The 57,671-nt window shown below is 29.4% G+C and carries 53 protein-coding genes (1 of these 53 running past the window's edge); 11 read left to right on the forward strand and 42 right to left on the reverse strand.

Going from position 1 to position 57,671, the window contains the following annotated elements; translation table 11 throughout:
* Positions 1–269 precede the first annotated feature (269 nt).
* The 3 genes from ACJDTP_RS13865 to ACJDTP_RS13875 all read right to left on the reverse strand — a co-directional run bounded on the left by ACJDTP_RS13865 (position 270) and on the right by ACJDTP_RS13875 (position 4,004).
* The gene (locus ACJDTP_RS13865) at positions 270–437 is read right to left on the reverse strand and encodes a hypothetical protein (RefSeq protein ID WP_161223477.1); all 168 of its coding nucleotides are present in this window, start codon (positions 435–437) and stop codon (positions 270–272) included.
* A 180-nt stretch (positions 438–617) separates the two neighbouring features.
* The gene (locus tag ACJDTP_RS13870) at positions 618–1,043 is read right to left on the reverse strand and encodes a GNAT family N-acetyltransferase (protein WP_023975768.1); all 426 of its coding nucleotides are present in this window, start codon (positions 1,041–1,043) and stop codon (positions 618–620) included.
* Positions 1,044–2,003: 960 nt separating this feature from the next.
* The gene (locus ACJDTP_RS13875) at positions 2,004–4,004 is read right to left on the reverse strand and encodes a methyl-accepting chemotaxis protein (protein ID WP_406761536.1); all 2,001 of its coding nucleotides are present in this window, start codon (positions 4,002–4,004) and stop codon (positions 2,004–2,006) included.
* A gap of 596 nt (positions 4,005–4,600) precedes the next feature.
* On the opposite strand from ACJDTP_RS13875, the gene ACJDTP_RS13880 reads away from it, so the two are divergent.
* Entirely contained in the window at positions 4,601–6,619 is a 2,019-nt protein-coding gene (locus tag ACJDTP_RS13880; RefSeq protein WP_039771356.1) for a Na+/H+ antiporter, read from the forward strand.
* Between the two features lie 252 nt (positions 6,620–6,871).
* Positions 6,872–7,924: a galactose ABC transporter substrate-binding protein gene (locus ACJDTP_RS13885; RefSeq protein ID WP_406761537.1), complete on the forward strand. Its 1,053-nt coding sequence runs from the start codon at positions 6,872–6,874 to the stop codon at positions 7,922–7,924.
* A gap of 274 nt (positions 7,925–8,198) precedes the next feature.
* Here the strand turns inward: ACJDTP_RS13885 and ACJDTP_RS13890 are convergent, their stop codons facing one another.
* Entirely contained in the window at positions 8,199–8,927 is a 729-nt protein-coding gene (locus ACJDTP_RS13890) for an MORN repeat-containing protein (protein ID WP_406761538.1), read from the reverse strand.
* A gap of 526 nt (positions 8,928–9,453) precedes the next feature.
* Here ACJDTP_RS13890 and ACJDTP_RS13895 point away from each other — a divergent pair.
* On the forward strand, positions 9,454–11,049 hold the full coding sequence (locus ACJDTP_RS13895; protein WP_406761539.1) for an NHL repeat-containing protein: 1,596 nt from the start codon (positions 9,454–9,456) through the stop codon (positions 11,047–11,049).
* Between the two features lie 257 nt (positions 11,050–11,306).
* Here ACJDTP_RS13895 and ACJDTP_RS13900 read toward each other — a convergent pair whose 3' ends face one another.
* The 13 genes from ACJDTP_RS13900 to ACJDTP_RS13960 form a co-directional block, all read right to left on the reverse strand.
* Positions 11,307–14,399 carry an efflux RND transporter permease subunit gene (locus ACJDTP_RS13900; protein WP_078116371.1) on the reverse strand — a complete coding sequence of 1,031 codons (3,093 nt, stop codon included), beginning with the start codon at positions 14,397–14,399 and terminating at the stop codon, positions 11,307–11,309.
* A 12-nt stretch (positions 14,400–14,411) separates the two neighbouring features.
* Positions 14,412–15,674 (reverse strand): efflux RND transporter periplasmic adaptor subunit, encoded by a 1,263-nt coding sequence (locus tag ACJDTP_RS13905; RefSeq protein WP_406761540.1) that lies wholly within the window; start codon positions 15,672–15,674, stop codon positions 14,412–14,414.
* 670 nt (positions 15,675–16,344) lie between these two features.
* Positions 16,345–17,043 (reverse strand): response regulator transcription factor, encoded by a 699-nt coding sequence (locus tag ACJDTP_RS13910; protein ID WP_078116369.1) that lies wholly within the window; start codon positions 17,041–17,043, stop codon positions 16,345–16,347.
* A 174-nt stretch (positions 17,044–17,217) separates the two neighbouring features.
* Complete coding sequence (locus ACJDTP_RS13915; protein WP_406761541.1) at positions 17,218–18,672, reverse strand: sensor histidine kinase; 1,455 nt, start codon at positions 18,670–18,672, stop codon at positions 17,218–17,220.
* Positions 18,673–19,140: 468 nt separating this feature from the next.
* Positions 19,141–20,688 (reverse strand): DHA2 family efflux MFS transporter permease subunit, encoded by a 1,548-nt coding sequence (locus ACJDTP_RS13920; protein WP_406761542.1) that lies wholly within the window; start codon positions 20,686–20,688, stop codon positions 19,141–19,143.
* 8 nt (positions 20,689–20,696) lie between these two features.
* Positions 20,697–21,350, reverse strand: coding sequence for an HlyD family secretion protein (locus tag ACJDTP_RS13925; protein ID WP_077844219.1), 654 nt, complete (start codon positions 21,348–21,350; stop codon positions 20,697–20,699).
* Between the two features lie 15 nt (positions 21,351–21,365).
* A complete protein-coding gene (locus ACJDTP_RS13930) occupies positions 21,366–22,352 on the reverse strand; it encodes an HlyD family secretion protein (RefSeq protein ID WP_406761543.1) in 987 nt (328 codons plus the stop codon).
* A gap of 28 nt (positions 22,353–22,380) precedes the next feature.
* The gene (locus ACJDTP_RS13935) at positions 22,381–22,587 is read right to left on the reverse strand and encodes a hypothetical protein (RefSeq protein ID WP_406761544.1); all 207 of its coding nucleotides are present in this window, start codon (positions 22,585–22,587) and stop codon (positions 22,381–22,383) included.
* 348 nt (positions 22,588–22,935) lie between these two features.
* On the reverse strand, positions 22,936–24,510 hold the full coding sequence (locus ACJDTP_RS13940; protein WP_078116364.1) for a DEAD/DEAH box helicase: 1,575 nt from the start codon (positions 24,508–24,510) through the stop codon (positions 22,936–22,938).
* Positions 24,511–24,758: 248 nt separating this feature from the next.
* The gene (locus tag ACJDTP_RS13945) at positions 24,759–24,950 is read right to left on the reverse strand and encodes a cold-shock protein (protein ID WP_406761545.1); all 192 of its coding nucleotides are present in this window, start codon (positions 24,948–24,950) and stop codon (positions 24,759–24,761) included.
* A gap of 1,163 nt (positions 24,951–26,113) precedes the next feature.
* The gene (locus tag ACJDTP_RS13950; RefSeq protein ID WP_406761607.1) at positions 26,114–26,512 is read right to left on the reverse strand and encodes a GNAT family N-acetyltransferase; all 399 of its coding nucleotides are present in this window, start codon (positions 26,510–26,512) and stop codon (positions 26,114–26,116) included.
* Positions 26,513–26,800: a YciI family protein gene (locus ACJDTP_RS13955; protein WP_406761546.1), complete on the reverse strand. Its 288-nt coding sequence runs from the start codon at positions 26,798–26,800 to the stop codon at positions 26,513–26,515.
* A gap of 589 nt (positions 26,801–27,389) precedes the next feature.
* The gene (locus tag ACJDTP_RS13960; RefSeq protein WP_103698220.1) at positions 27,390–28,088 is read right to left on the reverse strand and encodes a FadR/GntR family transcriptional regulator; all 699 of its coding nucleotides are present in this window, start codon (positions 28,086–28,088) and stop codon (positions 27,390–27,392) included.
* A gap of 445 nt (positions 28,089–28,533) precedes the next feature.
* On the opposite strand from ACJDTP_RS13960, the gene ACJDTP_RS13965 reads away from it, so the two are divergent.
* From ACJDTP_RS13965 to ACJDTP_RS13975, 3 genes are all read left to right on the forward strand, one after another.
* Positions 28,534–29,325: an SDR family NAD(P)-dependent oxidoreductase gene (locus tag ACJDTP_RS13965; protein ID WP_406761547.1), complete on the forward strand. Its 792-nt coding sequence runs from the start codon at positions 28,534–28,536 to the stop codon at positions 29,323–29,325.
* A 343-nt stretch (positions 29,326–29,668) separates the two neighbouring features.
* A complete protein-coding gene (locus ACJDTP_RS13970) occupies positions 29,669–30,397 on the forward strand; it encodes a DUF421 domain-containing protein (protein ID WP_173708073.1) in 729 nt (242 codons plus the stop codon).
* Positions 30,398–30,411: 14 nt separating this feature from the next.
* Positions 30,412–30,777, forward strand: a complete 366-nt coding sequence (locus ACJDTP_RS13975; RefSeq protein ID WP_406761548.1) for a DUF4363 family protein — start codon at positions 30,412–30,414, stop codon at positions 30,775–30,777.
* Between the two features lie 237 nt (positions 30,778–31,014).
* Here ACJDTP_RS13975 and helD read toward each other — a convergent pair whose 3' ends face one another.
* The 5 genes from helD to ACJDTP_RS14000 all read right to left on the reverse strand — a co-directional run bounded on the left by helD (position 31,015) and on the right by ACJDTP_RS14000 (position 37,917).
* Complete coding sequence (gene helD / locus ACJDTP_RS13980; protein WP_406761549.1) at positions 31,015–33,282, reverse strand: RNA polymerase recycling motor HelD; 2,268 nt, start codon at positions 33,280–33,282, stop codon at positions 31,015–31,017.
* 289 nt (positions 33,283–33,571) lie between these two features.
* Entirely contained in the window at positions 33,572–33,694 is a 123-nt protein-coding gene (locus ACJDTP_RS13985) for a hypothetical protein (RefSeq protein WP_406761550.1), read from the reverse strand.
* Between the two features lie 425 nt (positions 33,695–34,119).
* On the reverse strand, positions 34,120–34,593 hold the full coding sequence (locus tag ACJDTP_RS13990; RefSeq protein WP_173708076.1) for a spore coat protein: 474 nt from the start codon (positions 34,591–34,593) through the stop codon (positions 34,120–34,122).
* 195 nt (positions 34,594–34,788) lie between these two features.
* A complete protein-coding gene (locus ACJDTP_RS13995; protein WP_406761551.1) occupies positions 34,789–36,897 on the reverse strand; it encodes a methyl-accepting chemotaxis protein in 2,109 nt (702 codons plus the stop codon).
* A gap of 432 nt (positions 36,898–37,329) precedes the next feature.
* A complete protein-coding gene (locus ACJDTP_RS14000; protein WP_406761552.1) occupies positions 37,330–37,917 on the reverse strand; it encodes a cupin domain-containing protein in 588 nt (195 codons plus the stop codon).
* 244 nt (positions 37,918–38,161) lie between these two features.
* Here ACJDTP_RS14000 and ACJDTP_RS14005 point away from each other — a divergent pair, with 244 nt between their 5' ends.
* On the forward strand, positions 38,162–38,497 hold the full coding sequence (locus tag ACJDTP_RS14005) for a hypothetical protein (RefSeq protein ID WP_406761553.1): 336 nt from the start codon (positions 38,162–38,164) through the stop codon (positions 38,495–38,497).
* Positions 38,498–38,517: 20 nt separating this feature from the next.
* Here ACJDTP_RS14005 and ACJDTP_RS14010 read toward each other — a convergent pair whose 3' ends face one another.
* The gene (locus ACJDTP_RS14010) at positions 38,518–38,709 is read right to left on the reverse strand and encodes a peptidoglycan-binding domain-containing protein (RefSeq protein ID WP_406761554.1); all 192 of its coding nucleotides are present in this window, start codon (positions 38,707–38,709) and stop codon (positions 38,518–38,520) included.
* Positions 38,710–39,007: 298 nt separating this feature from the next.
* Here ACJDTP_RS14010 and ACJDTP_RS14015 point away from each other — a divergent pair, with 298 nt between their 5' ends.
* Positions 39,008–39,904, forward strand: a complete 897-nt coding sequence (locus ACJDTP_RS14015) for a cation diffusion facilitator family transporter (protein WP_406761555.1) — start codon at positions 39,008–39,010, stop codon at positions 39,902–39,904.
* Between the two features lie 234 nt (positions 39,905–40,138).
* Here ACJDTP_RS14015 and trxA read toward each other — a convergent pair whose 3' ends face one another.
* From trxA to ACJDTP_RS14030, 3 genes are all read right to left on the reverse strand, one after another.
* Positions 40,139–40,456 (reverse strand): thioredoxin, encoded by a 318-nt coding sequence (gene trxA / locus ACJDTP_RS14020; RefSeq protein ID WP_406761556.1) that lies wholly within the window; start codon positions 40,454–40,456, stop codon positions 40,139–40,141.
* A 145-nt stretch (positions 40,457–40,601) separates the two neighbouring features.
* Complete coding sequence (locus ACJDTP_RS14025; protein WP_406761557.1) at positions 40,602–41,204, reverse strand: TlpA disulfide reductase family protein; 603 nt, start codon at positions 41,202–41,204, stop codon at positions 40,602–40,604.
* Between the two features lie 9 nt (positions 41,205–41,213).
* Positions 41,214–41,891, reverse strand: a complete 678-nt coding sequence (locus tag ACJDTP_RS14030) for a cytochrome c biogenesis CcdA family protein (RefSeq protein ID WP_406761558.1) — start codon at positions 41,889–41,891, stop codon at positions 41,214–41,216.
* A 208-nt stretch (positions 41,892–42,099) separates the two neighbouring features.
* Between ACJDTP_RS14030 and ACJDTP_RS14035 the strand changes: the two genes are divergently transcribed.
* Positions 42,100–43,368 (forward strand): hypothetical protein, encoded by a 1,269-nt coding sequence (locus ACJDTP_RS14035; protein WP_406761559.1) that lies wholly within the window; start codon positions 42,100–42,102, stop codon positions 43,366–43,368.
* 118 nt (positions 43,369–43,486) lie between these two features.
* On the opposite strand, the gene ubiE is transcribed toward ACJDTP_RS14035, so the two are convergent.
* The 11 genes from ubiE to ACJDTP_RS14090 all read right to left on the reverse strand — a co-directional run bounded on the left by ubiE (position 43,487) and on the right by ACJDTP_RS14090 (position 52,931).
* A complete protein-coding gene (ubiE, locus tag ACJDTP_RS14040; protein WP_406761560.1) occupies positions 43,487–44,191 on the reverse strand; it encodes a bifunctional demethylmenaquinone methyltransferase/2-methoxy-6-polyprenyl-1,4-benzoquinol methylase UbiE in 705 nt (234 codons plus the stop codon).
* A 113-nt stretch (positions 44,192–44,304) separates the two neighbouring features.
* Positions 44,305–44,934, reverse strand: a complete 630-nt coding sequence (locus ACJDTP_RS14045) for a CPBP family intramembrane glutamic endopeptidase (protein ID WP_406761561.1) — start codon at positions 44,932–44,934, stop codon at positions 44,305–44,307.
* Between the two features lie 156 nt (positions 44,935–45,090).
* Complete coding sequence (menA, locus tag ACJDTP_RS14050; RefSeq protein ID WP_406761562.1) at positions 45,091–45,990, reverse strand: 1,4-dihydroxy-2-naphthoate octaprenyltransferase; 900 nt, start codon at positions 45,988–45,990, stop codon at positions 45,091–45,093.
* 126 nt (positions 45,991–46,116) lie between these two features.
* The gene (locus ACJDTP_RS14055) at positions 46,117–47,508 is read right to left on the reverse strand and encodes a 4Fe-4S binding protein (RefSeq protein ID WP_406761563.1); all 1,392 of its coding nucleotides are present in this window, start codon (positions 47,506–47,508) and stop codon (positions 46,117–46,119) included.
* A gap of 26 nt (positions 47,509–47,534) precedes the next feature.
* The gene (locus tag ACJDTP_RS14060; RefSeq protein WP_406761564.1) at positions 47,535–48,074 is read right to left on the reverse strand and encodes a FixH family protein; all 540 of its coding nucleotides are present in this window, start codon (positions 48,072–48,074) and stop codon (positions 47,535–47,537) included.
* 77 nt (positions 48,075–48,151) lie between these two features.
* Positions 48,152–48,646 (reverse strand): DoxX family membrane protein, encoded by a 495-nt coding sequence (locus ACJDTP_RS14065; protein WP_406761565.1) that lies wholly within the window; start codon positions 48,644–48,646, stop codon positions 48,152–48,154.
* A gap of 41 nt (positions 48,647–48,687) precedes the next feature.
* Entirely contained in the window at positions 48,688–49,515 is an 828-nt protein-coding gene (locus ACJDTP_RS14070) for a polyprenyl synthetase family protein (RefSeq protein ID WP_406761566.1), read from the reverse strand.
* 319 nt (positions 49,516–49,834) lie between these two features.
* Complete coding sequence (lgt, locus tag ACJDTP_RS14075; RefSeq protein WP_406761567.1) at positions 49,835–50,668, reverse strand: prolipoprotein diacylglyceryl transferase; 834 nt, start codon at positions 50,666–50,668, stop codon at positions 49,835–49,837.
* A gap of 41 nt (positions 50,669–50,709) precedes the next feature.
* Positions 50,710–50,850 (reverse strand): hypothetical protein, encoded by a 141-nt coding sequence (locus ACJDTP_RS14080; RefSeq protein ID WP_157983157.1) that lies wholly within the window; start codon positions 50,848–50,850, stop codon positions 50,710–50,712.
* Between the two features lie 85 nt (positions 50,851–50,935).
* Positions 50,936–51,067, reverse strand: coding sequence for a hypothetical protein (locus ACJDTP_RS14085; RefSeq protein ID WP_406761568.1), 132 nt, complete (start codon positions 51,065–51,067; stop codon positions 50,936–50,938).
* A gap of 151 nt (positions 51,068–51,218) precedes the next feature.
* On the reverse strand, positions 51,219–52,931 hold the full coding sequence (locus tag ACJDTP_RS14090) for a methyl-accepting chemotaxis protein (protein ID WP_406761569.1): 1,713 nt from the start codon (positions 52,929–52,931) through the stop codon (positions 51,219–51,221).
* Positions 52,932–53,332: 401 nt separating this feature from the next.
* Here ACJDTP_RS14090 and ACJDTP_RS14095 point away from each other — a divergent pair, with 401 nt between their 5' ends.
* Both ACJDTP_RS14095 and ACJDTP_RS14100 read left to right on the forward strand, forming a co-directional pair.
* Positions 53,333–54,037, forward strand: a complete 705-nt coding sequence (locus ACJDTP_RS14095; protein WP_406761570.1) for a cytochrome c biogenesis CcdA family protein — start codon at positions 53,333–53,335, stop codon at positions 54,035–54,037.
* An 18-nt stretch (positions 54,038–54,055) separates the two neighbouring features.
* Positions 54,056–54,637 (forward strand): TlpA family protein disulfide reductase, encoded by a 582-nt coding sequence (locus ACJDTP_RS14100; protein WP_406761571.1) that lies wholly within the window; start codon positions 54,056–54,058, stop codon positions 54,635–54,637.
* A 65-nt stretch (positions 54,638–54,702) separates the two neighbouring features.
* Here ACJDTP_RS14100 and ACJDTP_RS14105 read toward each other — a convergent pair whose 3' ends face one another.
* The 5 genes from ACJDTP_RS14105 to ACJDTP_RS14125 all read right to left on the reverse strand — a co-directional run.
* Positions 54,703–55,023, reverse strand: coding sequence for a TVP38/TMEM64 family protein (locus tag ACJDTP_RS14105; RefSeq protein WP_406761572.1), 321 nt, complete (start codon positions 55,021–55,023; stop codon positions 54,703–54,705).
* A 225-nt stretch (positions 55,024–55,248) separates the two neighbouring features.
* A complete protein-coding gene (locus ACJDTP_RS14110; protein WP_012059172.1) occupies positions 55,249–55,458 on the reverse strand; it encodes a DUF378 domain-containing protein in 210 nt (69 codons plus the stop codon).
* Between the two features lie 217 nt (positions 55,459–55,675).
* Positions 55,676–55,960 (reverse strand): hypothetical protein, encoded by a 285-nt coding sequence (locus ACJDTP_RS14115; RefSeq protein ID WP_406761573.1) that lies wholly within the window; start codon positions 55,958–55,960, stop codon positions 55,676–55,678.
* A 30-nt stretch (positions 55,961–55,990) separates the two neighbouring features.
* Complete coding sequence (locus tag ACJDTP_RS14120; RefSeq protein WP_012059175.1) at positions 55,991–56,221, reverse strand: heavy-metal-associated domain-containing protein; 231 nt, start codon at positions 56,219–56,221, stop codon at positions 55,991–55,993.
* A gap of 246 nt (positions 56,222–56,467) precedes the next feature.
* Positions 56,468–57,671, reverse strand: the 3' portion of a protein-coding gene (locus ACJDTP_RS14125) for a sensor histidine kinase (RefSeq protein ID WP_406761574.1). It continues 170 nt past the right edge of the window; only the last 1,204 of its 1,374 coding nucleotides appear in the window; the start codon falls outside the window, past its right edge; it ends in the stop codon at positions 56,468–56,470.

Below are 57,671 nucleotides of genomic sequence, written 5' to 3' on the forward strand. Positions count from 1 at the left end.
TAGCTTACTCAAATAAAAATTGCTGGTTTACTTAAATGTATTTATCTTATTCTGTTCAATTTTCAAAGACCAATTTTTCTTTCTAAACCTTCTTGTTACAAGGCTTTACAAGTTTCTGTCGTTTCTGACAGCTTACTCAGTATATCATCGCTTTCAGACTTTGTCAACAACCTTTTTTTAAAACTTTTCAAACATTTTTCTCAAATATTTTATCAGCTTTAAGTTATTGAATTTTGTACTTTTCAGCGACGAATTACATCTTACCATCGTTATTTAATCTTGTCAACAACTTTCTCAAAAGATTTTTTCCCTTTCTTATAGGTATCTAATAAGATTAAGTTATTTCTAAAATCATGTCTCTTAACGACGTGTTTTATCATATCATCTGTATTATACTTATATTCTTCATTATTCATCCATTTAATGATATTATTCATAGTATTCGTCATATTTCTTCAAATTCATGGCTTTTATTGATATTGACACACTAGAAGTAGTTGTCCACATAGCATCTATTATAGTCAAATAAGTATATTATCGGTGTCATTATAATATTTATAGGGTTCCCTGTATGTGCATCTGGTATTTATATAATATCTACACATCTACTTTGTAGGCTAAATTCCCAAATTAAGTTCATTCGGAATAACAACCCATCCTATAGAATTAAAAGCTACTTCCATGTCATGATTACTGCTTTGCGTAAATATAAAACCAGTTTTTATTCCAATTTCCTTCAATTTTGCTAAAGAACGATCTAACATTCTTTTTTCGATTTCATTAACTCTATATTCACTATATATAGCAATATGATATATAAATCCTCTTATACCATCGCTGCCACATAATAAAGCTCCAATTACCTTTCCATCTTCGTTACATGCTACAGAGCTGGCTTTTGGATTCTTTTTTAAATATGTAATTAATTGTTCTTTAGTCACAGATTCTTCTAAAAATGATGAGCCAAAAATATCTCTCCACAGTTTAATTACTTGGTCTATATCAGATTCCTTCATAGCCTTCACCACTATAGTATTATTCATTTATCCCACTCCATTCCTATTCTTAAGTATTATATATTATTATATTGCAAAAATACTTCTTCATCATAATTCTAAAAATATTGCTAGAATTTCAGCCATAATTGTGAATTGTGAAATATGCATTGTAAACTGCAACATATATTTAATAGTAACACTCTATTATTTTATTGGATACATAAATATATTAAATATTGTTATATATTTAATATAGATAAATTATAAGTTAGATGATATCTCTCAACTAGAAATAAGCAAGGGTTTAAATCCAAATAATATTTTGAGCAGATTTATCTAATACAATATCACTAGAACTTATATAATTTAAAACTAAAAAATACTTTTTACATAGTCTAATCACCACGTAAAAAGTATTTTTATTATGTTGAATTATAGATATCCAAAATAGAACTTAGACTTATGCAATAACTTACCGAAAGGACAGGTACTCTGTTGTTTCGGTTACTGAGAATAAGTTGAGGCTTTCTAACATCATAAGTTGCACCATTTCAGCATGCTCCCGAGACAAGCTCGTGACAAGCAAAAATGGAACAACTTATGATGAAGAAATGCCTGCAACATATTCTCTAATGTAACACTGCAAAAAAGAGTACCTATCCTTTCTGATATAGCAGATTTTTCAAGCTATAAGTATAATTCTTAAATTGGATATCTATATAGATAAGCCAATTATAAGTTAGATTTATACTATGAAATATATCCTAACTAGAAATGGGTAATATACTTTTGTGGAATGTTTCATTGGTAATTTTGATGGATGTGATTCTTTGGCTATAAGTTGTTCCAAATGTGCTAGTTCAAAGCTTGTTCTTTGAGGCTAGCACTTTGGATGCAACTTTATAGCCTTAGAATCACCCATCATAATTACCTAGAAACTGGAACAAAAGTACATTATTCATTCCGGCGAGATATACGCATAAGTATAGATTATAGTTGGTTTATCTATATCTTAAATCTAGCTAATTCCTCTCCCAATTTTTCTGAAAGTGATTGAAGTTCCTCGGCATGCTTAGTGAATCTAATCATTGCAGAATCTATTTCTTCTGTTGATGCACTAACTTCCTCTGATGCAGCTGCAGTTTCTTGTGATATTGATGAAATATTTTCAATTTCAGCTATTACACTTTGTTTACTTCTATTTATATCAACTACAGATGCTTTTACCTCATTAACCTTAGCACTCATTACCCCAATTGATTTTATTATCTCTTTAAATATTTCCAGTGTCTTACCTACTGCTAATTCCTGTTCTTTTACCATATTCTCAGCAGTTACAATAGCACCTGTTGCTTTATCTGACTTATTTCTTATATTTACAATAATCTCCTTTATTTCTTCAGTAGATACTTTAGATTGTTCTGCAAGTTTTCTTATTTCCTCAGCCACAACAGCAAAGCCTTTTCCCGCTTCACCCGCACGAGCTGACTCTATGCTTGCATTTAATGCTAAAAGGTTTGTCTGTTCTGTTATTTGAGATATTTTTTCAGATATAGTATCTATTGTTTTAGTATTTTCAGCCATTTCTTGGACTATTCCATTAACTTCATCTGTAGCATTTTTCGTCTTATCTGATTTTTCTATCAAAGTGTCAATCATAGATAGTCCTTTTGCTCCTAATTCCTTAGTGTTTGCAGAAAGTTTGTCCATTTCATGTGAGTTTTCATTAATTTCATCCAACTTACCTGATAACTCATTCATTTCTAAAACCCCATGCTGAGCATTTTGTGACTGATTAACTGCACCATGTGAAACGTCTTCTATTGATTTGGATACTTCTTCTATTGATGCTGTTACCTCTTCTGACATATTCGCTAGGTTTGACGATGTCTCTAATACTGTTTTAGATGATTCTGTAACATTTTCTATAAGCTTTGATATATTAGATATCATATCATTAAAAGATTGTGACAGCTCCATAAATTCATCCTTTGTGGATAAATTTATCGATGCAGTTAAATCTCCCTTTGAAGTTTTTTCAAATACTTCTTTTAGCTTTTTAATATTTTGTGCTATACCTTTACTTAAAAATAATGATAGCATTATACAAATTATTAATATAACTAAAGATATGTATACTGTTGTCGCAAGTATTGAATCTGTATCATTAGTTACTTCTTTCTCATCAAGAGTAGCTACGACCTTCCATCCAGTAGTAGGGTTTGTCCCATATACTCCAAATTTCTTTGTATTATTAAATTCATATGTTAAAAATCCTGCATTATTATTTTTTACATCTTGCCAAAATGATTGCTTAGATGCTACATCTGTTCCAATTAAATCTTTATTCTTATGTGCTATCATATTTTTACCATCTATATCTGAAACAAATATATATCCGGTATTCCCTATTTTCTTAGTTGATATCTTTTCTGTAATTGCATCTAAAGATACGTTCATTGCACATACACCAACTAATTTTCCATCCTTTTCTACCGCCTTAGCTATAGCTACAACATTTTTTCCAGTTTGAGCACTTTTAAATGGTAAAGTTATTATAACTTGGTCTTTATGTTCTATTGCTTGTTTATACCAGTCCCTATCACTAGCCTTATATCCATCTGGCATTTTCTCACTAGGATATATTTCAAATTTATCATCTACACTTGCAAAATATGTACTAAAGATATCGTTATCACTTTCCTTGAAATCTTTTAACATACTAGCTATAGCTAAGTATGATTCATCTTTATCAGAATTAACAAAATTATAATTAGTTGATAATGCTTTAGTCATGCTTACAAACCCACTAAAATAGTTATCAATTCCGTCATTTAATTCTAAAAGAGTTTGTTGACTTGTAAGTTTCAATTTTTGATTAAGGATCGATTTAGCTTGTTCATTGGCACCAAATCCGAGAATTATCAAAGGAATTAAGCATATTCCTAATAAACTCATAACAAGCTTGGTTCTAATACTTTTTAGTTTAATTTTCTTTAACTTCATTATTATTTCCCCTTTATCGTAAGTATATTAAATATTTATAAATATTGTTGTACAAAATTTTATTATAAAGCAGTATTGCTATGCTATAAAAACAAAAAAGTCTCATTTCATAAATTTCATAAAACAAGACTCATTATAACTTTAATTATATTAACTTTTACCATCATTTAATCATATTGCCATTATATATGTAATGTCTTTTAGTGTCAATACTTATTGTTTTTATCGAAAATTGTTAGAATTCGTACTATTTGATCACCGATAAATGTTTTACTGTAAATTAGCAAATATTTTTTAATATATTTCAATTCACAATTCACAATTGCAGCTAAAATTCTTGTACTATTTTTAGAATTATCATGAATGATTATTTTTGCAATATATATTCTAAAAAATTAATTCATCAATTTATTAATGCTAAAAAATATATAGGTACAATATAAAATTGCATCATTAAATTTCAGAAATAAATCTGTTACATAAACTCTCAGCAATTTAATATACTATAATTAGTGTATTTTCTGTCAGCCTATTAAATTCCGCATTAAGCATTAATTATATGCTTTCACATAAATATTAAATAAGGAGGATTATATATGTTTACTTATATCTTAATATTATTAATTTGCATTTTACTATCAACTATAATAAGTAGATTTATACCTTCCTTATCAGTTCCTATTGTACAAATTGCAATTGGATCACTAATTGCAATAATACATTCAGAATTTAGTATTGAGCTGGATCCTCATACATTTCTAGTAATGTTTATTGCTCCTCTTCTTTTCCGTGATGGAAAAAATGCAGATAAAAGATCCCTGTGGAAACAGAGAAGAAATATTCTTTTAATGGCACTAGCTTTAGTAATCGCAACAGTAATATTAGTTGGATTAATTATAAATAAGTTAATTCCATCTATTTCATTACCTTCAGCTTTTGCACTTGCAGCTGCTTTATCTCCAACTGATTATGTTGCTGTCAGCGTACTTTCAAAAAAAATCTCACTTCCAAGGAAAGTGCTTCATCTTATTGAAGGCGAAGGACTTATGAATGACGCATCAGGACTAGTATCTTTTAAATTCGCATTAGCTGCAGCACTAACTGGAACATTCTCATTATTCGATGCAACTATAAGTTTTTTTATAGTCTCTATTGGAGGAATCATTGCAGGATTAGTCTTAGAGCATATTCTAATTAAATTCGAGCTTTGGATAAGAAGTCTTGGAATGGAAGATATTACAGTTGAAATACTACTTCAAATTCTAACACCATTTATAATATATCTTGTATCAGAGGAAGTATTTAAAGTCTCAGGTATATTAGCTGTGGTTGTAGCTGGAATGGTATATTCACTATCATCTAAAAAACTAAAGTTTAGAAATGCTAGACTAAATGCTGTATCAGAAAATACTTGGTCAGTTTTGGCCTACGTACTAAATGGTCTTATATTTATAATAGTTGGATTGCAGCTGCCAAATATAATTAAAATTGCTTTTTATGAAGCTACAATCAATAATTTTGAAGCTATCATTGATGTTTTATTAATAACATTATCCTTACTTACACTTAGATATCTATGGGTTTTATTTATGTATAAGTTTGGAGATAATGCCTGCAAAGCAGAAAAAAGAAGTGTTAAATTTCACGCTGCACTTTTAACTTCCCTTTCAGGAGTAAGAGGGGCTGTCACATTAGCTACAGTTCTTTCGATTCCTTTGGCATTAGAAAATGGTGAACCCTTTCCTGAGAGAACATTAATTTTATTTTTGTCCGTTGGGGTAATTCTAACTACACTTCTTATTACAACTTTCATATTACCCCTATTTGCTAACAAAAATATCCCTAAAGAGACCGATTATTTACAGATAATGAATAAAGCACAGATAAAAGTTTGGGCTAACACTATAAATAAATTAAAATTAGAAATTGATAATAAAAAGTACATTAATATGATTATAAGCGAGTATAAATATCGTATTCATCAATTAAAACGTGGAAATTCTTATTATAAGAACTGGAACAGGAGCAGCAAAGAGGAAAAGAAATGGATGCTTATATGTTTTAAAAAAGAAATTGAAAATACCAGAAAGATGTTACAAGAAAATAAGATAGATGAATCAACTGCATATTTTTACGAAAAATCAGTTAGGAATAAAATCAAATTAATGTCATCAGTTGAAGGTTTTTCGTTGATTTTCAAAGAGGCTTTAATGCGGATTTCTTCTTTAATTTTTAATATTAAAAAACTCAGGTATATATTAAGAGGAATTGAAAACAAAAAAAGAAGTGAACAGCAATTAAAAGACTTGGCCATGAAAGACCTTTATTCTACTAATGCAAAATACTTAATTCAATATGTTAAATCTATTATTACTCCTGAAAATGAAGAAACACTAAAGAAAATAATTTTATATTATCAAGGTGTCTATTGGGTTGCAAGCAAACCAATCTTAGGAAAGGCTAGCAAGTATGAAAAGAAAAAAATTCAAATTAAAGCAATGCAACTAGAAAGAAATACTATACAATCTTTATTTGAAAATGGAGATATAACTTGGAATATAGCATCTGAACTAAGAAAAAATCTAAATTATATTGAAAGTGATGTTTTAAGGTAATAGGCTTTTATTTTTATAAGCCTATTTTCTATTCTCTAGAAATTCATATTTAAGTTAAATCTATGAGAAGTTATTGGAGAGACTAATTCTCAAATCTACAGTTCCAGAGTCACCTACGATTTTTTATGTTATTTTACGTTTAGTGTTGCACTTCAAATCCTAAAAAATGATTTCCATATAGTATAAATTTTTCATTGAGAGATAATCTAATATTGAATATTATAATTTGACAAGTGTGCACGGAGGATTAAAATGAAGATATTAAAAAAGATACTGTCTCTTACTTTCATATCTATATTTTTATCATACATTATTAGCCAAACTACATATGCTAGCCCGGATATTAGTTCTCAAACTCCACTTAAAGTTGGTGTATTTTTAAATAGTTTTAGTGATCTATTTATTTCTAACGTAAAGAAAAACTTAGAGGATATTCAAAAACAAAATGAAAATAAAGTTCAATTTACTTTTTTTAATGCTAATGGAAACCAAGTTATTCAAAATGAAGATGTTGACAAAGCACTCAATGAGAATTTTAATCTTCTTGTATTAAATCCAGTCAGCACTAATATGGATCAGCTTCAAGATACTCTTAATAAAGTAGCACAAAAGAACATTCCATTAATTTTATACTATGCAAAAACTAAACCAATAGTAAATTTTATAAAAAATTATCATAATTCTGTTATTATTGATACAGATGTTGATCAGTCTGGAATTATTCAAGGCAAAATCATAGTAGATACATGGAATGCTAATAAAGAAAAATTAGATAAAAATAAAGATAATATAATTCAATATATTATGTTAAAGGGCCCATCTAATAGCCCAGAAACAATTGAAAGAACTAAATATTCTATATTAGCAATTAATGAAGCAGGAATAAAAACTCAAGAGCTTTTATCAATACCTTGCAATTGGGAAGAGGAATGCGGCAGAACTTCAATGGAATCAACTTTATTAACACTTGATGGTAAAATTGAAGCAATAATTTCTAATAATGATGCCATGGCAATAGGTGCCATTAAAACGCTCCAAAAATATGGTTATAATAAAGGTTATAACTCAAGAAACATTCCGACTGTTGGTATTGATGGTTTGCCAAAAGCTCAAGAATTAATTAATCAAGGTATTATGACAGGTACTGTTGTACAAGATTCAAATGCTCATGCTAATGCAATTTATACAATAGGAATGAATCTAATTTCTGGCAACACTCCTCTTAATGATACAAATTATAAATTTGATGAAAGTGGAGTTACAATTAACATCCCTTATCAGGAATATAAACCACAAAAGCAGTAGCTGAATTGCCTAACTACTGCTTATAAAATTATTCCCTAGTTTTTTCTTCCATCAATTCTATAATTGAAGCACATAATAAACAAAAAATACTAAATATAAATTCTATTTTATACCAAATAACTCTAAGCCCCCATTCTGAGTGCATATTCTTTAGAATATGTATTCTGAACCATGTCTGTTAAGGGGTTAAGAATTGCATACAGTTTAAATTTTTGCTTTACAAAATCACTATATATAATATATCTTTAGATTTGAAACTATCTTTTTATGTATCTTATCCTTGGAACTCACCATTTAAAAACTGCCCTTGCTTTTTTGTTCCATTTATCAAAATCAATGTGCCTGTCCCATCTTCTCTATCATGTTTAAATTCCCCTTCATATTTATTACCATTAGCATAAACTAATGTTCCCATTCCATTAATTTCTCCAGCCTTACACTCACCTTCGTATTTTGCACCATTTGCGTAATTAAATGTACCTCTTCCTTCTATTTTATCATTTACAAATTCACCTTTATAGATATTGCCAGTAGAATAAGTTAGTTCCCCATTGCCTTCCATTTTTCCATTTTTAAATTCACCTACATACACATCACCATCTGTATATACATATGTACCGCTTCCTTCCATTAATCCATTCTTGTATGAGCCTTCATATCTATCGCCATTAGGACTAGAATATATCCCTTTACCTTCCATTTCATCATTTGCAAACTCGCCTGTATATTTACAACCATTGGAATAAGTTAATGTACCTTTTCCTTCTCTTTTATTATTTTTAAATTCACCCACATATACATCACCATTTGCATAAGTATATGTTCCTACTCCGTCCTTCTTCTCACTCTTTATCTGTCCAACATATTTATCCCCATTAGAATAATCAATAGTCTTTTCTTTATTAGAATCACATGAAATAAGTAAACCTGAACCAAGTACAAGCAAAATTCCACTTATTATAATGGAAGAATAATTTCTTTTACTAAAAACACCACTTTTCATTTTATTACTCCTTTTTTCAATAACTGTCATTTTCATTTTCCATATTTTTTACATTAATAGTATTATAACATACTATGCTGACATTTTGTGCTCTAACTTAAATGCCTATATTACATTTAAGTTTCTGTGCTAATATCTATAGATTATGCATTAACTAGCTCTTTTAATAGATCTCCATGTATCTCCATGATTTTCAAATATACACTGCATAAAAATATTGGAACTAAATTTCACAAAAAATATATATTCTTTTGGCACAATATAACATATTTCTCAATCCTTTCTTGATTGAAAATTTTATTATTGGTATAATAAGGCATTATCAAAAAATAACTAGTCAACCGTTCTGTCTATTTGTACTTGTTATTCTATTTCATATGTTTAAAACTAATTTTTTGAAAATAGAATAACTTTATATTTGCTCAATATATCTAAAAACCCATATCATGAATATATATAAAAAAAACATGCTTAAAAATACAAGTTATGTGTATTGAATATTTTTTTACATTATGGAGGTAATAAAATGACATATATAGCTATTCTTTTGGTTATATTAAAATCTCACCCAGTGCTGAGTATTTGGGGATGTATTCTTTTTGGTATCATTAGTCAGTTTGCTTTCCCAAAAAAAGCCAAATTCTATTTAGCAAAATTTTCTATAATCTTTTTTGTGATTATTATTGCTAATATCTTTGTAGGACATTTTTTAACTAATATCATTATTGACAATTTTGGTGAAAAAGGGGAAGCTATGATTTTAGATAATTCGCCAACATCAGACCAATATAATAATGAAAGAGTCTATCGTTATAATGTTATGATTAAGCCAGAGAATGATGGCAATGCTATTTCAACTTACTTTTTATCATCAGATTTTAATATTGTTCATAACAATTCACTTAATAGATACTCCTATCCTTCAACTGGAGTCAAATTCAATGTAAAGTATATAAAAGCTTATCCAAAAGCTTTTGTTATTATAGCCAATGATGATAGTGAATATGGTAGACAAGTTCAGATTAATAAGTATTCATCAGAGAAATCTAAAATAGAAAATCAATTAAAAATGGACCCTGAAAACTCCGATCTTAAAGAAAAGCTTAAGGAATTGGATAATAAAATTCAATCTATTATTGATAGCAATAGTGGTAATACTAGTGAGAATGCAAAAAAACTTCAGCTTAACAATTATTTATCAGAAAAATCTAATATAGAAGATCAATTAAAACTTGATCCTGAAAACTCTACTCTCAAGAAAAAACTTGAAGAGTTAAACATAAAAATTCTTTCTATTAATAACAGTAATTTTTCTGGAGAATTAGTCGCTATATTCGGCGGGAAAGGTACAGATTCTGGGAAACTGAATGATGCAAGATATATTACAGTAGATTCTGATAATAATGTTTGGATAGCAGATTATACTGATGGGCGGATTCAGCAGTTTAATAACTCTGGTGAATTCATTAAGATGATTCAAATAAATGGAGATAAAAATGACTCTAAACTAATTAAAGGACTAGCTGCAGATATGAACGGAAATTTATATATCTCTTCTGGCAGCACGATTCAAAAATATAAAATAGCTGATGGTAGTTTATCAGCAACTTTTAAGGGAAATGATTATTATGGTCCTTTAGCAGTTGATAAGGATAATAATATATATTTGCTAACTTCTTCAGCAACAGAAAACACATTATTTAAGTTAAACTCTGATGGAGCAGTACTTGCTCGTTTTAATAATATTATAAAAAAAGCTAATCAAGATGATCCAGGTATGAATGCTGACTTGGCATTAGATAGTTCTGGTAATATCTATATCTTTAGTGAATATAGCAAAAAGATATATGTATATAATTCTAATGGAGATTTCGTTAAATATTTAGATTTAAAGCTTAATAATCAAGATATCAACATTGAGACAATTTCTATAGATAATAGCGATAATTTATATGTAAAAAATTTTAATGGAAATTATAAATTTGACCTTAATGGCAATTTACTTAACATTTTACCTGATAAAAATTACTATAGTACTGATGTGGATTCAAACAACAATATTTATATGTCTGATAATGATGATATATTTGAATATAATCTAAATGGTCCTACACAGGAATAAAGGATTGACTGGCCACAATGCTCTTTATGTAATTTTTGATTATCTTTAATGAATATTTCTCAATGTTCTGCAGATAATATAATTGTTCAGACTCAAACACAAAAAGAGATAGCAATTCCCCCATTCTCCCTGCTATCTCTTTTCTATATATTAAATTCTATTTTTTATCTTAATTCTTTAAACAATTCAAAGCTTTGCTTTCTATTAAATGCATTTGAATAATTTTATAATTTGAATAATCTCTTTTATCTTTCATTTTATAAACTTATATTTCCATTCATATCTTCTGTTCTTTGTGATTCTCTAGAATGAATCTTTTTTCTGAACTTTCTTTTCAAATCATCAAAAACTGTATACATGATTGGTACTACAAATAATGTTAAAATTGTAGAAGTAACTAATCCACCAATTACAGCTTCTGCCATTGGTGCACGCATTTCAGATCCCATGCCATTAGATACAGCAAGAGGAATCATTCCAAAGATCATAGCTAAAGTAGTCATAACTATTGGTCGCAATCTTATTAAACCCGATTGCTTGATAGCTTCTTCTCTTTCCATGCCTTCGTTAATTCTTTGTTTAGCTGCATCTATAAGCAATATTCCATTCTTTGCAACTAACCCCATAAGCATTATTATACCTATAATAGACATTAAACTTAATTGAGTTTTGCAAACAAATAAACCTAAAACAGCTCCAATTATTGCAAGTGGCAAAGAGAATAATATAGATATAGGATCAACGAAGCTTTCAAACTGTGCTGCCATAACTAAATATAAGAATAATGCAGCCATAGCCATTGCCTGCTCTAAACTTCCGAGGCTGCTTGTCATAGATCCCCCAGCTCCTCCTAAAGATACCGAAATACCTTCTGGCATATTCATTTGAGTTTGAATCTTTTTCATGAAGGAATTCATGAAAGTTCCTGAAGCTGAACCTGAAATATTACAAGATATCTGCATTTCTGCAAGTCTATCATATCTAGTCAACTGTGCTGACGCTGTTTCAAAAACCTCATCTGTTACTTCTGATAGAGGAACGAGCTTATTATTTGAACCTGAAACATAAACTTGTTTAAGATTATCAAGGCTTGCACGTTGATCTTTTTGTAAATATAATACTACGTTATCTCTATTTTTTCCATCATCATACTTAGTTACAGTCGTACCACTAAATAAAGTCTTTAACGTAGTCGCAGCATCCGAACTGCTTACTCCTAAATCTGCCGCTTTATCGCGATTAACTTCTAAAGCTATTTCTGGAAGACCTGATTTATCATTACTACTTATTTCTCTTACCCCAGACTCTTTAGCCAATTCTTCTTTTACTTTTTGTCCAAAAGCTTGAAGCTCTTCCCTATTGTCTCCAACAAGTTCAAAAGTTGCATCTTTTGATGATCTTCCACCACTTGCCATAGAGGCAGCTGCTACTGACACTTGTGCTCCTGGTATGTTCTGTAGATTTCCACTAAGTTTTCTAGCAAAATCTCTTGAATTTTCTTTACGTTTGTTTTTGTCTGTTAGTTCTATTTTAATTGATGAACTATTTTTTGAAACAGTAGTATACATACCACTGACCTCTGGATATTTCTTAATAATACTTTCAATTTGTTTAGCTTTTTCTGATGCATTATCTAATGTTATACCTGAATCAAAATTTGCACTTACAGTCACTTGATTATTATCTGTTGATGGCATCATAGTAAATCCAAGAGATGAAATAAGTGTAAGACTTCCTGCAAACATAACTCCTGCAACTATTATAATTATTAGTCTATGATGAAGAGACATAACTAAAAGCCTTGAATACTTATGCGCTAAGATATCAAACTTACTATTAAATCCCTTAAAGAATTTGCTAAGAATATTTTCTTTTTTATTTCTTTTTATTCTTAACATTTTAGATGATAGCATAGGCACAAGAGTAAAGGATATAAACAATGAGACTGCCATACTAAATACAACTGTTAGGCCAAATTGAAAGAAGTATCTTCCAATTGTTCCACTTACCATTGATACTGGTAAAAATACAGAGATAACAGCTGATGTTGTAGCTATTACGGCAAAGCCTATTTCAGACGTCGCTTCTCTAGCTGCCTCTCTTGGTGATTTCCCCATATGCAAATGTCGCACAATGTTTTCTATAACAACTATAGCATCATCTATCAAAAGTCCTACAGCAACTGATAATGCCATTAAAGTCATTGTATTTAGAGAAAAAGCTTTTACCTTCATGCAAACAAAAGTTGTTATTATTGAAATTGGAAGTGTTGTTGCACTTATAAGGGTACTTTCCCATTCATTTAAAAATAAGAATACTATGACAACTGCTAGTATACAACCATCCCTCATAGTTTCTAAAACACTATCTATTGTGCTTTGTATTGATACTGAATCATCACTTACAATATCAACATGCACCCCTTTTGGTAAAGATGATTTAAGCTTAGTCAATGTCTTTTTTACATCGTCTGCCAATTGAACAGTATTTGAACCAGATTGCTTAACTATATCAATACCAATTGCTGGCTTTCCATCGTAATATGCATAACTGCTTCTATCTGCAACTCCATCTTCTACTTCTGCAATATCTTTTACTCTGATTTCCGTACCATTTTTATTAGCTATTAAGATATTTTTAAAATCATCTACTTTTTTTATCTTACTGCTTATTTTAACAGAAATCTCATTATCTTTATCGGTGATTTTCCCCGTAGATTGGTCTACATTATCCTTTTTAATTGCATTTGATACATCAGTTGTTGCAAGTCCATACTTTAAAAGCTTATTATTATCTAATTTTATATGGATTTCCCTTGTATCTTCACCAGATATATTTACTGATCCAATACCAGACACTGTGTATAGTTTCTTTTCAATGGTATCAACAACATCTGATAATTGTTGGTTATCATCTAATCCGTAAACAGCAACAGATAAAATTGATGTTGCTGATGAATCAAATTTAGAAATAATCGGTGTATCTATGTCACTTGGTAGCCCCCTAATACTTGAAACTTTATCTCTCACTTCTTGAGCTGCAACTTCTGGATCTTTATCTAAATCGAATTGTATATTAGTCCTTGAACTTCCTTCTGTTACAGTTGATGTTATATGACTAACTCCCGAAATTTTCCCAACTGCATCTTCTACAGGTTTTGTAACATTTGTCTCTATATCTGTTGGAGATCCTCCTGTTTCTGTAATGGAAACTGAAACTGATGCATTCTCAGCTTCTGGCATGTCATTAACAACTAATCTTTCATAACATACCATACCCACAATCGCAAAAACTAACATGATAACTGTGATAAATACTGGTCTTTTAATACTAATATTTGCTATATTCACCTATGGTCCCTCCTACTTAGAAGTTGTGTCTTCTGTGCTGTCATCTTGCTTTACTACTGCATCTACTTCACTACCGTCTTGCAGTGTACTTGTATTTGAACAGATTATTTGATCTCCATCTTTAATGCCAGATGCTATTTCTACATTATTACCATTAGTTTCCCCAATAGTAATTTTAGTTTTCTTAGCCGTTCCATTATCATTAATAAAAACATAATAGTCACCTTCATTTCCTACCAAAGCATTAACTGGTACAGTGATTATTTCATTGTTTTGATCACTTACAAGCGTCACCTTTCCATAAATGCCTGGCGATAAAGACTTATCACTGTTATCTATTTTAACTTTGCAGTTAAATACCCTTGAAGTTGGATCAGCTGCTGCATCAATAGTTTGTATTGTTCCATTATGAGTTTGGTCACTTCCTTCAACTATAACGATAGCTGCCTGTCCTATTTTTACTTCACTTATTTTTTCTTGTGGTACCTGTATTGTTGCATATACGGATGATACATCATTAACAATTGCAAGAGCTGTACCTGTAGATGCCATTTGCCCAATATTCATACTTTTACCACTTATTACTCCACTTATTGGTGCTTTAATTACTGTATTAGCTAAATCACTTTGGTTTTTAGCTAAAGCTACCTTCTGTGCTTCTAAATTTGCTTTTGATGTTTCAATACTTGCCTGTGAACTTTGAATACTTGCATTTCCTGAATCATAATCTGCCTTAGCTGAGTTTAAAGTTTTTTCCGCTGCTTGAAGATCTGTTTGTGATATGGCTCCACCATCAAATAATGTTTTTTGTCTTTCGTAATTACGCTGAGCATCATCTAAATTAATTTTATATTTTTGCAGGGCTGCCTGGGATACATTTAAAGATTGCTCTGCTACTTCTACTTGTTTCTCATTTACAGCTATTTGAGCTTGTGCAGTTTTTATACTATTTTGTATATCTTGATCATCTAAAGTTGCTATTGTATCACCTGCATTTACATATTGTCCATTTTCAACTGATACGGAAACAATTTTCGCTGCTATTTTACTTGTTACTGTACCTTGTTGAACAGCCTCTAAACTAGCCTTGTATGCATCTCCTGCATTTTTTTCTACTGTTTTAGCTGTCTGTACTTCTACTGATGTTTTGCTTGCAACTGCTTGAGTTGATTTGCCTTTTGCACTTGCTGATAACCTACTTTTAAGTGCAATTGCTCCCCCTACCACAACTGCAATAATCACAGCATACACAACTATTTTTTTTACGTTTTTCATTGTGATCCTCCTCTATTTGTAACATCATATATTGCTTTTCTTATATAATTACTTCTATATCTTCTTTTGCTTCCACTCCTCTTAAAACACTCCTATTGATAATTTTCATTTTTGCTCATGTTTATTAAACTTCTGAGAATTTAACATTCAACTTATCTATAATTCTTAGAAGCATAATTTTATATAATCCCATTGTCATTAGTCATATTTCCATATTATGTAGAATACTATCAATCTGGGCATCTATGTATATTTTTTCATATCTTTATAAACAATTTCTAAACTTTTTTAGATTTTAAAATATAATCTAAAACTAACAATATAATTTTCAAGATAAAAACAGAAATGGCTACCCCACGCTCTCTTTTGATTACTTTTTTACAAGTTAACCTCAGCCTCATCTTATTTATATAATCGCCTTTGAAAACTCAAAAGTTTTATTCCATTCTAGTATTATAAATACTAGAAAATAAAAAGATCTTAGATTAATAAATTTATTATTAGTCTAAGACCTTTTCTTAATTTTATAGATATACAGTTTAAACATTTAACTTTTTAAATAAACATATTTACAAATTTTCCAAAACTTCAACATTACATATTCATTAAAAATTATAACTTAAATGTAAGTAATACTTCTTATCTCATTTGCTATATTTTTAATAATGAACTATAATTTAAATCTATATCCCGCGCCCCACACAGTCTCAATGAATTGAGGATTGCTGCTATCTTCCTCAATTTTATCTCTTATTCTATTAATATGCACAGTAACAGTTGCAACATCTGCAAAGGAATCCATACCCCAAATTCTGTCTAAAAGAATTGTTTTTGAAAATACGATATTAGGATTTGTTGCTAAAAATAACAGCAATTCAAATTCTTTGTTAGCCAATTTAACTTCTTTATCAGCTACATATACCCTTCGTTCCCTTTTTAATATTTTTAACCTTTTAAATACCATGACTCCATTACCTATATTGTCTTTTTTACCAATTGAAGTTAGTCTATCATAGCGTGAAAGATGTGCATTTACTCTAGCGACAAGCTCACTTGGATCAAAAGGCTTAACAATATAATCATCTGCTCCAATATTAAAACCTTTTATTTTATCTACCGAATCCTTTTTAGCTGTAACCATCAGTATAGGTATCTCCTTATTACTTCTTATCTCTTTGCAAAGCTGAAACCCATCTTTACTTGGAAGCATTAAATCAAGCAGTATTAAATCAAATTCCTTATTCAATGCAAAATTTAATCCGTCTTCTCCATTAAAGGCAATTTCAGTTTTAAATCCGCTTGCCTCAAGATAATCCCTTTCTAGTTCTGCAATCAATTTATCATCTTCTATTATCAATATTCTTCGCATCTTCTTTTCTCCCATTATGTTTATATGTAATTAAGCTTAATAAGCAATATAATTTTTCTTACCGCAATAAATATATAAACTCTAAATAATGTAATTCTTTTTTTATCGTTTAGTCCACAATTCCTTCTAGCTTAAGATATATTTTTATAAATTAACCTTTTTAGAATATATATGTTAAATTTTCTTATTAATCGGCAAAGTTATAATAATAGCTAATCCATTGTCATTTTTAGCAGTAATTGTACCATTATGAGCTTTTATTATATATTCGCAAATTGAAAGCCCAAGTCCACTTCCTTCACTTGAATTGGCTCTCGATTGGTCTTCCCTATAAAAACTAGCAAATAGTTTTGATAAATTTTCTTCTAAAACTCCTGGCCCATCATCCTTTATTTTTAAAACAACGCTGCCTTCCATTTCTTCTATGGTAATATCTACCTTACCATATTCTTGCACTTTGTATTTTACACTATTCTCGAGTATATTTGTAAGCACTCTTCGAATTTCTTCGAAATCCATTCTAATAAAAATATTATCTTTACAATTATTTTTATAAGTTAAATCAATACCCTTGCCTCTAAATTCTGGTATAGCATTACTAAAAAAATCTAAAAAGAACTCATTGCAATTTATATTTTCAAAGTTAAAAGGAAATTTTCCAGTATCTAATTTGTAAAAGAAAAATAATTTATCTACAAGATTGTCCATATCACAAGTTTTACTATATATAATTTCATAATACCTTTCACGTTTTTCATCTGTATTTGCAATTCCATCCTTTAATCCTTTTGAATATCCCTTAATTGTTGTTAATGGTGTACGTAAATCATGAGATATTCCTGCGGCCAATTCCTTTCTATTTTGCTCATATTTTAGCTGCATATCAATTGATTCTTTAAGCCTTACTCTCATCTTATCAAAATCCCTACAAACTTTTGCAAATTCATCTGTCCCTTTATAACTCAGCTTAAAATCAAGGTTTCCTTCTTCTATTTGCCCTGCGCCATAGCTTAGTAACTCTAAAGGTTTAATCAAACTTTTAGATACTCTTGATGATAATATACCATTAGTTAACATAATTATAAGCAGCGCTACTATGAATACAACCCCCATGTAACTTAATAGAAAAGTTCTTGCTTCTGCTTTCATTTGCTGTCTGCTCATTAAATTATTATTTGATTTTACAGCAAGCATATTAATATTTTTTCCATCTTTAGTTAAACTATTTTTAACTAAACTAATAGAATTAACCTCAAGAACTATAGAATCTGAAGATGTAAGAACGTCTCGTTCAAGCTTGGACATAGCATTTTTATCAGCATCAGTTATATTAGAAAATATCGTATCACCGTCACTCGTAATTATAAAGTCATAACCGGCATTTTTAAGATCTTCCTTCGTCTTGTTATAATCATTAATTTTATCATAATTATTCCTAATTTCTTTATTATACATAAATAAAGTTTTCTGAATAAATGATATTCCACTATCCTCTTCAAAAACTTTTATTTTCTTACCATATATCTCTGTAAATCCTTCTAGAACTCCAACTGCAATAACTACTATCAATATTGCTGGAACTATCAACATAAAAAGATTTGACATAGCCAGCCGTTTTTTTATCATCATAATTACAATATCTCCTTCTAATTTCCCTGTTAATCAAATACTTTCATTAAAGTATGCCCCTCTAAAATGGCTAATTTTTAGCTTACTCTCATAAATTAACATAAATAATATAAAATACCACTTTATTCATCGTTAATCAATGCTAGTGTTTTAATAATTCGATCATTCTAAACTAATCTATCAATAACTTCACAACCAATACGACACTTATAATAATATGACCTACTGCTATTATAAAACTACTCATTTTTACACATCTGCTCCTTATATCTATAAATTTTTACTTTATCTAGGCATGAGATGAAAGTATGACAGCTCCAAGGTCAATCTTTACCTTAGAGCTGTTATTATTAATGTATTAATAAATTTCATGAAAAATATTCTTACAATTGTAACTGCATATTTGTTAATTTTATATCATTCTGACAATTAATGATTTTATTCGTAAAATACCTTATTAAGTCGTTTTTATCCTTCTGCCACTACTGCATCTGTTTCTTCTTGTTTGCCTTGTTTTAATAAAAGTGTTGGAATTATTACAATAGCAGTTATGATTGAAATTATAAACATTGTCTCATTAAGCGCTTGAAGCTGTGCCTGACTTGCAACTTCCCCAAAAATCTTACTTAAATCAATTCCTTTAGCATCACTGCTTGATATCCCGCCCTTAATAAGTGCACCTTGAAGCATTTCAAATAGCTTCATGCTATTTTTATTAAAAGATGTCACTTGCGAAGCTAAGTTAGAATAATCAACCACATTTCTATGTTGCATAATACTTGTAATAATTGTGACACCTATGGAAGTCCCTACTTGCTTAACTGTATTAGTCAAAGCAGATGCATTTGACATTGCTGTCTTTGGTAATCCACTAAAACCTACGGTCTGAACTGGTGCCATAAGAAATCCTACGCCAAAACCTCTAATCATTAATAGGATTGTGATATCTATATTAGCAGTATCCAACGTAATTTTCGACATACTATAACTGTTAATGCCTATCAAAATCAACGCAAATACAGCAAATAACCTAACGTCAAATTTATTACCAATTTTTCCATATAAAATCATTGATATAGCTGTCGCTATTGCCTCTGGAAACAAAATCAAGCCTGTACTCATCGAATCAAGACCCTTTATTTGTTGAAGAAATATTGGCATCAGAAACACACCACCATAAAGCGCTAACATCGCAACATTCATTATAATATTACTCATACAGAATGTATAATTCTTTAAAAGTTTTAAATCAAGCAAGGGTTCTTCAATAAGTAATTCATTTACAACAAATATTAAAAGGCTGTAACATCCAACAATCATAAGAATGATATTTTTTATGTCGTTCCAGTCCAAATCACTTTTCCCAAGTACATAGAGAACGCATGACATTCCGATACTTGAAGTTAAAAATCCAATAATGTCGAATTTCTTTGAGGACTTATGTTCCGATTTCTTAAATATAAGTATAGCCATTATTGTAGCTGCTATTCCAACTGGAAGGTTTATAAAAAAGAGAAATCTCCAATTGAAATTTTGAATGATATATCCACCTAAACTTGGTCCTAGGGCAGGTGCCGCCATTACGCACATTCCCATTACCCCTATTGCCATTCCTAGCTCACTTTTATCAAAAGTAGTCATTAATATTGTCATACCAAGCGATATTATACAAGCTCCTCCAATTCCTTGAATTACTCTTGCAATTATCATTATAGTTTCATTCCATGAAATACCACATAGTAATGAACCTAAAGTAAATAAAATCAACGCAGTAACAAATACATTTTTAGTTCCAAATCTATCTCCAAAATAACTTGTTGACGGAATTGTAACTCCCAAAGTTAGAGTATATGCACTAACAACCCATTGTATTTGATCTATAGATGCATTAAATGTCTGCATCATTTTTGTGATAGAGATATTAATAATGCTTGTATCAAGATTTGCCATAAAAATTGCCATGATTACAACACTCATAATAAGCCATTTAGATGAAGATTCTTTTTTATTTTCCATACTTCCACCTACTTTATATGTATTTTTATATCTGCATTTGTACCAGGTAGAAGATTAGCATCATTTTTCTCAAATTCAATTTTTACAGGTACCTTTTGAACAACCTTAGTGAAAGTTCCACCAGAAGAGGATGGTAGAAGTGAAAATGCTGAATTTGAAGCTTTTCCTATATACTCAACTTTACCTTTAAATGATTTCCCTTCAAATTGATCAATTTTTATATCTACACTTTGTCCTTCATGTAATTTTTCAACCTTGATTTCTTCTATATTAGCAGTTATATAAAGCTTTTCTGGATCAGTCATTACAGCAAGTGTCGATCCAGCCGAAACATATTGTCCCTCCTCAGCTTCCTTTTTAATAATTATCCCATTAGTTGGTGCTCTAAGTAAGGCTGAATCAATATTAGCATCTGCTAAACCATTAGCATCTACACGACCTAAAATTTGATCTTTTACATCTTTGTCCCCCTCTTTTACATTAAATTCAAGAAGTTTACCTGATACTTGTGGAGTTATGCTGATAAAATCTCCATCAACCTTTGCATCTTCTGTTGAAACAAAGTTTTCATTGTTATACCAGTAATAAAACCCTACTCCACCAAGAGTAATTAACATTGCACATAATATTAATAAAATTATTGTTTTACGTTTTTCTTTCATCACTGTCATCCTTTCTTAGCCTTTTATACCAACTTCAGCAAACATACCTGGTTTCAATTGCCCCTTTGAATCTGTTAAAAGAATTTTAACTAAAACATTGGAGTTTTGAGAGTTTAATGTTGAATTTATTACTGATATGGTTCCTTCAAATTCTGAATCTTCTATTTCTGATACTTTAACTGCTACAGCTTGTCCTTCTTTCAAATCTTTTACAATCCTTAGAGGTGCATATGCATTCACACACAAAGCATCTGGATTAGATATTGAAATAAGTGTGCTGCCAGGTGCTGCCATTTCGCCTTTATTTATATCCTTAACAGTAACATTACCTGAAATAGGTGCTGTAATGGTTCCATTATTTAATGCCACCTGTGCTGTTTTCACTGCTTCTTCAGCTTGATGTACTTGAGCCTTGTAAACATCTATACTTGTTTCTGTAGCACCATTTTTAAGCATTTCTAATTGTTCTTCTGCAGATTTTTGTCCTGACTCAGCTGAGGTAAGTTGCTGCTGTGCAGTTTCAAGCTGCACCTCTGTAGCTGCTCCAGCATCAACTAAAGCTTTTGTACGATCATAATTCTTTTTAGCAACATCATAGGTTGCTTTAGCGCTATCCAAAGTTGCTTGCGCTTGTGATATTTGTTCAGGCCGAGTGCTATTCATAGCATTATTTAAATTTGCATTTGCAGTATTTACTGCTGCCTGCGCTTGATCTACCTGTGCCTGAAGATCCTGAGTATCTAATTTAATCACAGCATCACCTTGATTTACAGTTGATCCTACATTAACTAATACATCTGAAACTCTAGCAGAAATTTTTGAAGATACATTAACTTGATTATCAGTCTCAATCTTTCCAGCCATAAGATATATGGAATTTTGCTTATTAACCTCTTCTACTTGAACAGCATTTTCATTCCTATTATTTTTTGCAGCGCATCCCGTAAAAAGAGAGGTTCCTATAAGCGTTGGTAATATAATTAGCAATACATATTTCTTCATAAATTAATTACTCCTTTAACAAACTAATTCATTTTATGCCTTCATTTGAAATTACATCTCGTATATCTTCAGTTCTTATAATTTCAAAGATTGGATCTAAAACCTTTAATAGTACTATTAAATCTTTTCTTAATGAACCATAATCAGCTATTTCTAATTCTATTGATGGTGCTTGCCGGCTTATAGCAGCAAGTATAAGAAAACACTTTTGTGGCCATCGGAGATAAATCACCACTCCAATAATCCAATTAATAATCTGGAATTTACAAAACCTAAAGGCTACGAATGTTATACTTCCTATAAGGTACTCAGGTACCTTATAGGAAGTATAACATTGGAAATTATAAAATGCAATACTAAATATTTGCATTAATAAATCATAAATATCTCTGAAGCCTAAGAATCCTTAATAGATGCAAGTTCCACCATTTTTTCTTTTTAATGTGCATATTCTCAAGAATATATATTTTTTAGAATATTACCATATTTGTTCTAGTATTCTGCCCCTATGCCAAGAACAATAAAAAAATACCTATAGACCAAACACTTTGTTCATGTGTCTTGTTCATAGGTATAGTTTAAATTATCTTTTTGATTTTGTTGAAATTTCGACATTTAGCTTTCTTCCAGCAAATTTCTTTCCAATGCAATGCTTCATTATAGATTCCGCTGCATCCTCTGTTACATTTACAAATGAAAACTTTTCAAGAATATCAATATCTCCGACATCTTCTCTTTTTACCTTTGCATTCTCATTAAAGAAATCCACTAGCTTCCTTGGATTAATTTTATCCAAGCGTCCTACATTCAAAAATAATCTCTTGTAATCTGTCTTTGAACCTATTTCATTTTCAGTATAGTCATAATTCACTTCCTTGCTATATACCATATCCATCAATGCCGCTGCCACTTCTACGAGGTTAAACTCTTCATCAAGTTCTGTTGCCATCGGTATAAATTTCTTATAGCTATCCTGCTCCAAGGTTTCCTTTATCTTTGAAAACATATTTTTGTACTTTGAAACAAATATTTCATCGACAGTAGGAATTTCTCTTCTTCTTATCTTGCTTTTTGTCACCTTTTCAATATGCTTAAGAGACATATATTCCCTTGCAGTAACTAGTGTGTAAGCAACACCTTTTCTATTTGCTCTACCTGTTCTGCCTATTCTGTGAACATAGGATTCTACGTCCTGAGGCAAATCGTAATTTATAACGTGAGTTACATTTTCAACATCTATACCTCTTGCTGCAACATCAGTTGCTATTAAAAATTCTAAATTTCCTTCTTTAAATTTTCTTAAGGTATTTATTCTCTGATTTTGATTCATATCTCCATGCATTCCTTCAGCAGTATAACCTCTCCCTTGAAGACCTTCTACCAGTTCATCAACGTTCCTTTTGGTCTTACAAAAGATTATTGCAGATGCAGGTTCATCAACATCCAGTATCCTACATAGTGTTTCAAATCTATCCTTGTTTTTAATTTCATAATAGTATTGATCCACTGTAGCTACAGTCATTGCATTTTTTAAAATGGCTATGTGTTTCGTTTCAGACTTCATATATCTTTTAGCAAGCCTTTTGATCTCTTCAGGCATAGTAGCTGAAAACAACATTGTTTGTCTGTCTTGATTTGAATTTTTTATTATTTCTTCTATATCGTCAATAAATCCCATGTTTAACATTTCGTCGGCTTCATCCAATACAAGAAATCTAATAGAGCTCAAGTTTAAAACTTTTCTTCTTATTAAATCCAGCACTCTCCCCGGAGTTCCTACTACTATATCTATCCCTCTACGTAAAGCTGAAATCTGTCTGTCAATAGGTTGCCCACCGTATACAGGCAGCAACTTAATCTTAGTAAATTTAGCTATACGATTCAATTCATCATTTACCTGTATAGCCAGTTCTCTTGTAGGCGTTAGTATTATACTATTTACCTTACCATCTTGCTTTCCAATTCTGCTTAATATTGGTGCACCAAATGCCAGTGTCTTTCCTGTTCCTGTTTGTGCCTGCCCAATAACATCATGACCTTCTAAAAGAACTGGTATTACCTCAGCTTGAATCTTAGAAGGTTCTTCAAATCCCATTGCATCAATGGCTTTAAGAATACTCTCATCAAGACCTAATTCGCTAAATACCTTATTTTCCAAATTAATCCCTTCTTTCTTTTTTTATAGAATTTATACATTTATCTTATCTATAGCTACTGTAACACTCCCACCTCTTTTTAGGTTGTAGATAACAGCGCCACGCTCAAAGATTAGTTCAACTAAGATTCAGATGGGGATATCCCTATCTCCCACCTTAATCTAGTTTCACTTGATTTCAATGAAAAGCCACCTTAGACAAGGTGGCAAAAATCACCTAATATGTTGTTAATGAACATCAAGATGCTATTTTATACTCTTTGAATATTGGTTGCTTGAGGACCTTTTGTACCTTTTTCAACATCGAACTGAACTTTATCTCCTTCTTGTATACTAAATCCTGAAAGAGAAGATGAATGTACAAAAACATCTTTTTCTCCCTCTACCTCGATAAAACCAAATCCTTTTTCTGAATTAAAAAACTTTACTATACCTGTTTTCATAAATATCCTCCTTGTAAAAATATTGTATTTTGATTTGTCAAGCATGTCATCACTTGTGAAAGCAAGTTATGATTTATCTTTACTAGACTTTTCCCATTATTGAGTATTCCCATCCTTTCATAAAACAATACTTTGGGAATCACAAAGTAAAATATACATTTTTATCAATTTTTATTTGCCTATTAATTAACTTGGTTAATTCATCCGCTTAATTGATTTTTTCATATAAAATTATGGAAAAGTTATAAAAACAAAGTTAGGCCAAGTATATCTCTACTCGGCCTACCTTTATTGGTGTTTTCTAGTAATATTATGGATATAATTATTGTAACATATTATTAGAAAAGAATCTATATTAATTAGGATTTTCTTTCCATAAACATTTAATTTACAGGCTAATAATAATTTAATATTTACAACTTATGCTATAATCTATCCACAATTAATGAATGATAATAAAGAAAGTTATCGATAGAAAATTGGTCTAACAAAGTTAAATTTATAATGAATTACTGCTTTATTACTTGGTTATGAAGACAAAACCAAAGCACTTCACCACAAAAGTGGAAGACTTAAAGATTCTGGAATTATACATTACGATACATATAAAAAACTGACAACAGAAGAAAAAGAAGAAATAATAAAAACTGTTAATGATCCAGAAAATCATTTCCATACAAAAGGAAGAGAAAAAGGTAATTGTAGCACTTACCTTGAATTCTACTATACTAAATGGTCACCACCTAGAGACCCAGAGGTCATAAGCAAAATGGATGATATGCTATATAACAAGCTAACATCATTTATTAAAAAATAATTTTTGTATTTTTGACCTGTAACATTTGAGGAACATCAACAGCCATTATTATCTCTAAAAAATGCAATATAAAACAAAATATACATTTAAAGAAAATGAGAATAATAATAAATTAAATATGAAAAATAAAGACTATTCAATTTACACACAAAAAAGTTCTTGTTCTTAGAAACAACGGAATTAAGCAATGTACATTAAAATAGACTATATTATAAAAATAAATTCTATAATATAGTCTATTTTTAATGCAGTTATTTATAATTGATCTACAACTATGAAACATCTACTATATAATTGTGATTTGATTGTTGGTATCCAAAATGAGAAGTTTAGAAAATAAAAATATCTATTTTTCAGCTTCAGATTTTAATAAAGAATATAGATTCAAATCAACAACACCTTGTCCCTTCCAAGTATATCCCTGCCTAATTGTCCCCTCTTTAATAAAACCATTTCTTTCTAATACATTCTGAGATTTAATATTTTCTTGCATGACAAATGTTTGTATTCGATTTATTCCAATATCATTAAATAAATAGTCTACCATCACCTTTACAGCTTTAGTAGCAATTCCCTTACCCCAAAACTTATCGTTCAACCTGTAGCCTATAGTTATCATATTTACCTCGTTAAAATAGTCAAATATCTCTGCTATTCCAATAACCTTCTCAGGTTCATCATTTAGACATATGCCAAGAAATATACATTTTTTCTTATTTATAAAATATGCCTTTCTACTGCACAGTTAATTATCATCTGATGATATCAACAAATCCCATTCATAAACCTCTACTCTATATAGACCACTTTTAATTATCGGGTCTTTTTCCGCAATCATTCTTGCCTCCTGTAAATCCTTAGCTTTAAATATAATCATACCACCTCTGGCATTAGCGAATCCTCCTCCAACAAAGTATCTTTCACTAGCAATACCATTTAGATACTTTACATGATCTTGGAAATCTTCTTCTGTAGTTTCTAATCCATTATTCTTATAATCAATTCTTACAAATAACTTGTCTCCTTTTTTCACACTTCTTCTTCCTCCGTCTTCTTAATTATCCATGTAAAATCCTGTACAGGTCTTATATAGTCCTCTTTAATTATTTTCTTTATTGAATATGTTTTTACCCAGAATAACATATATGCCTATTATTGTAAATACAGTATAACCCAATATTAAAAAGACATTCAATACAGGAAGTTCCCTTGCGAGATTTGCTATACGACAGATGTGATTATTATGAATTAAGATCAGCTTTAAATAACCTAACAAAATATGAAAGGGAACTTGCAGGTTTTTTCTTCTTCAAAAAATAATGCATTAGAAAGAAAATTTCCAATTATATTCTATACTATTATAAAAGTACAAATGTTTAAAGATCCAAAGTTAATTAATGACTTGGATCTTTACTTTATCAGATATTATGCATTCTATTTGCGGATATTAATTTATTATAGCATTGTTTAAAAATGCTTTTTTAAGAATTCACTTCCCTGATCGGCTTGTCTAAAATATATAATACCTTCTTCAATAGTTATGAAATCTTAGCAAGTAGCATTCTATTAAATTTTTCAAGCTCACTCTTATAAGATTTTATATTTTCATTTACAAAGCAATTCTAATTTTCGTATCCATAAGATTTCCTAATTAGATCGAAATGTTCTTGCATAGCATTGTAAGCTAGTGATTCATCCCTTTTCTTTAAATTTCTTAATAAATTCTCATGTATCCATAATAAGCTTTCTTTTGTATTTCCCTCATGAAAAATTTGCATTCTAGCTTTTCGAATAAATTCGTCTACAAGTTGAGATATAACATTAAGTACATTAATTAATAATACATTTCTCGATGCCTTTGCAATTAATTGATGAAACTTAATATCTAATTCAACACTTTCCTCTTCACTACTAGCAATATACATCTTATCTAATAATTCTGCTAAAAGTTCAAGCTCGCTATCTTCTATATTTTTAGCTGCTAATTTAGAACATTGAAGTTCTAGCGTTTCTCTTAAATCATACATTTCTTTGGGCGAACTCTCCTGTAACATAAACATTATTGAAAGAGGTTCAAGCAAAGAGTTATTAAAATTTGTTCGTATATAATTTCCGGCTCCATGTCTGCTTTCTATTAATCCTATGACTTCTAAAGCCCTCATCGCTTCCCTAACAGATGCACGCGATACCCCGAGAGATTCTGCCATCTCTCTTTCTGTCGGCAATTTATCTCCCTTTTTTATTTCTCCATATTTTATTTTATCCTTAATTTTCTCTATAACTTGATCATATACTTTTGGATTTTTATTAAGTACAAGCATATGTTATGTCCCCTCCTTTTCTTATTGATATTTCTTAATACATTATACATCAATTTTCTAAATTCTAATATTCTGAAGAATATGTATTCTTCAGAATACATATTCTTCTATAGTAATATTCTTCACAATATTTATTTTTCACCATACTAGCATCATACGATATTTAAACATATATCCAATGAACTGATACCTATAATTAATAAACGTACTGCAAACGGCACCAATATCCTAGAATAGAGCACAAAAGCTCTGATAAAAAGCAAACATTTTCATCTGTAGATACATAGGATCCATTAATATTTTTGTTAAATATAGAGATAATATTAATATTAATTTGTATGAATGTATTTAAATAAAACTATGCTGTAACATTTTTCTCAAAATATAGTTTATAAATCTCTTCACAACTATTCTTAATTATGCTTAAAGAAATTAAGGTGATATCATGAAAAAAATACTAATCACAGGTTGTGGTTCTGGTCTTGGACTCGAAGCCTCATTTGCTCTAGCAAATAGAGGTCATTATATCTATGCAACAACCCACACTGAAGAACAAGCCGCTAGAATTAACGCCATAAATAAAAAATATAATCTTCCTATTGAAAGCTTTAAATTGGATATTTTACATAGTAATGATAGAGCTAGGGTAACTAATCTTGAAATTGATGTTTTAATAAATAATGCAGCCATTGGAAATTCAGGTTCAGTGGCTGAAGTGGATTCCGATATATATCGGGAAACTTTTGAAACAAACGTTTTTTGTCCAATTGAATTGACTCAACTTGTATTAAAACAAATGATTCCTCGAAAAAAAGGAAGGATAATTTTTGTATCATCTTTGGCTGGACGCTCTCCAATTCCATTTTTATCTCCATACTGCGCAACTAAATTTGCATTGGAAGCCATAGGTCCGTCTTTAAACGAAGAGCTTAAAGAACTTAATGATGTTAATATTCCTGTTATTTTAATAGAACCCGGAGGCTACTCTACGGGATTTAATCAAAAAAATATAGCAAAGCAATTTAATTGGATGAAAATTCATTCTTATTTCAAAAACAATATAAATTCCCTAGAAAGCAAGCAATATGCATACTTTAAGCTTACAGAATCTACTAATTTTGATTCTATTATGGATAAATACATAAAAGCAGTCGAAGACAAATATCCAAGGGAAAGATATGTGTCGCCTTCAATTCAAGGTGCTTTCATTAAAATTAAAAACATCCTAAAAAAATAATTATAAAAGACTAATATAACTTATCAATGTATCACATCAGTTATATTGGTTTTTACCAAGCAAAAATAACCCTTATGCTATATTATATTTATATATACAAGTACCAAAAATTTAAAGCATAAATTATTATAGAAATGATTGGGCATCATTTCTTTTCCACTAGATAACTTTATTATTTTACCAAATGTTCCAAAAAACAAATAATAAAATTATATCTATTACCTTTAATATTTAAAAATTATACTTCTAACATTCATTGCTATATAAAAATTAATTTAACAGTATAAAATATTATTCAAGTAGAATAATAAATGTATCTTGTAAAGATTGGAGGTACCAATAATTGAATGAAGGATTAGTAGTTTTTGTGCGTGCTATTATTGCATTCTTTTCTTTACTTATTTTTGCAAAGATACTTGGTAAACAGCAAATCAGTCAACTGACATTCTTTGATTATGCCCTTGGAATAACAATCGGATCAATTGCTGCAACTCTTACTACAGACTTATCAAGCAGGGCATGGCCTCATTTTATCGGATTACTCACTTGGTGTTTACTTGGATATTTAATGGAATGCATCACTGAGAAATGGAGGTATGCTGCAAAATATATCGAAGGCGAACCTACAATTGTAATTATGAATGGCAAGATAATGGAAAGTTCATTAAAAAAAATGAAGTATACAGCATCAGATCTCATGGGACTATTAAGAGTTAAAGATATTTTTGATTTGTCTCAAGTAGACTTTGCAATTATTGAGCCAAATGGCCAATTATCTGTTCTAAAAAAACCAGAATATGAAAATTTAACACCAAAAGATATGAGTATACTCAAAGCACCAAGTGGCCTAAGCACAGAGCTTATTTACGATGGAATTCTCATACATGAAAATTTAAGACAACTTAATAAAACTGAGAAATGGATTATGAAACAGCTAAAAATGAATAAAGTCAAAAATATTTCAGAAGTGTTTCTTGCAACATTAACCCCTTCTGGATCATTATATATTGATAAATATAACGACCATATGATGAAAATAACAGATATTGGTGATTATAAAGGACCATATTAAAGGAGTAAATTATAATGAGAAAATTTTTAGTCGTATCTATACCTATGGTGTCACTGGCCTTCTTTATATTAATTATGCTTAGCGGCAGTATTTTAAAAAAATCTATCGGTAATGATGATAATATTTCCGAATCAATACAACTACTTATACAGGATATAGAATCAGGAAATTGGGAAAATGCTGATATTAAAACAGATAACCTATCTAAATCATGGAAAAAAATAGTCAAACGAGTCCAATTTAGCTCTGAAAGAGATGAACTAAATCAATTTGATATATGTGTCTCACATCTTCGTGGAGCTATAATGGCTAGAGATAAATCTAATTCACTTATTGCTTTAAATGAAGCTTATGAGCATTGGAATGATCTAGGTAAATAAATATTAATGCATTTTAAATTCTAAAATTAAAGGACCACTGTATTAAAATATATATTTTCCTTTTTTACTTATTAAAGATTATTAACATATGCCATTAATAATATCATCATAATATATAAACGGCATATGTTAATAATCTTTTATTATATAATCAACTTAAACTTCTATAACTTTAAGTAATGTATTAGCCTATATGTTCTTTCCTTTCCACTAACTTTTATAGCAAATAATTTCTCTCTAAATTAAATTTGTAGCTTCATCCTTTATTATTATATATTCTAAATGTAATGCCCTAGTTAGTGAAACATATAATAACCTTTCATCTAAAATGTTTTCTTTATAGTTATCTTCACTTGGATTCAATATTATTGTACAATCAAACTCCAATCCTTTTGTTAAATATGATGGAATTATTATTAGATCTTCTGCTATTTCTTTTTCCTTGCCTAATATTAGTTCAAAATTATATTTGCTCTTTCCTTTTAGAAGTTTGTATATCTCTTCACCTTGTAACATATTTTTTGTAATTATTGCAATTGTTCTCTTTCCGTAGTTCTGCACTTCGCTAATTATTTTCTCTATGGCTGAAGTATATTCATTTTCACTCGAAATCTTTACTATTCTAGGCTTTTCACCATGTCTTAAAACTGGTTTAGCATCCTTAAGTCCTAAATTTTGAGATTGTAATGTTTTCTTTGCAAAATCAATTATTTCTACTGTTGATCTATAGCTTTGCGTCAATTGAATGTAGGTTGCATTTCCTTCAAAGACTTGTTGCGTTATATCTTCCCATGTCTTTAAACCTTTATAATAATAAATTCCTTGAGCTAGATCCCCTACTAAAGTTAACGCATTACCTTTAGCCAAACTATTAACTAAGTATACTTGGAATGGGCTATAATCTTGAGCTTCATCCACTATAATATACTTAAATTTTTCTTCCTCATCAATTCCTTCAAGCAAAATTCTTATATATGCAAGAGCTGGCAAGTCATCTTCATCGATTATATTCTTTTCAAAATTACTATTAAATTCTTCCTTCATATAATCTGCCAATACCTTAGGAATTTTACCTCCAGTTGCTGTTTCAAATAACTCATCATTATAAAAGTTATAATAGATATCTCTAGAATTTATATCCTTCCAATCTTTAAAGTAATTATTAAATTCCTTTTTACTGTTAGCTTTTACATTTTCCTTTATTTTGTCTCTATCTTCATATAGACTTATAAGCAATTTTCTTCTTTCCGATGAATCTTCATTTTTTCTTCTTATTTCTCTTATTTTCTTTTCCCATTCATTATCTATTTCTATTAATAGGCTTTCTATTCTTTCTTTTATTTTTAAATTTAAATATCTTTTTATCTCCTTTTTCCTTTTGTTGATGGGATAAGCTTTTAGATCTTTTATATATAATCTCATTATCTCTTTTTTATGAAATAATGTCTCATTTCCAACTTTAATATCTTCAATATGAATTGCATCTTTTTCCATTAATGCTATATATCTATCAAGCATTGTTTTAAATAGCATGGTTCCTTTAACTTTGCTTGAATTTACAATAAGCTTTTTTAGATTTTCATCATTTTCTTCTATTATCCTTAATAATTTTTCATCCTTATTATAAACTTTTCCTTTTAGTTTTAACTTTGATAATACCATTTCCTCAAAGGTACTTTGATTTACTTCTTCCGCTCCAAGGCTAGGCAAAATATCTGAAATGTAACTTAGAAATAGTTTATTAGGAGCCAAAACTAAAATTTCGTCTCCACTCATGCTTTCTTTATATCTATAAATTAGATAAGCTAACCTGTGTAACGCTATTGTTGTCTTACCTGAACCTGCTGACCCCTGCACTATTATAGGCAGATTTTTAGGCCATCTTATTATTTCATTTTGTTCTTTCTGAATAGTTGCAACAACTTCTTTTAGCTTTTTCCCACTGCTTTCTTCAAGATTTATCTTTAAAAACTCATCAACTAAATTTTGCCCTTCTTCTTCATTTATAATGATGTTATTTATTCCTTCATCAAATACTTTTTCTATATCACTATTTTTATATAAAAATTTTCTTTTTAATTCTAGCTTTCCTTCAACTATTCCTTGTGGTGCTTTGTAATACGCATCTCCACCAGTTCCGCTATAATAAAGATCCGCAACTGGCGCTCTCCAATCAACAACAATTTCTTCTCCATCTTTGCTGTTACTTATACCTTTTTTCCCAATGTATATACTTTCAGTAAACCCCATATTTTCTCTAAAGTCTACTCTACCAAAATAAGGCTCTATTAACGATTCTTCATATTTCTCAATATCTTGAGATAAATAACTAAATATTCTTTCATTAGCTTGCTTTTCTTCACTAAAGCTCTTTACTTGTTTATTTAAAGTCTTAATTTTCCCCCCTACTTCTTCAAATTTTTGTTTCTTTTCCTTTAATTCTTGTTTTATTATATCTTTCTTCTGCAGTAATACGTCTCTTTCTTCGTTCAAAATTGTATCCATATTTACACACTATATAATGACAGGTAGCAAAATTCATTATACTTTTCCTTCCATTAAGATAAATTACTATAATTAGGTATTATACCATAATATCTCGAATTAATAATTCAAATTTTCTAATAATTTTACACTTCTAGATCAATGTAGATTATTTTACTAAATACAGTCAAAAATACCCACTTAGAAGTTGGTTTTTTGAACACCAAAGCATAAAATTTAAAACTCAAGTAATTTGTTATTAGAATCACTCGAGTTTTTAACGTTCTGTAAATATATAATATTATTTTTTTCATTTACTTTGAGTCATTTTACTATTATCTAAAAGTTTAGATATACCAGATGTTTCCCAATCTTTTATCTCATTAATGGCTTCACTAAAAGTCATTCCTTGCCCTACAAGTATCCATATCATGATTAACCCTATAACTTTCCTTTATTTAAAAAACATTTTATTTCTTTTTTCCTAAAAAGTCGTATAAAGAAATATGCAATAATAGCAAAGCCTATTAATTCAGATAAATAATAAGTTGGATCTGTAATAAGTCTAACAATATCGCTATTTACCCAATTGCCTTCTGGTCTTGCAGGAAACTTCCATCCCAAGTATGGCCAAAATAATATATTAGGATATAACCACATGCTATCTAATACTAAATGAAGAGAACTAGCGATGCCAATAATAAAATTTAACCAAATAACTTTTCATTAAATTTTATCACTAAGACTCTTATATAGTCAATTTTACCCTATAAAATATAGCTATAAATTATTAAAAGTACAAAAAAATTCGGCCTGAAAAAGGCTAAACTTTCTTATACTTTTAATAATGTTTTTTAATTATTGAACATTATACATGCCTTTACTCTCCATATACTTAAATATAGATTCTCCATGTTTTTGTTCTTCTTTTTGTATATGATTTAATACATCTCGTACTTCAGTATCCTTGAATTCAAAAATTGCAGTATCATAAGCTCCTGAGACATATTTTTCTGTCATTAATAAATCCGAGCATATTTCCTTATCTGACAAATTACTTGTAGAAGTTTGAGATTTATTTACATTTTGATCAACACCTTGCTTTTTTTGTCCACCTTGTTGTTGATTCATCTGAGGAACATTGCCACTTAGTAACTGATTAATTGTATTAAGATGACTTCTTTCAATTTGCTCATTATTCTTACAAATTTGTTTCAACTGTGGATCCTGTACCTGATTAGCATAATTCGAATATTTTTGTATACAAATTTCTTCATGACTTTTTTGGTCTTCTAGTAACATTTTTTCTTTTTGCGTTAAATTTACTTGCATAATAAAACACCTCCATTTTTATTCTTTGAAAGTGTTCTATTTTTTATTCATCTATAAATTTATTTTTTGCCTCAAGTAAGAAAGCCTTGTCATAAAATCCTTTTCGTTTTAACATACTAGTCTTCTTAAGAACATAAGATGAGTGTATTGTCTTTGTGTAAAACAAATCTACTAAATTCACCTTATGTTAATTCCCTATATCTTAAATATGGATACTGCTTCTAATAATTTATCTGCACATTCTTTTGTCTTATGTGTTTGTTCTACAACTTCTTCTGTTAAATTAACTACCTCATTTGACTTATTTGCAATTAAAGTTGTTCCTGTAGCGCCTTCATTAGTTGCCTCTGCAACTTCATTTATAGCTGTTATAATATCTTCTGTGGAATTAATAAGCTCGTCTGATATTTCACTTATAGTGCTAACTAATTCATTAAATACAATAGCATCATTTCTATATTGTTCCCCTGTGTCTACAAGTTTGTCATAATCTTTCATCACTTGAGTTCCAATAAAATTAATAACTTCATTTGATGTTCCTTTAAGGTCATTGACAGCCATAACAACCTCTTTATTTATCTGCTGTATTTCCATTGTCGTTTCTTTTGAGTTTTCCGCAAGTTTCCTTATTTCATCTGCAACAACTGCAAATCCTTTACCAGCTTCTCCTGCTCTTGCTGATTCTATTGCTGCATTTAGTGCTAATAGATTTGTTTGCTCGGTTATTTCTAATATCCTAGCTGTTAATTCATTTATTTTATCTACTGCTTTAGATTTCTCCACTGCAACTCTTAAGCTTTCTTGCATTTTCAAAGTTATGCTACTAGATTGCTCCCTTGATTGCAATGCATCAGATTTAAGTTTTTTAGCTCTTTCCTGAATTTCCTTTGCAGTTACCTCTCCGCTTCCAACCCTTGATTCCATAGTCTTTATTATGGATTTCATATTTGCTGATGAAGCATTTACTTCCTCTGTAGATGCTGCCGTTTCCTCCATACTTGCAGATAACTCCTCAGTTGTAGCGGATACATCTGAAATTTGGTTATTTAAGTCTACTATATTCTCTTGTGTAAAGTTTATTGAATCTAAAACCACATTGCATTCACCTTTAACACCAGATATTATATTCCTTAATGATTTTTGCATTTCATTTATAGATTTAAACATTTTTCCTATTTCGTCTTCTCTGTCCACATATTTTTTGTCAACCTCTACTGTAAGATCTCCTTTAGCCAGTAACTCCATTTGTTCTTCTGCGTATCTTATTCCTTTTGTCATTCTTTTAATTACAATATGTATTACAGCGACAACAATTAATAATGATACAACTGCTGAAATTAAAATAACATTAAATATTTTATTATAGCTTTCTAATGTTTTCTCTTTTGGAATTTGGCTACATAGTATCCAATTAGTCTTTGTATTTTCTAAGTTAACCGGATCTGCTACCATTAAAACTTCCTGTCCTTTTTTTACCGAAGTTCCATAAGTATAAAATTCTTTACCTTCTGAAGTTTCACTTATAACTTTCGCCCAAGTTGCATTATTTTGTTTTGCATCTTTCATCTTTAGGCTTGGATCTTCACCACTTGCTACATAAATCCCTTGGTTAGATATTAGTTCAACGGTGCCTCCGAGTGGTGTTTTTTCCAATACAAGTTTTTCTAATGTATCGAGCTTATAATCTATAGATATTACTCCTAAAAACTTTCCATTATCATCCAATATAGGCATAGCTAAAGATACCATTGAAATATCTTGTCCATTAACAGTATAAACTGTCGGTTCTGTAATATAAGTTCCCTTTAATTCCTTTGGCTTCTTGTACCATGTCATATCTGTCTGATCATCATACGCTGGTAATACTACTGTTTGATCTCCATCTCTACTTGCATAAGGTATGAACTTTCCATCCTCTGCAAACTCTTTTCTGCCTTTATAGTAATCATCTCTTCCATCAAATGCATTAGCCTCAAATGCAACTGTAACACCAAAAATTTCAGGATCTGTCTTTAATATTTCTTTTTGCATTTCAATAACCAGATCTCTATTCTGAGAATTAAGCTTAATTTCATTGGTTATTGCCCCCCTTAAATCCTTACCTATTGTTTCTAACTTTTCAAAGTTAGATGTGATTTGTGCTGCATAAGATAAAGATACTTCTTTTGCTAAAGTTTCACTATCCATTATGCTTTTAGACTTTATTTGTACTAATATACTTGCAAACACTCCTATATAACACACAAGAATTATTGATCCTATTATTATGCTTATTTTTGTCCCTAAATTAAACTTTTTAATCATGCAACGTGTTCCCCCCTTATGTTATAATCTATTGCAACAATATAAGTAATTATAGCATTAATTTGTCATATCTTGTAGTTTCTTAACACAATTCTAACAGTTTTATACTAATTAGTATAATTATACTGTTTTCCCTGAGATTTTTTTACGCAGCTTCCTTTTCGAAAGCACGTGCAAAAAATCTGCACATCAGAAATGGCTGCTATGCTGCATATAAGAACATTTTATGCAAGCGAATATACTCTATTTTTTATTCTCTATCAAAACATAACGTTCTGAATCAACTATTTCCATAATTTATACCCAAAAGTAACACAATGTCCACAGATTCTCTAACTATATGATTTCATAGAAACCAAAAAAGTCTAACCCTATGACTATGAATTGCCAGGTTAGACTCGAATTAATTTAATTCTAATTTCATACAAAAATTTATTCAGAAGGTTTAGTTACATGCACTGTACCACGTGGATGCTTAGGTGGCGCATAAATAGAGTATACCTTGAGAGGTTTTGTACCTGTGTTAATAACATTGTGCCAAGTACCAGCAGGGATAATGATTGCAAAGTCATTACGGGCATTTGCTTGAAACTCTAGATTATCTTTGCTTTTTCCCATTTTAACAATTCCTTGCCCATCTTCAATACGTATGAATTGATCAGTATCTGGGTGGATTTCTAGACCTATATCATCACCTACATTGATGCTCATTAATGTAACTTGAAAATGCTCTCCTGTCCATAAAGCAGTACGAAAGTTTGTATTTTGCTTTGTAGCTTTATCAATGTTAATTACCAAAGGCTGTGGTCCATAGTCTTTCAGATCCATTTTGCTATTTCCAGTTGCTGATTGTGGAATATCAGCCCTATAATCGTACTCCATTTCATCAAATAGCATAGAATATGGAACAGACCTAAAATTAGAATTCTGATATGTCCAATTATTATTGTATCCGTCCTCTAAATTATAATCTGATGTTTCAGTTGAATAATCTACTGAATACATTCTGTCATTATTCATACTTTTCTTCCTTGTTTATTATTTCAAAAATATAATATGTTATAATTCCGTGAATGTTCTTTTTTTAGTAAATATTCGTATTAAAATATATTTTTTAATTTTTAACATTTACTTTAAACCATAAAGATTTAGAGGAGGCGTCTTGTGAAGATTATAATTATTTATTTAATACATCATATACTCATATTATTTAAGTAAATATCATAGTTATTAATTATAAACTACATATAAGTGGGTGTAAGTCATGACAGGTTTTGAAAACTTAACTCCTGAAGATTCTTTAATTTTAACAAATGCAATTGCTATTTCACTTGCAAAAGGTAAAAATGCTGATGAAATAAATGTTATTGGAAATTTCCTTGTAGGTATAGGTTGTTTACTACTAACAATAGCCTCACAGCAACAGTATTTAACTGTATTACAAGAATCTAGGAATTCTAATTCTGCACAAAATAACGACAATGCAAATAACAATAATAACAACAATGCCAATAATAATAATAATAATAATAATAATAATAATAATAATAATAATAATAATGAAGAATCAGCTGCGGCTGATGATGTAATAATTGGTTAGCTTTAGTAGATTAAATATATTTAATCTACTAGTGTTATCCCAGGCTTTTCATATAATTCCTTATTAATATCATTGCATTCTTTAATGCTATTGTCTTTCCTAAATTCTATTACAAATTTATTAATTCCTTCTCCATATATGCCATCTAATTTCCTAGGATAATAACCTTTCTCATTTATTTTTCCTTGTACATCCAAAACATCTGACCCCATATCTCCAGGCTTTAAATTTACTAATCCTTTTTCAAAAGGACCGTATAGACCTGCATATTAATATATTTTTTACGCATTTTAAATCTAATATAATTCTTATATCGTATTCAATAGCTAACTATTGATTTAACCATAATAATCTCGATTCCAACACTAACCCTTATCACAATAGCTATCATTATCAATTGATAATTTGCTTCAACCTTAACCTCTTGACTTTTCACACATATAAATATATTATAGTGTTAATTTGTTTTATCAAATGATAAAACTTATGTTAATTATGGAGGCGTTTTATATGAATGCAAAAGTTAAAGTTGCAAGATTATCTCTGTTATCAAATAGCATCCTAATAACTCTAAAATTAATTGTTGGACTTGCTACAGGTTCAGTAAGTATAATATCTGAAGCTATACATTCAACTATGGATTTGTTAGCCGCTATAATAGCGTTTTTTTCAGTTAAAATATCTGATAAACCAGCTGATGACATACACCCTTATGGACATGGAAAAATAGAAAATGTTTCTGGTGTAATTGAGGCAATTCTTATACTGTCAGCTTCTATTTGGATAATAATTGAAGCAGTAAAAAAAATACTAATCCCTGGATCAGTTGAATCAATAGGGCTTGGATTTATAGTTATGTTTATTTCCTCTGCTATAAATTTCATGGTTTCCAGAAAAATATATAAGGTTGCTAAACAAGAAGACTCTATAGCTCTTGAAGCAGATGCTCTTCATCTAAAAGCTGATGTTTATACCTCATTAGGTGTAGGAATTGGTTTGTTTCTTATATGGATAACTAAATTGAATTTTTTAGATCCAATTGTAGCTATTTTAGTTGCTATATTTATATTAAAAGAAGCCATTGAGCTGTTAATATCTGCATTCAATCCACTTTTAGATACTAAGTTATCCAATGATGAAATCAAAATCATTCAAAACAGCATAAATAAGTTTTCGAGTATCTATTGTAACTACCATAACTTTAAGACAAGAAAATCTGGACGAGTTAGGTATATCGAATTACATTTAGTATTTCCTGAAAATATGAGAATTAAAGATGCTCACGACGTATGCGATAAAATCGAAAATGATATAAAAAAATCTCTAAATTACTCCGAAATTATGATTCACTTAGAATCTTCTGAGTACAATCCTAATTGTGATAAATGTAAAAATAAGTGTGATTAAATCTATAATTATGCAAAATATAGATATCCACTCTAAAACTAAATTTATGTGATAGCTTACCGAAATTATAATACCCCATACACAGTTATACTAAATAAAGCGATGGATTAAACATATTCCACCGCTTTATTTGCAAATCTGCCTTCATACACTTTTAAGAGTTGTTCAGATAAAACGAAACTTTTAAAAGTTAATTTTTGCAATCCGCCTGAATTTATAACTTCATTTTATTGTTTATAAATGTGCATTGATTTTATTTAGTATATTTTGTTTTGGCATAAAGCCTGCTAAGTTCTCCACAGGTTTTCCATCTTTAAATACAATCATAGTTGGTACTGCATATATTCCGTACTTTTCTGCTATTCTTTCACTTGCATCTATATCCACTTTAAAAAATTCAGCTTTACCTCTAGCTTCCATACTAGCTTGTTCAAATACTGGAGCTAACATTTTGCATGGTCCACACCAAGTTGCGAAAAAATCAACAACTGCTATTCCTTTTGAGTTCTCAACATTTTCAATAAATTCATTACTGCTTATTATTCTAGCCATAATTAACTCCTCCAATTTATAATTTAAATTTTTATTTTCCTATACTTTAAATATAGTCTTATTTTCAAATTAATTCTGTGACTTAATCACCATATATTTTGCTTTTTTGATCACTCAATACTTTAATTTTAATTTGATGTTTATCTTATTTACTCAATAATAGCTGCACTTGACTTTGTAATTCATCTTCAGTTATTTCTCCTAAATAATCTTCAACTATATTTCCATCTTTATCAATGAATAAAGTTCTAGGTATAGATATAATATTATAATTTATTGAAGCAGTTCCATCATTATCAAATAAAATTTTCATATCATAAACATTATCTGATATAAATTTTTTAGCTTTATCCATTGTTTCCCTTTGACCATCTGTTAAATCCACCATTAAAACTGTTAATTCTTCTGCTTTATATTTACTTGAAAGCTTATTAAATAGAGGCATTTCTTCTTTACAAGGAGGACACCAGCTAGCCCAAAAATTTACTATAACAGGTCTTCCTTTATAGTCTGATAACTTCACTTTATTAAGCTTTCCATCATATACAACAAAGTCCTTCTCCGCTTTTTTATCTTGTTCAGTAGGATTGTCAGGCTCTTCTTCTTTATCCTGAGAAGTATCTTTACTTATGTTTATATCTTTCTTATCATATTTTGGACCTAATGAGTTATATGCCAAATAAGATATAGCTAAAAATCCTGCAAAACCTATTACTGCTACTGTTAATATTAATTTTTTATTCTTCATAAAAACCTCCTAAATTGTAAGGATTGAAATTAATTTGTTTAGATATCCAGTCATAATTGCAATTCCTACAATTATAAGGATTAACCCAGATAACATATTTATAATTTTGTAATTTCGTTTTATTAAGTTAAAAGCATCTTTTAAACTATCTATTAAAATAGCGCATATTATAAAAGGTATTCCAAGCCCTATACTGTATATTAAAAGCATTAGTGTCCCTTTTAATATATCATGAGAGTTAACTGCAATCATTAAAGCTGCACTTAAGAATGTACCTACGCAAGGTGTCCATCCTATTGCAAAAATCATTCCAAATAAAATTGATGATAAAAACTTAAAAGTTTTTATTTGCACATTTATCTTTGAACTTCTTTCTAAAAATGATATTTTAAATAACCCAATATAATTGATTCCAAAAACAATTAATATTAATCCGCTTATTATATTAATAATATTACTTTCGGTTTTTATGAAGCTTCCAAAAGACCCTGCAAGACTTCCAAGCAGCGTAAATATCACTGTAAATCCTAATACAAATCCTAAAGAATTTACTAATGCATTATACTTATTCTTATCATTTGTTATGTTGTCTCCTGCAAAATACGATATGTAAAGAGGTATCATAGGTAAAATGCATGGTGATATAAATGTTATAATTCCTTCTAAAAATAATAGAAAATATTCCATAGTTTGTCCTTTCTTAATAAACATGATATTTTATTATATATTACCTTTATTATACATTATAAATGATTTACTAAAGTTTTTAGCTTTGATAAATATTGAGTGAACTTTCACTCATCTAAATTATTCTTTCTCAGTTTACATATTATATATATTTTTGCTATTTTATGCTATCCTAAATATTATAAAAACATATTATGGAGGCATACTCATGGATAATTCAAATATGATTAAACTCGTTAATCGATATAAAAGTGATTCAGAATCTGTTTATAACACATGGTTCAAATATAACGAAACTAGACTTAAAGCATTTAGATCAATAAGATGTGGAGTAATAGATATAATTAATTCTATTAAAAATAATTCTTTTGGAAATGACTTCAAAGGTTCTCCATTAGAATTTGTACTTAAGTGTATAACAGAACAGAAGCAAATTTTTGAAGGCGCAGCACATCCATTCTTCTGGAAACCAAAACTTAGAATACCTGATATCTATGAAAATGAAGAAAACAAGAAAATTTTTGGTCAATTTTTAGAATCTTGTTTATCAGCTAATAATGAGGACAAGTTAATAAAAGAAATTATAAAATTAGATAGTTATAAGATAAAAGGCTTAGGTCCAGCTGTGGCAAATATACTTTATTTCTTACATCCTACACTAATGCCTCCTTTTAATACTGCCATGGTAAATGGATTTAATGCTATTTTTTCTGATAAAAAGAAACTCGGATCTTGGACTGATTATTTGCATATGAGAGAAGTAATTATAAAAACTAATGAAGAACTAAATCCTTTATTATCAAAAGACTTAGGTGCAATATCAGGTTTATTATTTGATGTAGGCATTGGGAAAATTTCTTTAAGTGAAAATTGGGAAACTTCTCTAAACTTTGAGAAAAGTAAATTAGAAAAAGCTTTAAATAAGCGCCGCCTTGAAATAGAAAATGAAGTTAAAGAAGAATCAGAACATTTAAAGGTACAATTTTTATTAACTGAGATAGGTAGAAGCCTAGGTTATAATGTCTTTGTTGCTATCAATGATAGGACAAAATCTCTTAATGGAAAGAGCTTAGAATTTATCACTCTATCTGAACTTCCGCCATTAGATTTTCCAAAAGATGTTTTGAGAACAATTTCTCTTATTGATGTTATTTGGATAAATAAAAATACTAATGAGATTGAATGTGCTTTTGAAGTTGAAAAAAGCACCTCCATATATTCAGGAATATTGCGTTTAGTTGACTTAGCATCATCACTAGGCTCTAAACAATATAACTTTTTCTTAGTTGCACCTGACTCACGCGAAAAAGAAATAATTGCTCAATTAAATCGACCATCATTTAGAAACTTAGAATGTATTACTTTAAGATATATGTTATTTTCTAAACTATATGAGAACTCTAATTCATTAAGCACGTTTGGTGATGATTATAAAATACTTTTTAAGATTGCTAATGAAGTTAATACTTGTATTTAATTCATCAAAATAAATAAAGGCGGCTAATAACTAGCTGCCTTTATATTATTTCTGCTATTTAATATTACTATAGTTTAACATTCTATTCTATAATAAATATATTAGATATAACTTTTACTTATTTAGTCCCATAATGTATAGATGCAATTCCAAAAGTTAAAGATTCATATTCTGAATTTTTAAAACCTATCTTCTCAAATTCTTCCTTAAGCTGCTTTTTGTTCATAAAATTATTTACCGAATCTCTAAGGTAATAATATGCCTTTTTATCTCCAGTACCTATTGAGCCTACTGCTGGTAACACATGATTAAAATATAAGTCGTATATATTTTTCAAAATAGGCATATTCGGTTTAGAAAGCTCTAGGCATACCACTTTCCCTCCTGGTTTTAAAACTCTATACATTTCTGATAATGCTTTGTTTTTATCTGGAATATTTCTTAACCCAAAAGCAATTGTGATACAGTTAAATGTATTTTCTTCAAAGGGCAATTCTAAAATACTGCCTTTAATTAATTCATACGTATAATCCTTTAATGATTGATTTAGCCTTTTTGCCCCAACGTTAAGCATTTCTTGGCTAAAATCTACACCGATAACTGTTGTATTTTTTCCAACCGCCTTACATTCATAATTAATCATTTGTCCTGTACCACAGCACAGATCTAATACTTGATGCCCCTCCTTAATATTACATATCTTTATTGCTTTTCTTCTCCATAATCTATCGATGTTTAAAGTTAATATTGAATTTAACATATCATATCTCTTTGCAATAACAGAAAAAATCTTTTCCACATCTGTTACATTAATTTCAGCCATTATAACCACCACACATTCTTTTATTTTACGCTTATAAAACCTAATAAGTATTTAAATTAGTTATATTTCTTTAAATTAAGCTTTTTAATTACTATTTTTAATTTCCATATATCTTATTGCATTAGTGGAAACAAAACAAATACTGTGAAATCCCAAATTGCATGAGATATTATTATTGGAACAAGACTTTTTTCTTTCTTGTAAATCCATCCCCAATATATTCCACATACTAGAGCAGCTACCACAAGCATAAAGTTCAATGTAATTATATGAACACCAGCGTACAATAGCGTTGCAAATATATATCCTTTATCTTCTCCAATTTTTTTTGCAAGATTGTTTTGTATAAATCCACGCCAATATATTTCTTCTCCCGGCCCTATTATAAATAATAGTAGAGCTCCAATAAGTAATGAATTTCCTTGTGCTCTATTGCTATAAACCGATGCGATTTGAGCATCTTTAAATGGAAACAAATATCCCGAAACTATATTTCCAGCATAAAAAACAAAGTACAATATTATTGCTGAAATAATTCCGATTAATATGTGTCTTAACTTTATATTTCTAAATGAAATTAAGTTCTTTTCAGAAAACAAAGCTACCATTACTAGTGATAATATAGATACTCCCATTTCAATCCAAAAATTAAATGGTTTTAGTACAAATATTACAAACCACAATACTGTAGACATTATTAATGAAAAAATAATGACTTTATTCTTACTTTCCTGTTTCTCCAAAGTCTTGCCACCTTTCTATAAAATTAAGTAAAACTTGATTCAGGTGAGGTTTAAACCTTAGCTGAATCTTAGTTGAACTTATAACCTCAAGGGGCACCTAGTTCAGGAGCTTAGTAACACCCCATTGAAAATGGATTGTGAATTATTGTCAGTTAGCTATAGGATATAAGATAAAAGTATAGATAAAATTAAAAGAATTCCAAATTGACCTTGAAGCTTACCACTCTCTTTATCAAGTTCTGCAATATTCCCACTTGAATCTCCAGCCTTTTTTAATTTATTATTGTTTTTAATAGCAGCTGGCACTGTTATTAAACAAATTAAACTTAAATAAGGAATATATTTAAAAATAATCATTATGATAAGAGAAATATATGAAAGTATAATCAAGCTTGAATATACTTTTTGTGCCTTCTTATAGCCTATACTTATTGACAGTGTTTTAATACCAGCTTTCTTATCATGATTTATATCTCTGATATCATTAGCATGTAATATTGCAGTAGTAAGAAGCGCTGTTGGAATTGATATTACAAATGACTGCAGAGTAAACTTATGCATCTGCAGATAATACCCTCCAAGTGTCATCAATGGTCCAAAAATTATAAATACTAAAGGTGCACCTAAACCTCTATATTTAAGCATTAATGGTTTTCCTGTATAAAAATATCCACATAAAGCCCCAACAATCCCTAAAATGAGAATCATAATGCCTACATTGTAAGCTAAAAATAAACCACTTAAACATCCTAAAATAAGTAATAACATACCGCTTCTATATACTTCTTTTAAAGTCAGCAAACCTTCAACAACTACTCCACTGGAACTATGAGACTCCTTTGAATCAACCTTATTTATAAAATCATCATGATCATTTAATAAATTAACTGAAGCCTGCAGAAAAACAATTGCGATGATTGAAATTATAAAATATCCAAGATTAAAATTAGGCTCTTTTAATGCTAATATTCCCCCAAGAACAACTGGAATTGCTGAAGCTGTTAAAGAAAAAGGTCTTGAAGCTCTGATAAACAACTTGATTTTTTCAATTGTCATTTTCTTTTAACCACCTCTATCAACTAATCTTTATTCATTAGTATTAATTTATTCTTCTTACAAGATGCAAGAAAAATAATATTATAGCTTACCTAAAATGGTTTTTAGATAAGCTATAAAGGATCATTACATACGCATTGCCATAGGTAATGAGAATAACATTATATTAACTACTGCAAGTAGTATTAAAAGAGCAGAATATACTATCGTTGTACTGAATGCCTTAGCTTCATAATTATTCTTAGATATTTTGTATACAGTATAGATTGAACCAAGAGTTCCGATTGCTATTAATATAAACTGAAACGCTTGTATCGTTGGATCATCAAGAATAGCTGAAGATGTATGTTGAATTTCAACTCCAAATAATTCTATAAATGTATAGAATACAGATCTTCCTTCTGCTAGTAAATGGAACAAATTATGAGCTATATGTGCAGCCATATCTAATGGTATGAGCGCATATCCATACTTCGTGAAATTTTCTTTTAATGAAGCTTTATTAAATATTTTTGCAACTAATCCTGTTATAGATAATAATGCTACAGGTATAGCCATAGCTATAATAAATGTTATAGTAAAAGTAATAGCATAATTTTGTGTTCCAGTTACATTCTCAAGCCATTTGAGCATTCCATCCCATATTTCTAACATTGTAATGTTTTGTACAAATACTATACCCATAATTACAACAGCTAAAAATGCTGCATCTAATCTTGGTTTTCTTATAAACCACAATTCTTTTGTAGGCACACGCAATGATATGTTAATTGAATTGTTAGGACAATTCTTCACACAGTTACCACAGAAATTACATTCTGAATTATCTTCCATAGTTTTTGGGAATTCAAACATTGGACATCCTTCTGCCCTTTCAGTTCCCTTATAACAATGTGCCGCTGTACATTTAGCACATATATCTTTTGTTCCTCGCAATTGTAGCATCCCTGCTCTAGAGTAATTTCCAGATAATCCGCCTAAGAAACATAGATATCTACACCAGGTTCTACGTTCCCAAAAAGCACCTGAGAATATTACACCAATTGTAATAAGTAGGAGTAATGTTCCTGAACCTCTAGGCGATTCAACAACTCCAAAAACGTGATCACTCCATGTAATTGCTAAGAACATTGCATCTATAAGCCATACTCCGTATTTTCTTAGAAATTTAGATACTGGCTTTTTGCTTCCTACAAATTTTTGTACCACATCACTTAATGCCCCAAATGGACATATAGCACACCAAAATCTACCTGTTAAAAATAATAGTATAGGAAGTATAGGCCACCACAATACCCAAGTTCCCGCTGTACCAAAGTTATCGTGAGCTTCGTCAGGTCCAGTTAGTAATTCAAACACGATGAATGCAAATACTATTCCTACAAATAACTGAAATATTCCTGGATACCACTTACTTTTAATGAAGCTCTTAAGTATTTTATTATTTAATAAATTATTTCCTCTTTGCTCTTGTGATGCCTTTGTTTCATCACTAAGTTTCTTGTCCAACTTTGACATTAGACTATCACCTCTATTCTTTATCTTTATTTGCTACTTTTTTTCTTTACTGCAGCTACTATGATTATTACTGCCACTATTCCTACGAATCCACCTATAACTATCCAGTTTGGTCCGCTACTAACCACATCAGCATCAAACTGTACATCCTTCTGTTCTCCATTTACCATAATGTTAGCTGTAACAACCCATTTACCTTTATCAGTGAAATTAATTTTTCCCATGTATTGACCGTTTTTACTATTTTCTAATGATACTTCAATTGGCTTTTTCCCATTCATATCCATACCCATATCAGAGTTCTTATCCATTTCTGCACTTATCTTAATATCGGCATTTTCAATTTCTTTATCTTTATCATCATGCAATGTGATCATTACATCATTATCACCTGTTTTAACTTTGTTATCTTTATTAAACGTTAATTCTGCATTTATACCATTTACACTTTTTTCTGTTCCTTTTCCCATATCCATGTTACCCATTCCATCAGCAAAAGCTGCTGTTGAAAGACCTAACGTAAGAATTAAACTTAATATTGTACCTCTAATTGTTTTCTTTTTCATTGTTTTTTGACTCCCTTCATTATCACGTTTAAAGACTTAATTTCTTTTTTGTTATATTTTAATTTTCTATGCTATATTTATTGTTTACCATATTTCTTTTTCCAAAAGGATACAATTAACTGATCAATCCCAATTTTATAAGCGTTTGCTCCAGCTACCATTAAAATTATAGCTACAGTATATAAAATTGGATTAGTGCTAGTAGTTCCTGCTAATAAGTAATTTAGATTCATAAATGCTCCACCAGTCAAACCTGCTATAGTAAAAGCTCCAAGTATTAAACTTATGCCAACTAGAAGTTCTCCGGCTGGAACTACATATGTGAACACTCCTGCATTTGGCAGAGCAACACTTTCAACAAATCTTGCATACCACCACTGTACTGATGGATGATCTCCAGTTGCTTTAGCTAAAGCTCCTTTTAAAAATCCTGTTATTGCTACACCTGATTGACTACCAACCCATGTTGGATCCTCAAGCTTTTCTATTGCTGGAACTATCCATTGATAACCTAGCCATATACGTAAAATTGTCCATACAGGAACTAAATATTTATTTCTAAAAATCCTCATTTAATGTCATCTCCCTTATGATATTTATTATGAATTTAATATTAAGCATTTTTTGTTTTCTTGTTTGAAGATTCAAGTACATAATTTAAAAGACTATTCAAGTTATCCTTATAAACTGAAGGTTCTAAATTCTTAATTGCTTGTTCAGCTTTTAAAGCAAACTCTTTAGCATCTTCAACAGTTATATTATTTTTAGTAGCGTTAGAATCACCATCTGTGCAATCATCAATGATTTGATATAACATTCCTAAATTTAGGCCGTAATTTTCCAAAGCTTCAATTTCTTCTTCTTTTGCATTAACTGCTTTTGCTCCAAGCTTACAGCAGGCAGCCATAAATGATGCAGTTTTACCTTCTATTATGTTAAAGTAATCCTGCTTTGTAATTTCATGATTTTGAGCTTGTTCAATTTCTGCAACGCACATTTTTTCAATAACTTGTGTAATTATTTCTTCTGCATCATTTGTTGGTAGTTTTAATAATATTGAAAATGCTTTAGCATAAAAGGCATCCCCTGCGAGAACCGCTACCTTTCTACCATATATATTATTTAACGTCTTTTGACCACGGCGAAATAAATCATTGTCAATTATATCGTCATGTACCAAACTAGCACTATGTATTAGCTCAATTGCTACACATAAATTAATTAATTGCATTCTCTCATCTATAGTCATTTCAGGATTTATAGCTTTAGCTGAAAGTATTATCAAACTAGGACGAAGATATTTTCCTGGGACCTTAAAGAAATATTCAAATATCTCTTGAGTTGAGCCCGAACTAAAATCTTTTCCAATATTTTTTAAAATCATCTCAACTTCATAAAGCTCTTTACTCACAGCATTTTTAGCTTTTATAAAACTTGACATGACCTCACCACCTCTCAATAATCTAATCTTTTAGTATAATTATTTATTTTAATCTTTATATAATTGAATTACTGTTCTTTAGAGAGTATACAAAGAACATGTGTAGAAATTATGAAGATAATTTTTAAAAACCAAAATGTTAATTGATTCCTTACTTGTTAGATTTAATCCAAACTTAATCATTGCCATATGTAGTAGATAGTATTAAAAATATAATAAGAGCTCTAATAAAAACCAAAGTTTTATTAGAGCTCTTTAAATTTATAATATTTTACTCTTTTTTAATTCAGTTACTCACACAATTCGTTAATTACCCTAGCTACCCTTGTACAAAATAAAATACAAATATAGATACTAGGATTAACGCAGCTAAAATAATTATTGAAGTTGTTACTTTTAATTTATTATCTTCCACATAAATCCTTTGACTTTCTGTATTTCTCTTGGCTAACAATATATAAATAGCTAACCCAATAATAACTAAAGCAAGACTTAATAAATGCGAAATTGAAAACGGACCCCAGATAACAGGATTTATTCTAAAGAATTCTACAATACCTCTTATTATGGCGAAAGCGATTAAGTAAATTACAAATAATTCACCTTCAAATTTTTTCTTGTAACTTCTTCTCCATAGGACTATAAATAATATATAGTCTAAAATAAACTCATATACTTGTGCAGGATGAAGCAGTTGCCCATTATAGTTAATCCCCCATATCATTATGTTTGCCATTGGTTTGCCAAATACATCACAGCCTACTCTACCTATACCTTGAGCCAATGCGATACCCACCACTGCAATATCTGCAAGTTTTAAAAATGATATCTTACTCTTAATAGAGTATATGTATCCTGCAAGCACAGCTGAAACAATTCCTCCATGAATAGATAACCCACCTTCATTTATTTTAAATATTTCTCCTGGATTACTAAAATAAAATGATGGATTATAAAAAAGAATATAAAATAATCTAGCTCCTAATACCCCCGCTATAACAACAATAAAAATTAGATTAAATATTATGTCTTCATTTATTCCTCTTTTTTCCCCTTGCTTAATTGCAAATGCTCCGCCTGTAATTGCAGCTATTGCTATCATTAATCCAAAAAAGTATATATGTATTGGGCCAAAACTAAAAAGTTCCTTCATACTATTAACTTCCTTCCTACAAATTTAAAATAACTATAAAACTATTTACTACACTTTTTCTTAGACTTTCTATCTTTATTACAACAACATACCCCTGAAGCTTTTTTTATTACTTTGTGATAAAGAATATGCGCAACAAATAAAACTACTACTACCGTTATTGCTACTTCAATGACCATCATTCATACCTCCAACTACAATATCTTAATTTAAAATTTGATATTTTCTATTCTAATGGCTAAAAATATTAGCTTATTTAGTTAAACATTATAACAATGTAATGTGTAGATTATATGAAGAAATATATGTGTTATAAACATATTTATTATCAGGGCCAACTACTGCTCCATGAGCTCCTTTTCCAGTTTCTATTATTGCAACTACTTTCTCAGTTGTCATATCTATCTTTGAAACATTATTTGATGGTGTATCCTCTGTTACTTTATTTGCTACGAATGCATATTTATCATCTGATTCAATATAAACTTGGGTAGGTCCTTTTCCTACTACGATAGCACCATTCCCTTTATATTTTTATACAACATATTATCTATATTTTAAATTTTTGCACTAAGAAATTCAGTTCTTCAGATAATTCAGCTTGTCTTTGTGCGGAATTCGCAACTTCTTGAGTTGCGATAGTTGTTTCATCTACACTATTTAATATCCCTTCTGAACTTTCTGCCGATTGCTGAGCAGTAGACGAAACTGTTTCTATTGCAGCACTAGTTTGCTCTATAGAACTAAGTATTTGATTTGTACCATTTGCAATTTCTTTTGACATAGACTTAATAAAGACTGCATCCTTTTCATATTTGAAAGCAGTTTCTAAAAAAAGCTCATAATCTGGATTTACATTATTATCAATATGCGCCAATATCTCTTGAGTGTTATGCGAAAGATTATTGAAGGCATTGTTTACCTGAGTAATAACTTCTTGTATGTTTGAAACATTCTCTGCTGACTGTTCTGCAAGCTTGCGTATCTCATCTGATACTACAGCAAAACCTTTCCCCATTTCACCAGCTCTTGCCGATTCAATAGCTGCATTTAATGCTAAAAGATTTGTTTGCGATGCTATATTTGCTATAGAATCAGCCATTACTTTAATTTTTTCAACAACTTTTCCTTCTTCTATTGCTTTTAATATATTTTCTTGCTTTTCTTTATATATTTTCTTAGAGATATTTATTGATTTTAATCCCTTATCTTTTATTTCTGAGGCACGTATCTGAATATCATTAGAAGCTTGATCGCAATCCTTTGCCTTATTTGATAACTCAATAGAATTTGAAGTTATTTCTTCAATTGATGCATTTACTTCTTGTGATATTGCACTTAATTCTTCTGTACCAGTTGTTATTTCCTTTGTAGCTTCATTAATATTGTTCATTTTTGTAGAAATTCCTTCTATAGTGCTATAGATTTCTTCACTTGATTCTTTTATACTGCTAGAATTTGAAATTATTGTTGATATAAGACTTCTAGTGTTTTCAGCAGCTTTATTTAAAGCATTTGATATTTTTCCTATTTCATCTTTTGAATAGAAATCTATTCTCTGAGTTAAATCACCTCTACCTAGAGCATCCGCAAATACTAAAACCTTATTTATTTGTTTTGATATTAATGTTGAAATCAAAACTCCAAGTAAAATTGCAAATATGAAACCGAATATAACTATACCAATCATTAAATTGAATGAATTTTTAAATATTAAATTATTAGCATTATTTGCATTTTCAGCTTCTTTTATATTTGAATCTATTATTTTATTAATACTATCAAAAGTTTTATCCCTAGCCTCAGTTACCTTTTGAAAAGCCGTTTGTGCTTCATCATATCTATTGGCATTTATTAAATCCATAAAATCTTTACGCGACATCATATATTCTTCGTGAAGCTTAATAAAATTTGTTAATAATTTTTCTTCTTCACCTGTTTCACCTGCATTTTTAAATTCTTCAGAAATCATCATATCTTCATTTGTTAATTTTTCTATTTCACTTTCAATATCCTGTTTTTTAGCTGCATCTTTTGTTGTTAAAAGCGCTAATAAATCTGAGTGTATCTGTAGAAAGTTTGCTTTTAACTCCTCAACTGTTTTTAAATGTTTCAAATTATCTTCATACATAGAGGTTGAATTTGCATTTATCTTTTTTATTTCTGATATCCCTCTAAATCCAATGATCCCTATAAGGAATGAAATTAATAAGAAGCAAAATATAAGTTTTTGTGCAAGTTTTAAATTATTAAATATTTTCATATTGTTCCTCCTCAGTTTATATGTTATTTCTTAATTGAATACACACATTATTTTGTTTTCTAAATCATTCTTAAAATATTAACTTTTAACAACTCAAATAATACCATTCTATTATGAAGAACTTATGAAGAATATTCCAATTTATAATAATATATTCAATTTCTAATCCCCTAATTTTACGCTGTTTAATATAATAAATTTCACACCATGTAAATTTAACTTTTTTTATTTTAATAATAAGTTATCAAAAATACATATAATCTTCATATTTTTTTATATAATAATTTTACTTATGATAATTATTGACTTATATATATATTGTGGATTAACCATTTAAAAGGTTCAATTATTTAGTTAAACATTATTTAATGTCTTAATTTTAGATTCGAGGTGATTTATTCTTGAAAGATATATCGATCTTATTAGCTTTTTCAGCAGGTTTATTATCTTTTTTATCTCCATGCGTACTTCCTCTTGTTCCTGCATATATAAGCTATTTAACAGGCTCTTCTATAAAAGAATTAAAGGAAGGTAAAACAAAACTTTTTACTTTATATAAATCCTTTGGATTTGTGTTAGGCTTTTCGATTATTTTTATTCTAATGGGGGTTTCAGTAACATCTCTTGGTAAATTATTTATTACTCATAAAGATTTATTTAGAAAATTTGGTGGAATTCTTATAATCGTCTTTAGTCTACATACAACTGGAGTTTTCAAAATCAAACTATTTTATCAAGAAAAAAGATTTTTACACTTTGATAAAATTAAAGGTCCCTTTAGTTCAATAATTATTGGAATGGCGTTTGCTGCTGGATGGACACCTTGTATTGGTCCTATTTTATCTTCAATACTTATTTATGCTGCAAATATGGATTCCATGAACAAAGGAATTTTACTTCTTATAATGTATTCCATTGGACTTGCTGTCCCATTTATTCTAACAGCTCTGGCTATAGAAGGCTTTGCCGAACAATTTAAAAAGTTCTCAAAGTATTTACCTATTGTTTCAATAATAAGTGGCATTTTAATGGTCATAATGGGTGTTATGATTTTTACAAATAAATTAGCAATATTAAGTCAGTATTCAAGTTTTATTAATTTTTAAATTAAGGAGAAAACAAATATGAAAAAAGCATTGATAGCAGCAATTGTAGCAGTAGCACTTATAGTTTTTTCAGTTTACACTATGTATAATTCCGAATCACCAAATTCAAAAACTGACTCATCCATATCAATTACAAGCGATAAAAATAATGCTTCAAATCAAACTATTGAAGTAACTCCTAATAATATTAAAACCAAAGCCATTGATTTTAACTTAAAAGATTTGAACGGTAATGAGTTATCTTTAAGTGATTTAAAAGGCAAAAAAGTGTTTCTTAACTTTTGGGCAACTTGGTGTCCTCCCTGTAAAGCTGAAATGCCCGAGATAGAAAAATTATATCAAGAAACAAAGGATAGTGACTTAGTTATAGTTTCTGTAGAAATCGGTGAGCCATTAAATACTGTTAAATCATTTATTGATAGTAACAAATATAACTTTAAGGTACTTATAGACCCTGATCAAAGTGTAGCTACAAAATATAACATAACTTCAATTCCTACTTCATACTTTATTGATAAAGACGGGAATATAGTTTCTAAGCATGTTGGTGGCATGAATATCGACCAAATGAAAGCCTATATCAAAACTTTAGATAAATAATTAGCTTTAATAAAAAAATGAATTAGAATTCTCTAATATGAGATTATTCTAATTCATTTTTTTACTTAATCATCTTTTTTCTTTGTAATTGTAAATTTCACAAATATTAGGCCAATGACTGTTATGACTAGCCTTATCCAATTATCGTAAATATTAATTATGTCATAGCTAACAAGTGCCTCTAACGCTATAGATGGAACCTTTCCAATCAATGTTGCAACAGTGAATATTGTACTATCAACATTACTTATTGATGCTGCAAGTGTTATAATTCCTGATGGTAATATACCAACAAGGGAAATGACTATACTTATTATTAGACTTATAGGTATCGCAATAGAGCTATTATTTCTCAAGATCTCCACTACATCATTTATATTGAACATGGATTTCTCCTTTATTAATATTCTAACTTAAAATCTTAATTTCTAAATGCTATCTATTTATCACGTACTATCTTGATTACTATCTGCTGTTTTACAACATTCTTATAATCAATTCAAATAAAATAAGACTCAAATTTTAGCTTTTACAGCACTTGAGCCTTTTACATATCCATGGTATTTTTGCTTAAACATATTTAAAATGATTGCATTACTTTTCTTATCCTCCTAGGCCACTTCACTATTAGTTCCTTTGAATAATAAATAAATTGCATATATCCCTGCTATACCAACAATGCCACAAACTATCCGATCGAGCCAAGACATTGTTACAGGTGCAGAACCAAAGGCAAGCCCTATGAAATCATCTCCCAAAAAACCTATTATCCCCAATCTTATAGCAGCTGCAACAACCAATACCCATGTTATAGTTCTCATTTTCATTCACTCCCTTTTATTAAATATATTTTATATTATGTTAAATTTAAATTACAAATAATAATTTAGATATTTTAAATACCTAATCTATTATTTGTAAATTACCTTTTATTATACCCAAAACCAATCTAATAACTGTTCATTTTTTATTTCTTTGTCTAACTAAAAAAGAAGTTAATAGTAACATACGATACTAGTTAACCTCTTTTTTATTAGCCTATTGCTCTATTTTGTTTTGATTTTCATTAACTTCTTTCTTCTCACTACAACAGCTTCCATGCTTGCCTTTAAACATCATTCCCATCATAAGTACCATCATTATTGGGCATATGAAAGGTGCTATCCCACCTATTGCCGTTTTAAATCCTGTTCCAATATTTAAAAAAGGAAGTACTGCTATAACCACAAAAGGTAATCCACAACAAAGCACCATCATTAACATATGCTTTATTGGATTGTGTTTTTTATTTTCTTCATTTTTATTATTTCCATGACAATTCATAATAAATTCCCCCTCATATTCTCATTATAATTAATGTTTAAGCTTAACTACTTTACCACTTAAAATTGATCTATTTACTATTTCTTTAATATCATCTCTTGATATCTCTTTATCTCTATAGATTACTTTAATTTTCTTTGATTCTAAACTAACATCAACTCCTAATAAACCTTGAATGGAGCTTAATGTTTTTACAACATTCATTAGACACCTATGACAAAGCATATTTTCTTGTTTAAAACGTAAACTATAGCTTTTCATCACTATCGCCTCCCTGTAAATACATTATAAATAAATGTTATGAAGATATTGTGTAGATAAAAATAAAGTTTAAACAATGCCTTAGCTATTATATTTAAGCAAGATAATAAATTATCTATATTCTAAGGACATAGAAAATTAACATAATAATTCTCTAAAAACACAAAAAAGGTATCTTAAAATAACTTTTTAAAGTGTTTATAGATACCTTCTTTTTTTATGTAGTTTGTGATAAAAATTTATGTATTAATTACTTTTGTTTATGCATACTGTAAATACAGTTTCCTTATCTTCCTTACTTTCTACATCTATTGTTCCAGAATGCAAAGTTAATATCTTCTTTACAAGTGTAAGACCTATTCCGCTCCCCTCAATTTTATGTCTACTTTTATCTCCACGATACATTCTTTCAAAAACATAAGGTAAATCTTCTTTTTTAATTCCAATTCCATTATCCTTAATTTTAATGATAACTGAGTTTATATCGCTACTAATATCGACCCATACAGTTCCATTTATATTGTTAAATTTAATTGCATTAGATATAAGATTTATAAATACTTGTTTCAATTTATCGTAATCGCCTACTACAATAAAATTTTTACCTTCTTCTTTATTAATAATTAACTTTATATTTTTTTCATCAGCAGCAATATTAAAATCACTAATTACATTTGAAATAAGCTCCCCTATATTAACCCTTCCTAATTTAAGCACTATTTCATCTGACTCTATTTGTTTTAATGAATTCAAATTATTTAAAAGCTTGCCAAATCTTATTACTTCATCATTTAAGCTATTAAGTTTATCAGTAGTTACAGGTATAATTCCATCTATCATTGCCTCTAAATTATTTTGTAATACATTTAATGGAGTTCTAATTTCATGGGATATATCTGAAATAAGACGCTTTCTTAATAAATCCTGACTATTTAATTTCTCACCTAAATCATTTATGCTCTCAGTTAAATTCCGAATTTCTTCAATATTACTTTTTATATTTGATCTAGAATTATAGTTTCCTTTTGATAAACTTACAGAAGTTTTTGAAACTTCCTTTATTGGTTCAGAAAATTGCTTTGATATAATAAGACTTATCAATGCTACTACTATTAGTGTTAATACTCCACTAAATACAATACTCTTATTAATTTGTGCCTTGAAATTAATATCTTCCTGTGATAATAAAACAGGTGAATATTGGCCTACTTCGATATATCCAACCGTTTTATCATTTACATTGATATCAAATGTGTTAGTAGTGTATACTCCTGTTTCTTCCATTCCATTAACTGTCATATGATTTTTTTCTCTTATATCTTCATGATTCATTTCCCATACAATTTTTTTATTTTCATCTAAAAGAGTCAAGCAGTAATTACTCATATATGCTTCATGCATCATCTCTTCTCCAGATGATTTATTCCATCCGCCATCACTTTTATAAACT

Origin of the sequence: Candidatus Clostridium helianthi, from assembly GCF_045310795.1 — a bacterium.
GTDB classification, from domain to species: Bacteria; Bacillota; Clostridia; order Clostridiales; family Clostridiaceae; genus Clostridium; species Clostridium helianthi.

Excerpts from the sequence above, each read along its gene's own strand:
- ACJDTP_RS13865 (WP_161223477.1), bottom strand. The coding sequence starts at position 437 with ATGAATAATATCATTAAATGGATGAATAATGAAGAATATAAGTATAAT.
- ACJDTP_RS13870 (WP_023975768.1), bottom strand. The coding sequence starts at position 1,043 with ATGAATAATACTATAGTGGTGAAGGCTATGAAGGAATCTGATATAGAC.
- ACJDTP_RS13875 (WP_406761536.1), bottom strand. The coding sequence starts at position 4,004 with ATGAAGTTAAAGAAAATTAAACTAAAAAGTATTAGAACCAAGCTTGTT.
- ACJDTP_RS13880 (WP_039771356.1), top strand. The coding sequence starts at position 4,601 with ATGTTTACTTATATCTTAATATTATTAATTTGCATTTTACTATCAACT.
- ACJDTP_RS13885 (WP_406761537.1), top strand. The coding sequence starts at position 6,872 with ATGAAGATATTAAAAAAGATACTGTCTCTTACTTTCATATCTATATTT.
- ACJDTP_RS13890 (WP_406761538.1), bottom strand. The coding sequence starts at position 8,927 with ATGAAAAGTGGTGTTTTTAGTAAAAGAAATTATTCTTCCATTATAATA.
- ACJDTP_RS13895 (WP_406761539.1), top strand. The coding sequence starts at position 9,454 with ATGACATATATAGCTATTCTTTTGGTTATATTAAAATCTCACCCAGTG.
- ACJDTP_RS13905 (WP_406761540.1), bottom strand. The coding sequence starts at position 15,674 with ATGAAAAACGTAAAAAAAATAGTTGTGTATGCTGTGATTATTGCAGTT.
- ACJDTP_RS13910 (WP_078116369.1), bottom strand. The coding sequence starts at position 17,043 with ATGCGAAGAATATTGATAATAGAAGATGATAAATTGATTGCAGAACTA.
- ACJDTP_RS13915 (WP_406761541.1), bottom strand. The coding sequence starts at position 18,672 with ATGATGATAAAAAAACGGCTGGCTATGTCAAATCTTTTTATGTTGATA.
- ACJDTP_RS13920 (WP_406761542.1), bottom strand. The coding sequence starts at position 20,688 with ATGGAAAATAAAAAAGAATCTTCATCTAAATGGCTTATTATGAGTGTT.
- ACJDTP_RS13925 (WP_077844219.1), bottom strand. The coding sequence starts at position 21,350 with ATGAAAGAAAAACGTAAAACAATAATTTTATTAATATTATGTGCAATG.
- ACJDTP_RS13930 (WP_406761543.1), bottom strand. The coding sequence starts at position 22,352 with ATGAAGAAATATGTATTGCTAATTATATTACCAACGCTTATAGGAACC.
- ACJDTP_RS13945 (WP_406761545.1), bottom strand. The coding sequence starts at position 24,950 with ATGAAAACAGGTATAGTAAAGTTTTTTAATTCAGAAAAAGGATTTGGT.
- ACJDTP_RS13960 (WP_103698220.1), bottom strand. The coding sequence starts at position 28,088 with ATGCTTGTACTTAATAAAAATCCAAAAGTATATGATCAAGTTATAGAG.
- ACJDTP_RS13965 (WP_406761547.1), top strand. The coding sequence starts at position 28,534 with ATGAAAAAAATACTAATCACAGGTTGTGGTTCTGGTCTTGGACTCGAA.
- ACJDTP_RS13975 (WP_406761548.1), top strand. The coding sequence starts at position 30,412 with ATGAGAAAATTTTTAGTCGTATCTATACCTATGGTGTCACTGGCCTTC.
- helD (WP_406761549.1), bottom strand. The coding sequence starts at position 33,282 with ATGGATACAATTTTGAACGAAGAAAGAGACGTATTACTGCAGAAGAAA.
- ACJDTP_RS13985 (WP_406761550.1), bottom strand. The coding sequence starts at position 33,694 with ATGATATGGATACTTGTAGGGCAAGGAATGACTTTTAGTGAAGCCATT.
- ACJDTP_RS13990 (WP_173708076.1), bottom strand. The coding sequence starts at position 34,593 with ATGCAAGTAAATTTAACGCAAAAAGAAAAAATGTTACTAGAAGACCAA.
- ACJDTP_RS13995 (WP_406761551.1), bottom strand. The coding sequence starts at position 36,897 with ATGATTAAAAAGTTTAATTTAGGGACAAAAATAAGCATAATAATAGGA.
- ACJDTP_RS14000 (WP_406761552.1), bottom strand. The coding sequence starts at position 37,917 with ATGAATAATGACAGAATGTATTCAGTAGATTATTCAACTGAAACATCA.
- ACJDTP_RS14005 (WP_406761553.1), top strand. The coding sequence starts at position 38,162 with ATGACAGGTTTTGAAAACTTAACTCCTGAAGATTCTTTAATTTTAACA.
- ACJDTP_RS14010 (WP_406761554.1), bottom strand. The coding sequence starts at position 38,709 with ATGGGGTCAGATGTTTTGGATGTACAAGGAAAAATAAATGAGAAAGGT.
- ACJDTP_RS14015 (WP_406761555.1), top strand. The coding sequence starts at position 39,008 with ATGAATGCAAAAGTTAAAGTTGCAAGATTATCTCTGTTATCAAATAGC.
- trxA (WP_406761556.1), bottom strand. The coding sequence starts at position 40,456 with ATGGCTAGAATAATAAGCAGTAATGAATTTATTGAAAATGTTGAGAAC.
- ACJDTP_RS14025 (WP_406761557.1), bottom strand. The coding sequence starts at position 41,204 with ATGAAGAATAAAAAATTAATATTAACAGTAGCAGTAATAGGTTTTGCA.
- ACJDTP_RS14030 (WP_406761558.1), bottom strand. The coding sequence starts at position 41,891 with ATGGAATATTTTCTATTATTTTTAGAAGGAATTATAACATTTATATCA.
- ACJDTP_RS14035 (WP_406761559.1), top strand. The coding sequence starts at position 42,100 with ATGGATAATTCAAATATGATTAAACTCGTTAATCGATATAAAAGTGAT.
- ubiE (WP_406761560.1), bottom strand. The coding sequence starts at position 44,191 with ATGGCTGAAATTAATGTAACAGATGTGGAAAAGATTTTTTCTGTTATT.
- menA (WP_406761562.1), bottom strand. The coding sequence starts at position 45,990 with ATGACAATTGAAAAAATCAAGTTGTTTATCAGAGCTTCAAGACCTTTT.
- ACJDTP_RS14055 (WP_406761563.1), bottom strand. The coding sequence starts at position 47,508 with ATGTCAAAGTTGGACAAGAAACTTAGTGATGAAACAAAGGCATCACAA.
- ACJDTP_RS14060 (WP_406761564.1), bottom strand. The coding sequence starts at position 48,074 with ATGAAAAAGAAAACAATTAGAGGTACAATATTAAGTTTAATTCTTACG.
- ACJDTP_RS14065 (WP_406761565.1), bottom strand. The coding sequence starts at position 48,646 with ATGAGGATTTTTAGAAATAAATATTTAGTTCCTGTATGGACAATTTTA.
- ACJDTP_RS14070 (WP_406761566.1), bottom strand. The coding sequence starts at position 49,515 with ATGTCAAGTTTTATAAAAGCTAAAAATGCTGTGAGTAAAGAGCTTTAT.
- lgt (WP_406761567.1), bottom strand. The coding sequence starts at position 50,668 with ATGAAGGAACTTTTTAGTTTTGGCCCAATACATATATACTTTTTTGGA.
- ACJDTP_RS14080 (WP_157983157.1), bottom strand. The coding sequence starts at position 50,850 with ATGATGGTCATTGAAGTAGCAATAACGGTAGTAGTAGTTTTATTTGTT.
- ACJDTP_RS14085 (WP_406761568.1), bottom strand. The coding sequence starts at position 51,067 with ATGACAACTGAGAAAGTAGTTGCAATAATAGAAACTGGAAAAGGAGCT.
- ACJDTP_RS14090 (WP_406761569.1), bottom strand. The coding sequence starts at position 52,931 with ATGAAAATATTTAATAATTTAAAACTTGCACAAAAACTTATATTTTGC.
- ACJDTP_RS14100 (WP_406761571.1), top strand. The coding sequence starts at position 54,056 with ATGAAAAAAGCATTGATAGCAGCAATTGTAGCAGTAGCACTTATAGTT.
- ACJDTP_RS14105 (WP_406761572.1), bottom strand. The coding sequence starts at position 55,023 with ATGTTCAATATAAATGATGTAGTGGAGATCTTGAGAAATAATAGCTCT.
- ACJDTP_RS14110 (WP_012059172.1), bottom strand. The coding sequence starts at position 55,458 with ATGAGAACTATAACATGGGTATTGGTTGTTGCAGCTGCTATAAGATTG.
- ACJDTP_RS14115 (WP_406761573.1), bottom strand. The coding sequence starts at position 55,960 with ATGAATTGTCATGGAAATAATAAAAATGAAGAAAATAAAAAACACAAT.
- ACJDTP_RS14120 (WP_012059175.1), bottom strand. The coding sequence starts at position 56,221 with ATGAAAAGCTATAGTTTACGTTTTAAACAAGAAAATATGCTTTGTCAT.